The following is a 56,336-nucleotide window of genomic DNA, read 5'->3' on the forward strand; positions in this document are numbered from 1 at the left end:
CTTTATGAGGGTTTTGCGTGCCGCCGTCGCAGCCTTTCGGCTGCTCGACTGGCCCCCGGGTCTTTCACGCCGCCGTCACTCGCTGCGCTCATTACCCCGGCACCCCCGGGTCTTTCGCGCCGCCGTCATTCGCTGCGCTCATTACCCCGGCACCCCCGCCTGGTGGTGCATTACACCCTTGTTGGGATGATGGCAGCTGACCCCGGATTAAGTCCAGGGTGGTGCGGTGGGGTTGGACAAATATGCCTTCCGTCTCGCACCGTCCCGCACTTGATGCGGGACCTCCTCACAATCATCACACCGCCGGCTCATCCACCAACAAACGCCTCACGACCCCTACAACGCGTCCGCTGTCCGCAGGGTCTTCAAGAAAGCTGCGATCATTATAGGGCGTGTGGAAATGGGCGGGGATAAGATTTTTTTGGTGGCTGATGGTTCAAATACCACCCACCTCGTCATACTCGGGCTTGACCCGAGCATTCATATCCCGCGCCTGTTCGGTTCCACCGTTCCAAATTGTTGCGCAACGCTTATCAACAAAGTCATCATGGACCCTCGGGTCGAGCCCGAGGGTGACGAAGGAGGCGATGCATTGTGCCCTTCATCCTGAGCCTGTCGAAGGATGGAGCTGCTGTGCACTTCATTGATGGTTCGCCCCTCGACAAGCTCAGGGTGAGGTTAGTTGAGGGGTGGTTGGGTGTTGCTCGGAGTTTGACGCGTGTTGCCCGCACTGCAAGACCCCGCATCAAGTGGGGGCAGCCAGAGGGTGCGTGTTCCCCACCTCTAGGGCATTCCCGGACAACTGTGCGGCGTTTGCGCAGCGCAGGCTGAGACAGGATCGAGTGGGCTTGCAGGCAGTGGTGAGTTTGATCAAATAGGGCGTTGGTTTGCTTTTCTCGACAGGTCCAAAGCCAGAGAATGAGACCTTGATGACCGTCAAAGATTTTATTCTGACCCACTGGTAAAGTGAACCGAGCGCAACGATATATTGTTTTGCGCTGCAATTGTGCAGCTGCGTTTTTAGAGACGTTCCCTATGAGCAAGGGTTTAGGTGGAGTTATTGCACTCCCCACAATTTCAAAAGCAAATCGACATATCTTGAGTTTTCAAATTATCTTCGGCAGCCTTTGCACCATCTTTTTGATTGTCATGCCGCTGGTTGTTTTGGCAACAGCCGCCGTATGGGCGCTCGCTGGTCTTACGCATTTGCCGAGTTTTTTAACGGTATTAGTGGCCGTTATTGTTGGCGTGCCAGTACTTTGGGCTTCAGTTGCTGCTTCAATAATGGTTTTTGACAGCGAAATTGAAGCAGTGGTGCGTCGGGAAGCGGATTTGGCGAACTCACAACAGATAGAAGGCGCGAGTGATCTGGTTGAATAGCGTTTGAGCGATAGCGCTTTTTTGGTTCTGAGCTTGTCGAAGCTTGATCCTTCGACAGGCTCAGGATGAGTGCAAGTGCAAAAGGGCCGGATTCAGCTAAGCCCCGCGCAGTTTTGTGATCGTTGTCGTTGGTGAGATCGCTTCGGGATCAATTTTGATGTGGATGATGGAGGGCTTGCCCGAAGTTCGGGCGCGCTCGAAGGCATCTGCAAATTGCTCGGTGCGCTCAACCGTTTCGCCGTGTCCGCCGTAGGCGCGGGCGAGGGCGGCAAAGTCTGGGTTGACCAAATTGGTGGCTGAGATACGGGCCGGATAATGCTTTTCTTGGTGCATGCGGATGGTGCCATAAATGCCGTTGTCGATGACCAAAGTGATGACGTTTGCGCCCGATTGCATGGCGGCGCCAAATTCGTTGCCGGTCATTTGGAAACAGCCGTCGCCTGCAAAACAAATCACGTCCTTTGTTGGGTGGCGCAGTTTGCCCGCAATGGCGGCCGGTAGGCCATAGCCCATGGAGCCAGAGGTTGGGGCCAATTGGGTGCCGTATTTTTTAAAACGCCAAAAGCGGTGCAGCCAAATAGCGTAATTGCCCGCACCGTTGGTTAGGATCGCATCGTCTGCAAGGGTGCTGCGCAGGTGAGACATGATCTCGCCCATTTGCACGTCGCCCGGGGTTGTGGGTAGATTGTCCGTCCACGCGTGATAGGCGGCGTTGGCTGCTTTGGCAGCGCCTGTATCTTTGCGGGCTGCAATATCTTCAACAGCATCGAAAAAGGCTTCTGGTGTGGCGTTGATGGCCAATGTTGGGGTGTAAATGCGTCCCAGTTCTTCAGCGCCTGAATGGACGTGAATAAGGGTTTTACCCGGGTTGGGCATGCCCAAAAGGGAGAAGTTTTGGCTTGGATTTTCAGAAAAACGCGCGCCCAGTAATATCACGCAATCGGACTTTGCAATGCGCTCGTTAAGGCTTGGGTTGATGCCCAAGCCAACGTCGCCTGCATAGTTTTGATGGGTGTGATCAAATAGCTGTTGGCGGCGGAACGAGCAGCCAACGGGGAGGTGGTGTTTTTCGCTGAAAGCTTGAAGCTGGGCGACAGATGTTTCGTCCCAACGCGAACCGCCAACGATCACCATTGGGTCTTTAGCATCGGCCAAAAGCTGCGCGAATTTGTCGGCGGCTTTTTTTGTTGGGGCAGGTTCGGCCACTTCGATGAAAGTGCATGGGTCAACGTCCACTGTGTCGCGCAGCATGTCTTCGGGCAGGGCCAAAACCACGGGGCCGGGGCGCCCACTCATGGCGATGTGGTAGGCGTGGGCGATGATTTCAGGGATGCGAGATGCGTCGTCGATCTCTTCGACCCATTTGGCAAGGTCGCCAAAGGTTTGGCGGTAATCAACTTCTTGGAAAGACTCACGGCCTTTCATTTCGCGGCCGATTTGTCCAACAAACAAAATCATGGGTGTTGAATCTTGCTTGGCCACGTGTACGCCTGCGGCGGCGTTGGTGGCGCCGGGGCCGCGGGTAACCATGCAAATGCCGGGGCGGCCTAGCATTTTGCCGTCCGCTTCAGCCATAATGGCCGCGCCACCTTCATGACGAGAGGTGACCACGTCGATATTGCTGTCAACAAGTCCATCCAGAACAGCCAGATAGCTTTCGCCGGGCACACAAAAAACGCGGTCCACGCGTTGGGCCTCAAGGCATTTCACCAGAATTTCGCCACCGGTCATTTTTGCCATTTCAAAATGGTCCTATTGTTTGTTGTTTTTCAGTTCAGCTAATATTTCAGCACGGTGCTGATCGACTTTTGGCGATGCCTCATTAAGGGTGAGTTCAGCATCGGAAAATGTAATGGGGGTGCGCACACCGGGCACACCATCAAGATCAAGCTGCATGCCGCGCGAGATGACTTGGGGGTCTGCAAAGACCTCGTCGATATTGTTGATTGGACCTGCAGGTACGTTGCATTTGTGCAGTGCGTCCAGCAGTTCCAACTTATCCCATTTACCAAACGCTTCTGCCAGAATTTTGGTCAATGCTTCGCGGTGGATTTGGCGGGCTGAATTGGTGGAGTAGGCTTCGTTTGTCGATAGATGATCGAGCTGAAGCACGTGGCATAGGCGTTGGAATTGCCCGTCATTGCCTACGGCCAAAATGATGTGGCCGTTCTTCACTTCGAGCACTTGATAAGGCACGATATTGGGGTGCGCATTGCCCATGCGTTGTGGGGCGACACCGGAAACCAAATAATTCATGGCTTGGTTGGCCAGAACGCCGACCATTGAATCCAAAAGCGCCAGATCAACTTGTTGACCAAGCCCGGTGCGCTCGCGCTGCCACAATGCGGCTTGAATGCCGATCGTGGCGTAAAGCCCGGTCATAATGTCAGCCAAAGCGGTGCCGATTTTTTGCGGTTCGCGGCCCGGTTCTCCGGTGATCGACATCATGCCCGACATGCCTTGCACGATAAAATCGTAGCCCGGTTGGCTGGCATAGGGGCCGGTTTGGCCAAAGCCTGTGATTGAGCAATAAATTAGGCGCGGGTTGATTTGTTTGAGTGTTTCATAATCAAGGCCATATTTTTTTAGGCCATTGAGTTTGAAGTTTTCAACCAAAACGTCCGACTGTTTGACCAATTCGATAACGATCTCACGGTCAGCGGCTTCTTTGAAATTCAAAGCAATGGAGCGTTTGCCCCGGTTGCAGGCGTGAAAATAGGCGGCAGATTTGTCGTCTTTGCGCTCGACAAATGGAGGGCCCCAGGTGCGGGTATCATCACCCTGAGGGCTTTCCACCTTGATCACATCGGCGCCAAGATCAGCGAGCGTTTGGCCGACCCAAGGGCCAGCCAAAACGCGTGCAAGTTCGAGGACTTTGAGCCCTTCAAGTGGTTTATTCATCAAAAGAAGGCCTGCAAACCAGTTTGTGAACGACCAAGAATTAGCGCATGAACGTCGGCGGTGCCTTCATAGGTGTTCACGGTTTCAAGGTTGATCATATGTCGGATTACATCGAATTCGTCCGAAATGCCGTTGCCGCCGTGCATGTCACGTGCCATGCGGGCAATGTCTAAGGCTTTCACGCAGTTGTTGCGCTTCATCAATGAGATCATTTCAGGCGCGGCGTTGGCTTCATTCATCAAACGACCCACGCGCAATGAGCCTTGTAAGCCCAGCGTAATGTCGGTCATCATGTTGGCCAATTTCATTTGGAACAATTGCATTTGCGCCAAAGGTTTGCCGAACTGTTTGCGCTCCATGCCATATTTGTTGGCGGCATGCCAGCAAGCCTCTGCAGCGCCCATGGCGCCCCAAGAAATGCCGTAACGGGCGCGGTTCAAACAACCGAATGGGCCTTTTAGGCCTTCAACATGGGGCAGCAAAGCGTCTTCGCCCACTTCCACATTTTCCATCACGATTTCACCGGTGATTGATGCGCGAAGGGAAAGTTTTCCGCCGATTTTTGGCGCAGAAAGACCTTTCATGCCTTTGTCCAAAACAAAGCCACGGATTTTATTGTCATGGGCATCAGACTTGGCCCAAACCACAAACACGTCAGCGATTGGGCTGTTTGAAATCCACATTTTTGTGCCGTTGAGCACATAGCCATTTTCAGTTTTTGTGGCGCGGGTCAACATGCCGCCAGGGTCTGAACCTGCGTCAGGTTCGGTAAGGCCGAAGCAACCAATTAGGTCACCGGAGATAAGGCCGGGCAAGTATTTTTGGCGCTGTTCTTCTGATCCATATGCGTAAATCGGGTAAATCACCAAAGAGGACTGCACCGACATCATGGAGCGGTAGCCGCTGTCGACACGCTCAACCTCGCGGGCGATCAGACCGTAGGCCACATAGCCCATGTCCACGCCGCCGTATTCTTCGGGAATAGTTGAGCCAAGCAGACCCATATCGCCCATTTCTTTGAATAGGGCAGGGTCGGTTGTTTCATCGTTATAGGCTTCGCGCACACGTGGGCGCAGCTTTTCATCAGCAAAGGCGCGGGCAGTATCTTGCACCATGCGCTCTTCTTCGGTTAGCTGATCATCAAGCCGGAATGGGTCCTGCCAATTGAATGCCCCCAAGTCAGGGCGGTCTTTATCGCGAATGCTAGGGCGCTCAGTTGTCACGGGTCATACCTATAGGTTATTTTAAACTTCAAACATTTTATCAGATCAATTGGGGCTATTCCAACGATAGATGCGCATTTGTTCATGCGCAAAACGCATTTAAGCGAGTTGGCTAAGATAAACTTGTAAGGTAGGGCGAGTGCAACCCGCTTGCAATAGATTGAATTTTCATCACAATGACTACTGAGTTGCTTACCTTCAACTCTTTCGATTCGTCTGGATGTATTTGTGCCTTCGCCTTCTCATCGGTATAATTTTTCTGACCTCGATATCATAGTTGTGGACGACAGTGAGTTCGCGCTTGAAATTATGCGGATCATATTTGCAGCAATGAATATAAAGAAGGTCCGATATTGTAGTTCTTCTGTAGATTGCTTAGCAGCGATCATTAAAAATCTGCCTGATATAGTTGTTGTTGATCTACTCATGAAGCCAAAAAATGGTTATGAATTAATCCGCCGAATTCGGGCACATGCCTCTGAGGATATCCGGCATTTGCCTATTTTGGTTGCAACAGCATATTCATCTGCGCCTGCCATTCGACTGGCAAGAGACGTGGGCGCGAGCGAAATACTGTGCAAACCTTTGTCCGTTGAAGGAGTCTATGACCGTTTCGTGCACATGCGTAATCACCCACGCCAGTTCGTCAAAATAGCAGAATATGTAGGGCCGGACCGGCGCAGGACGTTACGGGGATTTGAAGGGATGGATCGCCGTGCGGGTGACACCGCTGGTGAATTGGATGCCAATAGTGAGCAAAAACATGCCAAAGAAGTACGATAATACCAATGCTCAAGATGTTGAGGTTTACACTCCGCCAAACAAGTTGCGTGAAGCGATTGGCGAGGGTGACGGTCCATCGTTGGGTGAAATGCAGAAAATGGCTGATCAACTTTTTCGCGCATCTCAGTCAGAATATCGCTTAGTGCTCGAGGGTGCGATTGCAAGAATGAAAGACTACTTGGTATCTGGGGACGCGGTGCCTGAGCTTCAAGCGGAATTGTATGCTGAGGCGCACGACATTAAAGGTCAAGCGTCTTCTTTTGGGTTTCCATTGGTCGCGCAAGTGGCCGAGAGAATTTGTTTTTCTATTAGAGAAGTGCCCGAAAAACTTGAGGCCCGTCCGGATTTGCTGGAGTTGCATTTGAGCGCGTTGAGCTGGGCATTTGTCAACCAGCATAATGATGACAAGCTAGCAGAAAAGGACACGCTTGTGCGCTCGCTGCGCGAAGCGATGGCAAGTTGAGAGTTCAATAACTGCAGTATGTCACTTTGGTTTTTTGAGGCCGCAGTTTGTGAGCATATTCAAATTTGTTAGAGCAACTAATTTGGAATGCAAACGAAAAGCAAGAGTGCTTGCGTTTCAAATAACTCGCTGTACGTCCTATGCTGCTTGATGACCACGCAAGGCCCGAGCAAAAGCAGGTGCGATAAGCGGGTGTAGCTCAATGGTAGAGCAGCAGCTTCCCAAGCTGACGACGAGGGTTCGATTCCCTTCACCCGCTCCATCACCCTAGGTGATAAACGTCTGTTGGTAATCCGTTCTCATCAAGTCCACTGGAGATGAGTTGAAATCCCAGAGATCTTAGGATTTTGATGGAGGCGATGTTTTCCGGGTCGACCGTGGCGCGAAGGCGGTTGATTTTTAGGATGCCGAGGCCGTTTTTTACAATAGCTGTTGCGATCTCTTTTGCGTACCCATTGCCCCATGCGGCATATTCTAGACCATAAATGATCTCAGGTGAGGTCCCTTGCGGGTGGACAATGCCGCCCCATCCAATCATTTGACCAGTGTTTTTTTCGATGATGGCACCTGCGCTGGTGCCGTTTTTTTCTACGGAAGCAAAGGAGGCCGCGATCCATCGTTTTGCTTGGTCTTCGCTCAATGGCGTGCCGTCATCAACCCATTTGGATACCCGAGGGTCAGCAAATATTTGGACAATCCGGTGGGTGTCTGCGGTGGAAAAGGGGCGCAACACAAGGCGTTGCGTTTCAAGCGCGTAGGTCTTTATAGGGCTAGACGGTTGTGTGTTTTCCATGCCCAATTCTATGAGCGGGTGAAGCGGCAAGCAACCATAGAATTGGGGTGCAAGATCAGTCTTTGCAGATGGTCTTTACGATTGAGGATAAGGTGGTGGCGATCTCATCGAGTTGCGCGGCGTATCTTGTGTGTTTGCGGTCCATCATGAATGGGTCTTCACTCGAGTGAATGGAGCTATAGAAGAAATCGTTTTGTTCACTGATCTTTGCGCAATGTTCCAAGGCAATTGTACATTTGCGCGCGAGTTGCGCGGCTTCCTCGCTTTGCAGTGAAAGGCTTTTGGCTTCAGTTGCTGCCTTTTCCGCAATTTGCCGCATTTTTGAAATGCTGGTGTTGATCTCAGATAGGCGCGCAAGCGTTTCCTGCCTGGTCAAAGGGATTGGCTTTTTGAGTAATTTGCCATTTTTGTCGCGCGTTGTTAGCGCGAAGCCGGCCGGCGTGCGAAGGCTCTTGGGCAACAAGGTGTCAAGTAAACTGCGTTTTACAGATGCGAACATTGTGACCACCGGAGAAGTTATCAACTTGGAGTTGCAGTGTTGGCGAAAGTACTATGTAAAGATTGAACAAATATTAAACTAAATTTCTCGGTCGCTTATAGGTTGCTTGTAGGTGCTGGTGTGCCTTTGTCTAAATTTGACTAATTGATCAATTGCTTTGGATTTACTTCAGTTGTTACTTAACTGCCTGGTTTTTTGAGCGTGTTTATGCCCACCGCCAAGTCCGTGCGCTGCAACACTTGGGCCTGATCGTCAAATATATGTTTGAATTTGGCGCCATATTTGGTGATGGCGAGCGTCATGTCTGCTTGATTGGCGAAATTTTGGGCCGCTGACATTGGGGCAGGTTGCCGGCGCCTTGGAGCGCCGGACGATTTGTTCAACTGATTTAGTTCAGTCGATTTTATCAATTGCCAAGATTTGCTTTGGCCTAAAACGCCTTGAACGTCAAAGTGGTCAACGATCGTGAGATGCCGGGGATATCAACAATATGGTCGTTGATGAACATGCCCACATCTTCGCCGTCGGGAATGTAGATCTTCATCAGAAGATCAAAATCACCGCTGGTTGAATAAAGCTCTGAGGTGATTTCACGCTCATAAATGGCATCTGCGACTTCATATGTTTTGCCGGGGTGGCAACGCAGTTGCACAAAAACACAAGTGGTCATAGCTGGGTCCTCACATGCCAAAGTTCGGGGAATAGTTCTACTTCGAGCATACGCCGAAGATAAGAAACGCCGCCAGTGCCGCCGGTTCCCCGTTTAAATCCAATAATTCGCTCTACTGTTGTAACGTGATTAAAGCGCCAGCGGCGGAAATAATCTTCGAAATCAACAAGCTTTTCGGCGAGTTCGTAGAGCGTCCAGTTTTTGCCAGTGTTTTGATAAACTTGTTTCCACGCCAATTCGACACCCTCATTTGCTTGGTGCTGTTGGCTGACATCGCGGTCAAGAATTTCTTGGGGGACGGCAATGCCGTGCCGCGCCAGCAGGTGCAAAGCTTCATCGTAAAGGCTGGGCAATAATAGTTCTGCCTTTAGCAATGCGTGGACTTCGGGCTTATGCGCGTGCGGCTTAAGCATGGCTTGGTTGCGGTTGCCCAGTACATATTCCACCAAGCGATATTGATGGGACTGAAAGCCCGAAGATTGCCCAAGTGTGTTGCGAAACTCGGTATACTCGCTTGGGGTCATGGTGCGCAAAACGTCCCATGCGTTGTTGAGTTGTTCGAAAATGCGGGCGACGCGGGACAGCATTTTAAACGCGGGCGCAAGATTATCGGTTTTGATCGCTTCGCGCGCGGCGCTGAGTTCGTGGATGGCTAAGCGCATCCACAGTTCTGAAGTTTGGTGCTGGATGATGAACAGCATTTCGTCGTGCGCGCTGGAGAGCGGGTGCTGGGCATCCAGGATTTTATCGATTTGCAAATAGTCGCCATAGGACATGCGTCCATCAAACGACATTTGCGCGCCTTCTTTGGCGGGATCGTAGGGTTTGTTTTCGTTGGTCATTTTTACCATCCAAATTTGAATTTCAGCATTGCCCGAAATTGGGCGAAGAACAATTGCTAATTCAAATTGGAAGCGGCACCCCTTGGGACGCTAAAACGGCTTTCGTCGGTCACATACCAATCGCACGCAACAAAGTGATGTTGCGCCCAATTGGATTTTATGTGGTGAAGGCCGGTTTGCATGGATCAGGTTACCCGCGAACGTGTTTGATATTTGGGGTTGTCCCACAAATTGTCATTGATGACCCGCTCCAAAATTGCAGCGGCACCGATCACGTCCTCTTCGTCGATGTAAAGCGGGGTGAAACCAAAACGCATGGAGTTCGGAGCGCGGAAATCGCCGACAACGCCATTGTCGATCAAAGCTTGCATACCCGCATAGGCGTGTTCAAATTTGAAGGAGATTTGCGAACCGCGGTTTGCGCCGTCGCGTGGGCTTGAAAGCTCAAGCGATGGGCAGCGTTTTTCAACTTCTGCGATAAAGAGGTCGCATAGTTCAATCGATTTGGCTCGTACATCGGCCGTTGTGACCATGTCCCAAATATCTAGGGAACTCTCAAGCGCGGTAAGGGCGATCACCGGCGGGGTGCCAACGCGCATCCGTTCAATGCCTGTGCCGGGTCGGTAATCGATATCAAAGGCGAAGGGTGCTTCATGGCCCAGCCAGCCTGAAAGGGCAGGGCGGACATTTTCTTGATGTTTTGGCGCAACATAGATGAAGGCAGGTGCGCCAGGGCCACCGTTTAAGTATTTGTATGTGCAACCAATGGCAAAATCTGCGTCGCAGGCGGTAAGGTCCACTTCAACCGCGCCAGCGGAGTGGGCCAAATCCCAAATAACCAGGATGCCAAGGGCATGGGCTTTTTGTGTGAGCGCCTTCATGTCGTGCTTGCGGCCAGTGCGATAATCGACTTCCGTTAGCATCAACACAGCGATTTCTTCGCTTAAGGCGGCTTCAACGTCTTCTGGGTTGGCAAGGCGCAATTCTTGGCCCTTATCGAGCGACTTGAGCAGACCCTCGACCATATAAAGATCAGTGGGGAAATTGCCGTTATCAGAAAGCACCACTTTGCGAGTTGGGTTTAATTCGAGCGCGGATGCAACTGCTTGATAGACTTTGATCGACAAAGTATCGCCCATCACAACTGACCCGGCAGGTGCACCGATTAATTTGCCGATGCGGTCGCCAACTCGAGAAGGTTGGCCCATCCAATCCGCTTTGTTCCAGCCGGTGATCAGCATGTCGCCCCACTCTTGGGTCAACATGCTGCCCACCTTCTCGGGCGTTGCTTTGGGCAAGGGTCCCAAAGAGTTGCCATCGAGATAAATTATGCCTTTTGGCAAATGGAACATTGATTTTGTTTTTTGAAAGTCGCTCATGGTTTTTATGATGCTCGCAATTGAAAACGCTGGATTTTGCCCGTCTGTGTTTTGGGCAGCGTATCAGTAAAGATAATAGAACGCGGGTATTTGTAAGGGGCGATTGTTGCCTTCACATGGTCTTGCAACCGTTTGATGGTGTGCTCATCTTTTGGCACATCATCAACCAAAACCACATGGGCTTGCACGATGAACCCACGGTCTTCATCTGGAATGCCGATCACCGCGCACTCCACTACGTGAGGGTGAGACAGCAGCGCGGCTTCAACTTCAGGACCCGCAATATTGTATCCCGATGAGATGATCATATCATCGTTGCGGGCAGCAAAATGGAAATAGCCATGATCGTCTTGCACGAACGTATCGCCGGTAATGTTCCAGCCGTCGCGCACGTATTTTTGTTGGCGATCATCGGCCAGATATCGACATCCGGTTGGGCCGCGAACGGCCAAGCGACCGGGTTCGCCACGTGGCATTTCGTTCATGTCATCGTCGACCACTTTTGCTTCATAGCCGGTGACGGGGCGACCGGTACAAGCGGCTTTTGCGTCTTCAAAACGGTTGGTGATGAAAATATGCAGCAATTCGGTTGCGCCAATGCCATCCAGCATCGGTTTGCCGGTTTTTTCTCGCCATTCGTCAAATACGGGAGCAGGGAGTGTCTCGCCGGCAGATACCGCACAGCGCAGTGTTGAAAGGTCCGCGCCTTCATCCATTGCGCGCATCATGGCGCGGTAGGCGGTTGGGGCGGTAAAGCAGATGGTGGCTTTGTGGGTTTCGATGATCTCAATCATGTTGGCGGGTGAGGCGGTTTCCAGCAATGTCGCGGTTGCGCCAAAGCGAAGGGGGAAAATTGCCAAGCCGCCAAGGCCAAAGGTGAAGGCCAGCGGCGGTGAGCCAACAAACACATCGCTGGGCTTTACGCCTAAGACTTCTTGCGCGTAGCCATCTGCAATCATCAATAGATCACGATGGAAATGCATGGTGGCTTTTGGGTCACCTGTGGTGCCAGAGGTGAACCCGAGAAGGGCAACGTCATCTCGGCCGGTTTTGACCGCGCTGAACTTCACGGATTTGCCTAGGGCTGTGCGGTCAAGCTCTGCGTCATGGTTTGCCGTGCCGTCAAAACTAACAATGGTTTTTAGAAACGCCGAGCTTTTGCCACAAGAAACGATTTCATCCATCATGCGGCTGTCACAAAGAGCAACGCTGATTTCGGCTTTATCAACGATGGCGGAGAGTTCGCCCGCGCGCAGCATCGGCATGGTATTGACCACCACGGCACCCGCTTTTGTGGCGGCCAGCCAGCAGGCAACCATTGCAGGGTTGTTGGCGGAGCGGATCAACACCCGGTTGCCCGGTTTAACCCCATAGTCTTCAACCAAAGCGTGGGCCAAACGGTTGGTCCAATCGGCAAGTTCTTTGTAGGTGCGTTGTCGACCATTGCCGATCAGCGCAACATTGTCGCCAAAGCCTTTTTCGACCATGCCGTCGGTTAGGATCGAGCCGACATTGATGTATTCAGGGTAGTTGAAATTCTCGGTGAGAAAAGTTGGCCACTGGTCCTCAGGTGGTAAATTGTCTCGTGTGTAGGTATCGGTATGTCCGCTTGGCCCTAGCATTATTTGATCTCTCCCAAACATTGACGCGCAATGACGATTTTTTGGACGTCAGATGCGCCCTCATAAATGCGTAATGCGCGGATTTCGCGATAAAGACTTTCCACAATGCAGCCCTTGCGAACCCCATCCCCTCCGTGGATTTGAACAGCCTTATCGATGACTTCTTGTGCTTTATCTGTGGCGTAAAGCTTTGCCATAGCGGCTTCGCGCGTGACCCGCGCTGCGCCCATATCTTTTGTCCATGCGGCGCGATAAACCAGCAAAGCGGCAGCGTCCACATCAAGCGCCATATCGGCAATATGCCCTTGTACCATCTGCAAATCGAACAGCGGTGCGCCAAACAATTCGCGATTGGTGGCACGGTTAAGCGTTTCGTCCAATGCGCGGCGGGCAAAGCCAAGGGCTGCGGCACCTACGGTTGACCGGAAAACGTCCAATACGGACATGGCGATTTTAAAACCCTGGCCGGGTTCGCCAATCATTGCCGAAGGCGGTATTTGCATATTGGTGAATTTGAGCCGTGCGAGCGGATGTGGGGCAACAACGTCGATGCGTTCAGCAATCTCAAATCCTTGTGTGTCCGCTGGCACCAGAAATGCCGAAAGACCTTTTGCGCCTGGGCCTTCGCCCGTGCGGGCAAACACCACGTAAACGTCGGCGATGCCGCCGTTCGAAATCCAGGTTTTTTCGCCGTTCAGAACGTATTGATTACCGACCAATTCTGCGCTGCATTCTATGTTGGCAACATCTGAGCCAGATTTTGGTTCACTCAGAGCGAAAGCAGAGATGGCAGTGCCGCTGCGGGTTTTTTTAAGCCACTCGCGCTGTTCAGTTGTGCCGAACAGCGAGACAGCGCCCATGCCAAGCCCTTGCATGGCAAATGCGAAGTCGGCCAAACCATCATGACGGGCAAGTGTCTCGCGGATGATGCACAGGCTGCGCACGTCGAGTTTTTCGTCCTCGTTCGCCCCTGAATGGATTAGAAAACCCGCATCGCCGAGAGCAGTTACAAGACTTTTGCAGGCCCCATCAACGTCTGAATGGTCCACAGGCAGGTTTGCGCTGCACCATGCTTCAAGCTGGTCAGATAAAGCGCGGTGTTTATCCTCAAGAAACGGCCAATTGAGAAAGCTTTTGTCTGGCATCAGTCGCCCTCAAATACAGGTTTTTCTTTTTTCACGAAGGCATTGTAAGCGCGTTCAAAATCTTTGGTTTGCATGCAAATGGCTTGGGCTTGAGCCTCAGATTCAATGGCTTGATCTAAGGACATGTTCCATTCTTGGTTCAATTGGGTTTTGGTAATGCCGTGCGCAAATGTTGGACCCGATGCAATGCGGTGCGCCATTTTGATGGCTTCGGCTTCGAGTTCGTCAGCTTCGTGCAGTGCGTTGAAAAAGCCCCAGTTGGAACCTTCTTGTGCGCTCATGGAACGGCCGGTGTACAGCAGTTCAGCGGCACGGCCTTGACCGATGATGCGGGGCAGCATGGCGCATGCGCCCATATCGCAGCCCGCAAGGCCAACACGAGTGAACAGGAAAGCGGTTTTGGCTTCGGGTGTGGCAAGGCGTAAATCTGAGCACATGGCAATGATCGCGCCCGCGCCAACGCATACGCCATCGATTGCTGAGATGATCGGTTTGCCGCAATGGATCATGGCTTTGACCAAATCTCCGGTCATGCGGGTAAAGGCCAACAGCTCTTTCATGTCCATATTGACCAAAGGCCCAATGATGTCGTGCACGTCACCGCCGGAGCAGAAGTTGCCACCATTGGATTTGAACACAACCACATCAATATCGTGTGCATAAACCATGTCGCGGAATGTATCGCGCAGCTCTGCGTAGCTATCAAAGGTTAGGGGGTTTTTGCGGTCGGGGCGCAGCAAGTTGATAACTGCAACCCGTCCATCCATTTCAAAAGCGAAATGCTTGGGTTTTAGGTCTTTCATCGAAACGGGGGTCAATGATCTTCCTCCCGCACTTTTGATAGCACGTCGATGAAATGGCCGATTTCGCCTTCGTCTATTTCTTTTAAGTGCTCATTGATCCAGGCTTCGTGCTCGTTCGCCATTTCGGCAAATTTGTCGATGCCTTTGGGGGTAAGGCGAACCAGCGTTGCGCGCTTGTCGCCTTTAACTTGAACCCGCATCACAAAGCCTTCTTGTACCAAACGGTCAATAATGCCGGTGACATTGCCATTTGAGACCATCAATTGTTTGGACAGTTGGCTCATGCGTAAGCCTTCGCGGGTGCGGTCCAACATGGCCATAACGTCAAAACGCGGCAGGGTGGACTGAAACCCAAGCCGCAATTCTTCGCGCAATTCATTTTCGATGAACCGGGTGGTTTTGAGCATTTGCAGCCAAAGCCGCAAACGTTGTTTGCTTACCGGTTGGTCTTTAAGTTTTTCGCGTGCCACGCTCATATTTCGCCCCCTGAAATTGAAATGGCTTGTCCACTAATCCCGTCTGATCCGTCACCACACAGCCAAAGGGCTGCAGCGGATACTTCTGCTGGTTCGATTAGTCGCCCTTGCGGGTTGTTCTTAGATAGATTTGCCCGCGCTTCGTCTTCGCTCATGCCGGTTTTTTCAATGATGGTGGCGACAGATCGATCTGTCATTTCTGTATTGAGAAACCCCGGGCACAGCGCGTTGACGGTGATGCCTTTTTTGGCCACTTCGAGCGCCATGGATTTGGTCAATCCGATCACACCATGTTTGGCCGCTGAGTAGGGCGCTACATAAGCATAGCCCTTCAGGCCAGCAGTGGATGCAACTGAAATCAAACGGCCCCAGTCTTTGCCCTTCATGCGGATCAAACCCTCTTTTAAGGTGAGAAACACGCCGGTTAGATTGACTGAAATCATGCGGTTCCAGCTGTCCAAATCTGTTTTGACAATTGGAGCGCTTTCAGCCGCGCCTGCATTGGCGATGACAATGTCCATTGGCCCGATTTGGTCGAACATGGCCTGCACCGATTTTTCACTTGTCACGTCAGCTATAACGGTTGAGACGGCGCTGTGTTGAGCGGCTACTTTTTCGAGCGAAGCTTTGGTGCGACCAGAAATGAAAACCGTTGCACCTTGTTCAGCAAATGCCAAAGCCATATCCGCGCCAACCCCGGTGCCACCGCCTGTTATCAGCACTGATTTGGTGTTCAAGCTCATACTTTTATTCCAATTCCTTCGGCCCGTTCCGCCAAGCGCATCATTTGGTCTCGGCCCGGATGGTATGGGTCTGGCCAATTGGTTTGCTTGTCCCCAAGGGCTGCCGCCGCGTGTAGGGTCCAGTATGGATTGGCAAGGTGTGGTCGCGCAAGGCAAACCAGATCGGCGCGCCCAGCCATCAAAATTGAGTTGACGTGATCGGGTTCGTAAACATTGCCCACCGCCATTGTTTTAAGGCCCGTATCGTTGCGAATGCGGTCCGAAAACGGGGTTTGGAACATGCGACCATAGACCGGTTGCGCTTCTTTGGATGTTTGACCTGCAGATACGTCGATAATATCGATGCCTGTTTCGCTAAACATTTTAGCGATCTCAACGGATTCTTCAGGGGTCACGCCGCCATCACCTACCCAATCTGTGGCGGAAATGCGCACAGACATCGGTTTGTTTTCTGGCCAAGCGGCACGCATGGCGCGGGCAACTTCAAGCGGGTAACGCATGCGGTTTTCGAGCGAACCGCCATATTCGTCTGTGCGGTTGTTTGAAGTTGGTGAAATGAACGAGGAGATCAAATAGCCGTGCGCTGCGTGCAATTCGATCATGTCAAATCCGGATCGTTCTGCCATTTCAACTGAGGATACGAATTGTTCGCGCACCATATCCATATCAGCGCGGTCCATTGCCTTTGGTGCGGTATTGTTTTTTGACCATGGAATATCGGATGCTGAAAGGAGTGGCCAATTGCCGTCTTTCAGCGGCGCGTCCATTTCTTCCCACCCCACTTGGGTTGAACCTTTGCGGCCCGAATGACCGATTTGGCAGCAGATCTTGGCTTCAGTTTCCTGATGCACAAAGTGGGTAATACGTGACCATGCGGTTTCATGTTCTGGCGCATAAAGGCCCGGGCAACCCGGGGTGATGCGGCCTTCTGGCGATACGCAAGTCATTTCCACATAGATAAGTCCCGCGCCGCCTTTGGCACGTTCCGCATAATGCGCAAAGTGCCAATCTGTGGGGCAGCCCCCAACAGCTTTATATTGAGCCATCGGGGAAACGACGACGCGGTTTTTCAGTTCCATCTCACGCAGTTTGAACGGGGCAAACATGGGCGCGCGATGGGTGTTTTTTGCGCCAGCTTGGGTTTGGAACCAAGTTTCGGCAGATTTAAGCCATTCTGGGTCGCGTAAGCGCAGATTTTCGTGGCTGATCCGCTGTGAACGGGTCAACAATGAATAGTTGAATTGCACGGGATCAAGATCAAGATAGCGCTCAACTTGCTCAAACCATTCGGTCGAATTGCGGGCCGCTGATTGCAAGCGCAACACGTCCAAACGACGGTCTTCTTGATATTTCAGGAATGCCGCTTCCATGTTTGGTTCTGTATGCAAGAACTCAGCAAGTGCGATTGCGCTTTCGAACGCCAACTTTGTGCCAGAGCCAATGGAAAAGTGAGCTGTGGCTGACGCATCGCCAAGTAGCACCACATTTTCATGGTGCCATTTTTCGCACAATACGCGTGGGAAGTTGATCCATGCGGACCCACGAATGTGGTTGGCGTTGGTCATGAGGCTGTGGCCGCCCAAGTGGTCTTTGAAGATCTTTTCGCACAGGGCGATGCTTTCTTGCTGGTTCAGGTCACCAAAGCCGAATTTGTCAAATGTTTCTTGATTGCATTCCACAATGAAAGTGGCGGTGTCATCGTCAAATTGGTAGGCGTGTGCCCAAACCCAGCCGTGCTCTGTTTCTTCAAAAATGAAGGTAAAAGCGTCGTCAAATTTTTGGTGGGTGCCGAGCCAAACAAATTTGCAGGCGCGCACGTCAATATCGGGTTTGAAGTGGTCGGCAAATTCGGTGCGTGTGGCGGAGTTCAGACCGTCCGCCGCAACCACCAAATCATATTCATCCATATATTCGGACGCGGGCTTCGCCTGTGTTTCGAACTGCATATCCACACCCAGTTCAGCGGCGCGTTGTTGCAAGGACAATAGAAGTTGTTTGCGGCCCACACCACAAAACCCGTGGCCGGTTGAAACTGTTTTGGTGCCGCGATGGTGAACTGCAACATCATCCCAGTAAGCGAAATGTTCGCGGATCATTTGAGCGCTAATCTTGTCGTTGACCGCCATATTGTCGAGCGTTTCATCGCTCAATACAACACCCCAGCCAAATGTATCATCGGCTTTGTTGCGCTCTAGAATGGTGATTTGATTGGCAGGGTTGCGCAGTTTCATGCTGATCGCAAAATATAGTGCCGCCGGACCTCCGCCCAAACATACAACCTTCATCAATTCCTCCTGCTCGATTTGAAGTTATGATGGCACCGTGAAAAATATATTTCAAGCACAAAATTTTAAGCTTGAAGTATTTTTCATTTCGTGTCTGAATATGAAACGAAATTGGTGCAACCATGCTTGCCTTTGGAGTTGGTTTGCGCAACCAATAGGGAATGATCGATAGAATGAAGCAACCGGTGATATCAGATTGGGATGACGCATACTCCAATGGTGCTTACATTGAAGGGGCGGACGAGTTTCCGCCGCGTTGGGCAGCGCTGGCAGCGCAATATCGCGATGAAATGAGCGCTTCGGGTCAAGCGGAAATTGATCTTGCCTATGGCAAGTCCGAGCGTGAGCGTTTGGATTTATTCTTGCCCACATCAGCGCCAAAGGGCCTGGCCGTATTTGTGCATGGTGGCTATTGGATGGCGTTTGACAAGTCCACATGGTCGCATTTGGCAAAAGGGGCAGTGGACAATGGCTGGGCGGTTGCAATGCCCAGTTATACGCTTGCACCAGAAGCGCATTTAACACGGATGTCTGATCAAATTGCCCATGCGATTGAGTTCTGTGCGCAACGAGTTGCTGGACCAATTCGACTGTCTGGGCATTCGGCAGGCGGGCATTTGGTGACGCGCCAGATTTGTGAAAAGTCACCGCTAAAAACAAGCGTGCAGAAGCGAATTGAAAAGGTCGTTTCAATTTCAGGGCTGCATGATTTGCGCCCCTTGATGAAAACAAAAATGAATGAAAAGCTCGTTTTGGATGAAGATGAGGCGCTGGATCAAAGCGCGGCGTTGCAGCGGCCTGTCAAATATGCAGACTTGATGTGTTGGGTTGGGGGGAATGAGCGGCCCGAGTTTTTGCGGCAGAATAAATTGCTGGCGCAGATTTGGTCGGGATTTGGCGTTCTAACCGAATGGCACGAAGAACCGTCAAAGCATCATTTCAACGTTATTGATGATTTGGCGGACAAAAATTCTGAATTGGTTCAACAATTTGCACCGTGATCGCACTTGTGTAGAACGGTGTTTTAAGCTTGATATTTTAATATTGAAATATATTGAAAATCATGCACACTGAAATGGGATGAGAAGAGAGATAAGGGTTAGGGTTGAGCGAGAAACGAAATTGTTTTTCGCCTCAGCGAGTTCAACAAATGCACATAGGTCTGCGGCTACAGGCCAGTTCATTTCGCGTTGAGCTTTACAAAAGATACCACCTCGTTAGCTTTCTTTTTGATCGCGAAAACAGTTGCCAATTTTTGGTAACTTCTAATGGGAGGAATAAATGAGACATCTAAAGAAATTTGCAGTGAGCGCATTAGCGCTGACACTGGCAGCTTCGAGCATGGCTTATGCCGGGGGCGCAAAAATTGGCATGATCACCACTTTGTCTGGTGGTGGATCAGGCTTGGGCATTGATGTGCGCGATGGCTTTATGCTGGCAATCAATCAGTCCGACAATAAAGACGTTGAAGTTGTGATTGAAGATGACGCGCGTAAGCCTGAGTTGGCCGTGCAAATCGCCGATAAAATGATCCAAAGTGAAAAGGTCGATATTCTGACCGGCATTATTTGGTCAAACTTGGCGATGGCGGTTGTTCCGTCTGTTGTTGCACAAGGTAAGTTCTACTTGTCGCCAAACGCGGGTCCTTCTCAATTGGCTGGCAAAGGGTGCAATCCAAACTATTTTAACGTGGCTTGGCAGAATGATAATTTGCACGAAGCCATGGGCGCTTACGCAAATGCGGTTGGCTATAAAAACAGCTATATCCTTGCGCCAAACTATCCAGCGGGTAAAGACGCTTTGACTGGCTATAAACGCTTCTATGAAGGCGATTTGGCAGGTGAAGTTTACACCAAACTTGGCGCCACCGACTATGCGGCCGAAATCGCACAAATTCGTGCGTCTGGTGCGGACAGCGTGTTCTTCTTCTTACCAGGTGGCATGGGCATTGCGTTCATGAAGCAATATGCAGCTTCTGGTGTTGATATTCCGGTGCTTGGCCCTGCGTTCTCGTTTGATCAAGGCATTTTGGGTGCTGTTGGTGATGCGGCACTTGGCGTGAAAAACTCTTCACAATGGTCAAACGACCTCGACAATGATGCCAACAAAGCATTTGTTGCAAGCTTCCAAGAAGCATATGGCCGCTTGCCATCATTGTACGCTAGCCAAGGTTTTGACACGGCGAACTTGATCCTTTCAGCTCTTGATGGTGCTGATGTGAAGGATGCAGACGCCTTCCGAGCTGCGCTGAAAGTCGCTGAGTTTGATTCAGTACGTGGCGATTTCCGCTTCGGCAACAACAACCACCCGATCCAAAACATTTATGTGCGTGAAGTGGTGAAAGACGGTGATGTGTTGACCAACAAGATTGTTGGTTTGGCCCTAGAGCAACACACAGATGCATACGCACAAGAGTGCGGAATGTAACTTTGAACTTGCATGCGGGGCGCAAGGTGTCCCGCGTGTTTACCTTTAGGCTCTAGTCGGACGATTTCTCTATGACAGCTGCCCTTTTCTTCGAGCAATTGCTGAACGGTATGCAATTTGGCGTTACGCTATTTCTGATGGCGGCCGGGTTGACCCTAGTGTTCGGCGTGATGGGGTTGATCAATCTTGCCCATGGCTCGCTCTATATGATTGGCGCTTTTGCGTGCGCGGCGGTGGCCGCTGCAACGGGCTCTTTTTGGCTTGGCCTTGTTGCCTCTATTGTTGCTGCGGCGTTTGCTGGCGCGATTATTGAGGTGAGCGTTATCAGACGCCTTTACGATCGGGATCACTTGGATCAAGTTTTGGCGACTTTTGCGCTTATACTGATCATCTCTGAAGGCTGCCGCTTTGTGTTTGGCTCGTTCCCATTGTTTTTGGACGTGCCTGCTATTTTGGCGGGCCCGGTGATTTTGCCGGGTGGTTTACCCTATCCGATTTATCGTTTGTCGATCATCGTGGTTGGCGGATTGGTGGCGCTAGGGCTTTATTTGCTGATTGCCAAAACCCGACTTGGTATTCGCATTCGCGCAGGTGAAGCGGATCGCGAAATGATTGCGGCGCTCGGGGTTGATATCCGCACGCTCTATACAATCGTTTTTGCACTTGGCGCAGGGTTAGCCGGATTTGCTGGCGCTATGGTTGGTGCTTTGCAATCGGTGCAAGTTGGCATGGGGGAGCCTGTTCTGATCCTTGCCTTTGTGGTGATCGTGATCGGGGGCATTGGCTCCATCAAAGGCGCGTTGATCGCCTCTATCTTGGTGGGCGTCGTTGATACGCTTGGTCGTGTTTCACTGCCTTCAATGTTTGGGCTGTTTATGGACCCAAGCGCTGCTAGTTCAATCGGATCTTCAATCTCATCAATGCTAATTTATGTGTTGATGGCGGTTGTGTTGATTTTCAAACCAGAAGGGTTGGTATCGCAAAATGGCTAGCCTTTCTCGTGAATCCATTCTGAACATTTTCCTGACCCTTGCTATGGTTGCCCTGCCATTTGTCGCAACTGCAATTGACGAGCCGTTTTACATCACCCTTGCAACTCGGGTGGCCATTCTTGGCCTTGCTGGGGTCGGTCTGAACCTTGCCCTAGGCACCGGCGGACTTGTGTCGTTCGGCCATGCTGCCTTTTTTGGCGTTGGCGGATATGCCGCGGGTATTTTAGCCAGTCATGCGCTCAATTACACACCGATCATGGAAAGTCCTTTCTTGATTGAAGGCACCAACCAGATGTTGATCATTTGGCTGGTCGCAATCATAGCGTCAGGCATTGTCGCTTATCTGATTGGTTTGCTGAGCCTTCGTACATCTGGTGTTTATTTTATCATGATCACTTTGGCCTTTGCGCAAATGCTCTATTATTTTGCGATTTCTTGGCCAGCTTATGGGGGCGAAGATGGGCTGTCGATCTATGTGAGGAACGCCTTCCTGGGGGTGAATACGCTTGCGCCGCATGGCTTCTATTTCATCTGCCTTGGACTGTTGTTCGGCGGAATATTCCTGTCGGCTACACTGAAGAATTCGCGTTTTGGTGCGGCGCTTCAGTCTGCGCGGCAAAATGAGGAACGCTTAAGCGCGGTTGGTGTGCGACCGTTCAATATCAAACTTACCGCATTTGTGATTTCGGGGATGATGACAGGTCTTGCTGGGGCATTATTTGCTGATCTTAACCGATTTGTTTCCCCTTCAATGTTGTCTTGGCACATGTCTGGCGAGATTATGATTTTGGTGATTTTGGGCGGTGTTGGTCGGCTTTATGGGCCACTTGCAGGGGCAATCATCTATATCCTATTCGAGTTCATTTTTGGGGGCATGACTGAGCATTGGCAATTCTTCTTAGGCCTTGTGCTGCTGGGTGTGGTGCTGTTCGCACGAGGTGGTGTGATTGGCCTGATCGCTGGGAGGGCTCGCCATGACTAATCCAATTTTGGAGATCAAAAACCTCAAGAAAAGCTTTGGCGCGCTGAAGGCAACTGATGATGTATCGATTACCCTGAATGTGGGGGAAATCCACGCGCTTATCGGCCCCAACGGGGCTGGTAAATCGACACTGATCAAACAAATTTGTGGCGGGCTTTCATCGGACAGCGGTTCGGTGATTTTTAACGGCAAAGATTTGGCCGGACTTGATGTTGCTGAGCGCGCGCAGTTGGGGTTGGGGCGAACGTTCCAAATTTCTTCTGTGATTATGGAGTTTTCTGCGTTGCGCAATGTGATGCTGGCGGTTCAAGCGTTCAACGGGTCAAGCTTCCGGTTTTTCAAGAACGTGCGCAACGACAAAGTGCTTGTTGCGCGTGCAATGGAAATTCTAAGCCGCGTGGACCTTGAGAAGCGTGCTGAGATTAGTGCGGCAGAGCTGTCGCACGGCGAACGGCGGCAGCTTGAGATCGCACTTGCGTTAGCGCTTGAGCCAAAGGCATTTCTGCTTGATGAACCAATGGCGGGCATGGGGCCGGAAGGGTCAAAACGATTGATTTCCTTCCTGGATGAATTGCGCAAGGAAGCGCCAATCTTGCTCATTGAGCATGATATGGATGCGGTATTTTCGCTGGCAGATCGGATTTCCGTTTTGGTTTATGGCCGCGTTGTGGCATCTGGCACAGTGGATGAAATTCGCGCCAACCCGGCAGTGCGTGAAGCTTACTTGGGAGAAACCGCATGAGTGACCTCCTAACCATCGAAAACATTGAAGTGTTCTATGGCCCTTCGCAGGCCCTGTTTGGCGTTGATTTAAAAATGGGTGAGGGCGAAGTGGTGGCGTTGATGGGGCGCAACGGCATGGGCAAAACCACGACCATTCGCACGCTTTGCAGGATGTCCAAACAAAAGGCGGGGCGCATTCAATTCGCGGGCCAAGACATTGGCAATTTGCCCTCGCATAAGGTTGCGCAATTGGGCGTTGGTTTGGTGCCTGAAGGGCGACGCTGTTTTGCCAATTTAACGGTTGAAGAGAACTTGCTGGCCGCCGCGCGTGGAACTGAGTGGACCCTTGCGCGGGTCTATGAATTGTTTCCTCGATTGGAAGAACGCCAAACCCAGTTGGCCAACACACTTTCGGGTGGGGAGCAGCAAATGCTGGCCATTGGCCGAGCATTAATGACTAATCCAAAACTATTGGTGTTGGACGAAGCCACCGAAGGGCTGGCACCGGTGATCCGCGAAGAGATTTGGCAGGCGGTGCGCGAGCTTAAGGCAACGGGCCAGTCGATATTGATCGTTGATAAAACATTGGCGGAACTGCTGCCCATTGCTGATCATTGTGTGATTTTGGAGCGCGGACGTACTGCTTGGGCAGGCACGCCTGATGCACTGACGCCTGAGCTTGCTGATCGGTATTTGGGGGTTTGATGGTGGCAACTTATTCGCTAGAGCAACCAGTGATGTTTCAGCATTGTGATCCGGCGCAGATCGTTTTTTATCCGCGCTATTTTGAAATGGTCAATGCAACGATTGAGACATGGTTTGACCGTGTTGCAGACTATTCCTATTTGACCATGTTCAACCAAGCCCACAGCGGCGTGCCTACAGCGGCTATTGAAGCGCGGTTTCATAACCCGAGCCGTTTGGGCGATATTTTGCTTTGGACGCTGCAGGTGACAAAGCTTGGTAAGTCGAGCATCAGTTTTGCAATTGAAGCCCATTGCGGGGCAGAAAAACGAATGAGTGCATCAACAACCCTTGTGCATATTGATGGTGCAAAGGGCAAATCCGCGCCGTGGCCAGATCTGGCGCGGGTAAACATTTCAAACTTTATGGAAAAAGAATAATGGCGAATATCAGTTTACACCCAGAAGGATGGAAACCAGCAAAAGGCTATGCCAATGGCGTGGTGGCTGAAGGACGTACAATTTATGTGGGCGGACAAATTGGCTGGACCGCCAACCAAGTGTTTGAAACCGACGATTTTATCGAACAGATGCAACAAGCACTTCGCAACATTGTGGATGTTGTGCAAGAGGCAGGTGGCGAGCCAAAAGATATTGTGCGCTTGACTTGGTTTGTGACGGACAAGAAAGAATATCTCGCCAAGCAAAGCCAAGTGGGCAAGGCCTATCGTGACGTGATGGGGTACAACTTCCCAGCAATGACGATGGTCGTGGTGGCGGACTTGATTGAAGATCAAGCTAAAATTGAGATTGAAGCAACGGCTGTTTTGCCTGCTTAATCTAGTTGCGCTTTGCTTTTAGACAAGGTTTGGTTTGGCGTTTCGCCAAATGCCTCACGGTATTCCTGCGCGAAGCGTCCTAGGTGTTGAAATCCCAAATCGAGCGCGATTTGCGTGACAGTTTGATGAGCGGTGGCAGCTAGCAATAAGTGCCGGGCCCATCGCAATCTTTCTAGCCGCAGCATTTGCATGGGCGTGAGATTGTAGGCTGCTTTAAAACTATATTGCAGCGCCCGAGGCGACGCGCCAGCGGCGCGGGCGATATCGTCCAAGGTGAGTTCCAACTCAAAATTGGCTTTTATTATATCCATTGCTTTGCGTATTTGTCCGCTCGCCAGTTCTGGCGGGCGCGCATCAAAAAAGCACTGAACATTGCTTGGTGCGGCTTCAAGCAATTCAATAATCATTTCAGAGCTGGTGGTGGGAGTTATGCCCCTGTCTGCATCGCGGAACATGTTGCGCAACCGCTGCCGCCACAAGCTGAGCTGTTGAGCTTTCATGCGAATGGTGGGTTCGAAACGAATTGGTGCGCTGAGTTGGCGTCCCAAAAACTGCTCGGCCTCTTTTTTCACCCGGCGCGCATCAACCTGCACCAGCAGCATTTCGCAGTCCGCATGCCACACCATTTGTGTTTTCAGGTCTGGGTTTAGGATGGTGGCAAAATCTGGCGAGCTGTCTACGGTTTGGTTGCCATTGCGCACGGTTGCCCCGCCCCGCAAAGGGATTTGAATGAGGTAGAATTGATCGAGTTCGCCGGGTTTGATCTCCACCTTGCCGCCATAGCGCATATAGTTGAAAGAGAGGTCGCCCGCGGCCACATGATTGTGCACAGCGTCGAGTTTTTCGTCACCCGACATCATGTCCAATTTGTGGGCGCAATATTTGCGCGCAACCATTTCGCGCGCACAATCAAGGTCGCTCGAACGAAACAGCCGATATTTTGCCAGTGGCTCGTGGACAACAGGCTTGCTTAACCAAGCGCTGTCTTCGCACTTTTGCGTTTTCTGGATAGACTCCTCCCCGTATATGTCTTTTAGTTTAGGCATAAAATAAAAATGATGCAATCGGCGAGGAGGAGGGGACGATGGCACTCAAGAAAAAGGTCGCGGTAATTGGCGCGGGCGTGAGTGGTTTGGCGACAGCCAAAACGTTCAAAGAGAAGGGTCATGATGTAACAGTGATCGAACGCAGCCACGATTTGGGCGGTGTTTGGGAATTGTCACGCTCTTACCCTGACGTGCAAACACAAAGCCCGAAAGATCTTTATCGATATACCGATAAAGCGATGCCGGACGATTATCCTGAATGGCCCAAGGGTCCGCAGGTGCATGCCTATTTGGATAGTTATGCAAAAGATTATAATTTGCGGGATCTTATTCGTTTTAACACCAGTGTTTCAGGCATGGCACGACGTGCAGATGGAGCGCCAGGTTGGACCCTTTCTGTTGTTGATGAAAGTGGGAAGGAAACGGAAGAAGATTTTGATTTTCTTGCGGTTTGCACCGGGCAATTCAGCGAAAAGAACATCCTAACACACCCGGGCCAAGAAGCGTTTGAGGCCCAGGGTGGGCAGGTGATGCATTCGTCTGAATATACGGACCCTTCGATTGTTGAAGGCAAGGACGTTACCGTGCTTGGCTTTTCCAAGTCTGCCACGGACATTGCGGTTAATGCGGTGAAGCAAGGCGCGAAGTCGGTAAATATTATTTATCTGCAAAGCGTTTGGCGGGTGCCCTATTTCATTGGTGGGCTGATCAACTTTAAGCGCATCCTTTATATCCGTAAGCAGGAAGACATGTTCCCAAAATGGGGCATGAACCCGATGCAAAAACTGGCGCATGCCATAGGAAAGCCGTTCGTTTGGGCAAATTGGCGTGGGTTGGAGGCTTTGCTGACCATTCAGTTGAAGCTGAACAAAACTGGCTTGAAGCCGGACATTAAGATCGAAGACGAGATCAATTGTTCGGTGCCAATTGTAACGCCCGGACTGTTCGACATGATAGCGGACGGGCGCATTAAAGCGACCAAAGGCACCTTCAAAGAATATGATGGGGACAGTGTTGTTCTAACCGGTGGCGAGCGGGTGAAAACAGACTTGGCCATTCAAGCGGTCGGGTGGAAATTGGGCGTGCCATTTTTGCCGGATGAATATCAGCAAAAACTGATTGAGGAAGATGGCCAGTATCGGCTTTATCGCATCATCGCAAATCCTGATTTGCCGGATATGGGCTTTGTTGGGTTCAACTCCTCATTTTGTACGGTGCTATGTGCCGATTTGGCCGCAAACTGGTTGGTGCGCTATGCGGACGGCAAGTTGGCAAAGCAACCAACGCCAGGCGAAATGCACAATAACATCGACATGATGCTCAATTGGAAGCGCAACGAAAAACCTTCCGCCAAAGTCTATGGTGGGCTGTGTGTCGCGCCGTACCATTTCGCGCATTTTGACGAGTTGCTCGACGATATGGGCGCGAAGAAGCGTCACCGCAACCCGATTGCGGAAAACCTCGCGCCGCCAAATGCGGATGCCTATCGCGAGTTTTTGAATTCGACCCCGGACTACAGAGTTAGCTAGCGGGCCGAACTTTCGCCGCCGCGTGACGACAAAATGCGGCGGCACTTAAAAACCTAAATGGAGAGAGAAGATGGATATGACACCCGGCATTACGCCGAGCGGTGAGGGCATTTCTGCGCTCAAATGGAACATATTGGGACAAACCTATATTCCAAAACTGCTTTCAGAAAATACGTTCATTTGGCATGCATTGTTGCCAGCAGATAGCTTCGTGCCGCCGCACATTCACCCCACCCAAGATGAGTGGATCACCCTGTTAGACGGTGAATTAGAGTTGGCATTTGGCGACGAAATTTTGACAGCACGTGCTGGTGATACGGTGCGCATGCCAATGGGGATTGCCCACGGAATCACCAATAAATCAGGCAAGGATGCCAACTGCTTCTTTGGCGTTGCGCCAAGCCGCAAGCTGTTTGATTTGTTTAACGCGTTGCACGATTTGGGGGATCCTGAAGAAGTTGTGCGTCTATCTGCATTACACGAGGTGAATTTCCTTCCCCCGCCAGCAGAGTAGATACTTTCATTCCTAACCCCATTAGATGGGCGGGGGCATAGCCGGTCTCCGCCCTTTTGTAGGACAAAAGGAATTCTGTTGTAAAAGAGAGTATCACCATATAGTGCTGCCTCGAACTGAATACTGATAATACGGCCCAAGTAAGGCGTTGGTTTCTAATGGAGCAGCTTGAAAAGCTATACGATTGTGCTGAGCGACATTTGGTGGATAGCTTTGATTGGCCGGCGTTTTCCCATGCGTTTTCAGAAGCATTCGCGGCCGAATTTTCTCTTTATTGTACATTTGGCGACGGCCTGAATTCGGGTGCAGACGAATATAAAATTTACGCCACGTCTGACACCGCGTGTGTAACTGATTTTTTTGAAAACGGTTTTTATCAAATCAGGCCAATGCATGAGGAAGACTTGGCGCCGCTAGAGCCACATCGGCGAACAGACTATGTATCCGATGAGCAAGTAAAGGAACTTGGACCCTTTTATTCATTTATGCAAAAGCACGACGTTTTCTATTTGATGATTTCGCCTGCGATCATGCCAGATGGTTCGTTGTTATCGCTTGTTGTCTGGCGCGGCGAAAAAATGCGTGACTTTGACGATCTTGAGAAACAAAGGCTTGCCCTTTTCTTGAGATATATCGTCGCATTGATACGTAAACAGGAACTTGTGGCGCCAAATATTGAAGCTCGGTTGGTCAGCTTTGGAAAGAAACACGGGCTAACCGCGACAGAGACCGAGATTTTGGGCGGGTTATTGGCTGGCCAGTCACTTCGTGAATTTGCCGCTTCGAGTAATCGTACTTATGCAACGGTACGCTCACACGTGAAGACGATATTGAGCAAATGTCACGTCAATAGTCAGGTGGGTTTGCTCAGAGAATTCTATTCATTGATTGAAAGATGATAGCTGAAGAACGGGTGAAAATGGACTGCCGCGACTTTTCAGGCCGCGACAGCCTTGTGTAACTAACCTAGCAGCAAACTCGGTAACCACAGGACGATGCCTGGGAAGGCAATCAGCACGGCGATTGTGATCGCGTCGGCCACAAAGAATGGTGATGCGCCGCGGAACACGTCTTGTACTGAAATGTCCGAACGAACGCCCGCGACCACAAAACAATTGAGACCAATGGGTGGGGTGATCAGACAAAGCTCTGCCATTTTTACTACAATAATCCCAAACCAGATCGCACAGCCCCAACCGCTCATGCCAAAGGCACTGTCGGCTGCGGTGACGTCCATGCCGCCATTCAGAGCCATTACGGCAGGGAACACAACGGGTAGGGTTAAGAGCAGCATGCCAATGGCATCCATGAACATGCCGAGTATGGCGTAAGCGCACAGGATTAGGATCAAGGTGACCATTGGATTTTGTTCAAGGGTTACAATCCAATCCGAGAACGCGCCGGGTAGGTCGGCAAAACCCAAGAAGCGTACAAAGATCAATACGCCCCAAATGATGGTGAAAATCATCACGGCCAATTTGCCCGTTTCCATCAAAGCATCTTTGAACTGTGGCCATCGCATACCGTGGATCAGTGCCATGACAAAGATCACGAACGCGCCGATTGCTCCGCCTTCGGTTGGTGTGCCCCAAGCATCACCACCAAATGGATTGTAGATGAAGCAAATGATGATGATGACCACAAAGAAGATGGGAAATGCTGGCGGCAATGACTTGAACCGTTCACTCCAAGAGAAACCCCGAACCGGTGGCCCGAGATTTTTGTTGAAGGTTGCCATCAAAACAACCAGCCCGCCGTAAATGAGTGCGGAAACAGCGCCCGGTAAGAAGCCGGCCAGAAGCAATGCGCCCACATCTTGCTCGACGATAATTGCGTAAATGACCAAAATCGCTGATGGAGGAATGAGCGAGGCCAATGTGCCGCCAGCCGCCACAACACCTGCGGCAAAACGCTTGTCGTAGCCGATTTTAAGCATTTCAGGGATTGCGATACGGGCAAACACAGCGGATGTGGCAACCGAAGCACCAGAAACGGCCGCAAAGCCAGCGGTAGCAAATACGGTTGCAACCCCCATGCCGCCCGGTAGCCAGCCAACCCAACGTTTTGCCGCTTCAAACAATGCCTTGGTGAGGCCTGCGTAGTAGGCGAGATATCCAATGAGGATAAATGTCGGGATAAGCGATAGGGCTTGTGACGACACTTTTGAGTGTGGCACTTGCCCAGCGGTTTTGGTGGCAACTTCAAGGGCCCAGAAAAACTGGTTGGGGTCATAGCCCTTCTTGGACCAGAAAATCCAAATCAGACCTGTAAGGCCGGCGAGGGCCGCCGCGAATGCTACACGAACGCCGATCAAAACCATGATAAGCAGCAGCCCAGTGACCACGAGACCAATATCAATTGAACTCATTTTGCTGTCTCCTCATCATCAAAGCCTGAAACGTGCTCAGCTTCACGTGCGGCTTGGGTTGCTGCATCTTCGATTAGGGGAACCGCAACGGGTTCTAATGTGCCGGTACGCAATGCCCTTCCATAGCCCCAAAGTTGTATGAGTAGGCGGAGTGAAAGGATGAAGAAGGCAAATGGGGCGAGCAGTTTTGCGGGCCAAAGCGGAATGCCAATGTCCATTGATGAATCGCGGCTCCACATGGGGGCAGCAAAATCGAAAGAACGAGCAAAGTGAGCCCAAGACCCCCACATTAACAAAAGCATCAGAAGTAGCATTACTAGTGTTGAAATGAACTCGGCGGTCCAAAGCGCTCGGCCTGTTAGCCGACCAACCAAAATGTCCATGCGAATGTGCCCACCAACGCGTTGGGTATAGGCCACACCGACAAAAGCTATAAGCGGCATTGCCTGTTCAATCCAGTCCACATATCCAGGCAATGGTCGATTGAAGAAATTGCGACCACCAACCGATGCAACTGCCATGAGCATGAGTGAAAAGACGGCAAGGCCGCCAATAAAGGCGAGAACGCCTTCGAGTTTGAACAGCTCGCGATCAAATCTTGATAGCCAACTATCGTCGGTTAGAACAGATGAAGCACCTGCCATTTTAGTCTCCCCCAGTTTGAAGTATTCGCTTCAAATCCAGTTTAGATAAAATTCACCCGGCGTCACGCTTTGATATGGCGCGGCCGGGCGAACTTAAATCAGGTTGCTTAGTTTGCTAGTGTTGAAAGCACGAGGTCGAGCAGCTCTTGTGCTGGCAGACCTTTTGCGTTGTTGTCGTCAACCCAAGCTTGAGCAATGCCACCAGCTGCAGAACGGAAAGCTGCGAGCTCTTCGTCTGAGTAGGTAATCTGCTCGATGCCACGTTCTTCAAGCGCTGGGCCCCAAGCTGCCATTGTTGCATTGTTGTAGTTGTCGACGTAGTGGCCAAGTGCTTCTGGAATTGAGCTTAGAAGTGCTTCACGGTGTGCATCAGACAAGCCGTTCAATGCATCTGTGTTGGCAACAACTGGGCAGTTGACGGTGCCCGGGTTCAAGTTGGTGGTCCACCACTTGCCGCTTTCGATGGTGCCATAAGACATGTGAGCGTGTGGTGCGAATGAAACAGCTTTCACAACGCCTGAATCAAGTGCTTGGCGTACTTCGGTTGCTGACATTGAGTTTGGAACTGCCATTACAGATTCCATCGCACGGCCAATACCGCCAGTTGCGCGAACTGTCATGCCTTCAAAATCGGCAACGGTGCGTGGCGCATCGCCGACACCAACAAAGTTATATTGTGGCAAAGGAGATGGCATCAAAAGCGTTGCATTCCAACGGCCCAAGTCTTTTTGTGTTGCTGGGTGGTTGTAAACGGCCATCGATGCTGCAATTTCAGCTTCCAACGAGCTTACGCCAAGGAAAGGCAGTTCAAGAACGGTGATTGAGGGGTTTTTGTCTGCGTGGTAGCCCGCGCAGAATTGTGCCATTTCAAACGCGCCAATGGAAATGCCGTCAAGGTTTTCCCGGTTTTTGGATAGGCCGCCATATGATAGGTTTAGCGTGAAATCACCGCCGGTTTTTTGAGAAACCAACTCAGCTAATTTTTCAACGTGCTCAGTGAAAGCGCGACGTTTGCCCCAAAGCGAAACATTCCATTCGACAGCCATTGCTTCTGCAGCAAAGCCAAATGTTAGCGTGGTTGCGACAGCAACCTTAAAGATCGTTTTCATAATTTCCTCCCAAAAGAATCCCAAACCCGAACCAAATGGATCGTGTTGAAAGCTATCCTACCGATTGGGCGAGTTTTGCCTATGAAGAAAACTGCGTAGGCGCGCGCAAGACCCCTTGCGGAAATCCGCAGGGTGGTTTTTTAGTCTAGAGCAATTCGTCTTTGTTCAAATTTAGTTTTACAATTTTCTCGTTGAGCGTGCGCCTGCCAATCCCCAAGGCTTCAGCGACCGCGTCCATTTTTCCCTTATGCGTGCGGATCGCTTTGGCGATGAGCGAACGTTCGAAAGCGGCAACAGCTTCGCGCAAAGTTTCGGGCACGTCGCCCATATCGTTTTGCACGCGCAAGGCCTCAGTTACGGTGCCACCGCCTCGGCGAGATGCAAGGACCAATCGTTCAGCCACATTGCGTAGTTCGCGCACGTTGCCCGGCCAATCATGGGCGATCAGTACGGCCATGTCCTCTGCGGTGACCTCAGGGATTTCGGTTTCGTAAAGCTCTGCGTAATTTTGCAAGAAATGTTCGAACAACAAAGGAATATCATCACGCCGAGACCGCAGGGTTGGCAGGTCGATCACCACGTTGTTCAACCGAAAATAAAGGTCAGAACGAAACCGTCCTTCTTCGATCGCTTGGTCTAGAGGTTCATTTGATGCGGACACGATGCGCACATCCACTGTAATGGGTTTGTACGCGCCTATGGGCAGGACTTCGCGCAATTCGATTGCACGCAACAACTTGGCTTGAACATCAAGAGTGCACGTACCTATTTCATCCAGAAATAAAGTGCCCCCTTCGGCTTGGCGAAAAAGGCCCTGTGTTTTGTCTTTTTCTCCAAAAACACGTTGCTCAAATCCGTCCGCTGCGATGTTGGCGCAATTGATGGCAAGGAATGGGCCATTGGCCCGTTCAGACAGATTGTGTAACGCGCGCGCAACAAGCTCCTTACCCGTGCCCGTTTCACCCAATATAAGCGCTGCGGCGTGGGCGGAGGAAAAGTCCAACACACTTTCGCGCACCGATTGCAGAAGTTCAGATTTTCCCAGTAAGACCCGGTCCAGGCCAGACAAGGTGGCCAATTGGTTGCGCAAACGTTCTGCATCCTTGGACAGGCGATGCTTTTCAGCGGCATTGCGCAAAATGGTTAGAAGCCTTTGTGGATCGAATGGTTTTTCCAAGAAGCTATAGGCGCCATCGCGCATGGCTTGCACAGCGGTTGGGATATCGCCATGGGCGGAAATTAAAACGATCGGCAATTGCGCAACGCCTGATTTCTCGTTCAATAGGTCGAGCCCAGATGTTTTGGGCATGCGCACATCTGACAGAATTACGTCTGGCACGAAAGCGGCGACCTTGTCGGCAACAGATGTTGCGTCAGCAAGCGCCTGTGTTTCCCAACCAGCGGCCCCCATCAAGTGCGTCAACGACTGACGCATTTCCTTATCGTCATCGATAATGATGGCACGAAAATTGGCGCTTTTGGCTGTTGGTGACAATGATTGTTCCTTAAGTCAGGGGCAATTGAACGGTGAATTTTGCACCTATTTCACAATCGATGGCGCTGAGCAATCCTTTGTGTTCACGAACAATGGCAGCAGAAATGGCCAAACCAAGTCCCATGCCTTCACCTGAAGGTTTGTTGGTGTGAAAGGGTTCTTGCAGTTGTTCGATGCTTTGTCCCCGCAGCCCATGGCCCCAGTCGCGTACGGAAATTTTTATCGCCCCATCGTGTAAAACGGCGCGAATTTCGATGCGTTTACTTTGCAGGTCTTGCAGAGCAGCGATTGCATTGCGGATCAAGTTGACCAGCACCTGTTCCAATCGTTGGCGCATGCCGCTGATTGCTGGCAAATCCTTTGGTACAATGACGTGCAAGTCGATATGTTTGTTCGAAAGGTCGTGTTTTGTGAGGCCGACCGCACCGTCGATCAGGTCGGCAATATCGATCGTCTCGGTGTTATTATCACCGGGCATTGAAAAGAACTTTAGTTCCTTTGTTATGTTCTCCATGCGCCGCACAAGTCCGTTGAGGTGGTCAATGACACCGCCGGGCTTATGGCCGCTGGAAATTTCCTCTGCTGCAAGGTAGTTGCGCATAGCGGAAATGGGCTGCCCTAACTCGTGGGTGATAGAGGCGGCCAATTGGCCAAGTGCGGCCAATTTGCTTGTGCGTGCCAATTCGGATCTTGTTTGTTCGAGACGAATTTCTGTTGCCTTGCGTTCTTCTATTTCAACGATCAGTTTTTGCCGGTCATCGTGTGAGGCTTTTAGCGCGCGCTGGAGTTGATTTGACCTAAAGGTGATAAAACCAATGCCCATGGCGGCCATAACAATTGTGGCCAGAATGATCACAAACCAGGTGCGCTCAAAAAGGGTAGATGTTGGCTTGATGTACCAAAGGGTCCAGCCTTGTTGTTCGACATCTTTATTGGCGTAGAGATATGTTGTTCCATCGAGCAGGACTTCGCTATCGGGGCGCAGTTCCCAATTTAACGGTAGCAATTCTTGTTTGCCGAATTGTTGCTTGTTTTGAATGGCGATGCGTTGGTTTTCGCTTAGGTCCGTTGTGGCGTGATAGCGCCATTGATCTGAAGTGGCGAAGACGACGATACCCTCTTTGTTGGTGACCAAAATATCGTCACCAGAAGCGGCCCAAGCGCCTGTGAGTTCACTCAGCGCGATCTTTAGAGCCACCACTCCAATTGCATTTCCACTTTCATCACTGACCGCGTTGCCGATGAAGTATCCAGGTGTGAAAGTGGTCGCGCCAATGGCGAAAAACTCGCCGCGCTTGCCAGCCATTGCGTCCTTAAAGTACGGACGAAAACCGTAGTTTTTGCCCAAGAAATTGATCTCTTGGGCATAGTTGGAGGCAGCGATTGTCCACCCGTTTTCATCCATGACGTAGATGGCTTCGGCTTTAGAGCGGTGGGCAAAATCTTCAAGTCGTTGGTTAAGCCCGTCAACCTCGCCCCGGGACAAAGCGCGCACAACCGCTGGGTCCTGCGCGACAATAAAGGGCAGATGCTCTAGGCGCTCAAGCGCACTCAACAAAGTGGAGTGATAAAGTTGCGCGCGGCCTTCTGCCCGCTCTAATTCAACCGCTTTGAAAACAGAAAACGAAGCGAAAAACAGCGTAAGAAGTCCACCAAGTAGCAACGCCGCAAAGAGCGCAGTGTAAAGGATTGTCTTGGCTGGTGTGCGTCTATTGTGTTCGCCGTTGCTCATTTTTGGAGCTTGAAGCCCATATTTGCCATTTGTCAAATCAATCAAGACTTAAACGATCAAACTGGAGAGCAGATCGTTTTCTGTTATGTCCTGAAAACCAAAATCACCTTCAATCAATTTGGCCTTCAGAGCCTCAAAGTTAGCTGGATCATTGGTTTCAATGCCCATCAGAACTGTACCAAAGTTGCGCGCAGATTTCTTGAGATATTCAAAACGCGCAATATCATCGTGTGGCCCGAGCATATTGAGGAAGTCTTTCAGTGCACCGGGGCGCTGGGGCATGCGCAAAATGAAGTATTTCTTGAGGCCAGAATATTTGAGCGCCTTTTCTTTGACTTCGGGCAGTCGCTCAAAATCAAAGTTACCTCCCGACGTGACGCAAACGATGTTTTTGCCGTTTAGTTTTTCGGGGGGAAGCGCGGACAGCACGTCAATGGAAAGAGCGCCAGCGGGTTCTAACACCATGCCTTCTATGTTGAGCATTTCAACAATGGTGGCGCATAGGCGATTTTCAGGCACCAAAGTCACGATGTCGGCTGGCAAATGCTCGAGCATTTCAAAATTAAGGGCACCAACTTGGGCGACTGCAGCACCGTCGACAAAATTGTCGATTGCCTGAAGCTTCACGCGCTTGCCTTGCTGCAAGCTGGTTTTTAAACTGGGCGCGCCCTGCGGTTCAACCAAAAGGATTTCGGTTTTTGGCGACGTATGGGTCAGGTAGGCGGTTACCCCTGCAGCGAGGCCACCCCCGCCCACGGGCATGATGATCAGATCAAGCGGTTCGCCATCCAACTGCTCGAGAATCTCATGCGCTATAGTGGCCTGACCTTCGATAATATCGGCATGATCAAACGGCGGCACCATGAGGGCGCGTTGCTCATCAGCGAACGAAAGAGCCGCGCTATAACATTGATCAAAAATATCACCGATCAATTTGATTTCAATGTTGGCGCCGCCAAACGCACGGGTTTTGTCGATTTTTTGTTGCGGTGTGGTGACGGGCATGAAGATGGTGCCCTTGACGCCAAAGTGCGCACAACAAAAGGCAAATCCTTGCGCGTGATTGCCCGCAGAAGCGCACACAAACGCGCCCTTGTGTTCAGGATTTTCGTCCAGGGCCTTTGAGATGAAATTGTACGCGCCGCGCAGCTTATAGGAGCGCACCGGGGTTAAGTCTTCTCGCTTGAGATAGATGTTGGCGTCAAATTTTTGGCTGAGATAGACATTTTTTTGGCAGGGCGTTGCATCAAGGATCGAGGACATGCGTTCTTTTGCTGTGGCAACATTGTCGATGAAATTGGTCAATTTGTCTTCTCTTGGTGCAAGCGGTTTCGTTTGAATTTCTAGCACTACACCTGATCCTTGCTGGTGACAAACCGCAAAGGTGACGAATTGGTTCTACGACCAATTATGCATTTGGGTGAGGTCTGGTATGACAATATGTGTACTTGTTGAAGAGAGAGCTTGTCTTCATGCTGCAATATATCGGGGCAGGGGAAATCGGATATGGGCAACAAAGACGAGAGCATTGATGCGTTTGACGGCGAGTTGAGCGAAGACAGTTTTTTTGATCACACCTTGCGTGTGCCTATTCAGGAAGAAATTCACGCGCGGCTTATTCCCCCGCTTCAGGCGCCACTGCGAGCGCGGCGTATTGTTTTCTTGGTCGGTCGACAGGCAGATCAAATGGCCTATGTTAGCGCGCAATTGCACGGCTGGTGTGGTGAAGTGGGCATTGAGCCGCCCGATAAGAACTGGCGGCAGTTTTCTTTTTCGAATGAGCGCTATGATGTGACGTGGGAAGCGCACACCGAGTTTGTTACTTTGACCTGGTATGCACCGATAAATGACAAAAGCGCTAGACCTAAGGGAATTGGTCTTGAAGTCCTCAAGCAGTTTCCCATCATAACCGCCGCACGGATAGATGTTGTCGAGCGCAAAGAGATCTCACCGTCTGCCCTATTGGGATTTGAACCCAAAAGCTTGTGCTTGTCGCGCGTTGGCGTGGGCAATGCGCAAATTGGGACGGACTTTCAAACCGACGAAAATGGGTTCACGCGTTTTGAAATTGCAATCCATCAGCTTAGTTCTATCAAGACGGGCATTTTGGTGCGCCGGTTACTCGAAATTGATACCTATCGCACCATGGCGTTGGTTGGGTTGGCGGATGCACGAATTCAATCGCGCATAGTTGGGGGGCTAGAAACTGAGCTGAGTGCCTTGAATGAAGAAATTGGTTGTGTGTCGAGCATTGAAGACAGTAAGCGCATTATGGGGATGTTGCATTCTCTTTCGGTTCGCGCTGGGCAAAGCCTTGATGCGACGGCCTATCGATTTGCTGCCAGTCAAGCTTATGGTGACGTATTGCAAATCCGTTTGGACCGGATTGAAGAAGAGCAAAGTGAAAAACACACAACGATCACGCGTTATCTTTCGAACCGGGTGGACCCCGCGTTGGCAACCTGTCGCGCGACTGAAAAGCGGCAACGCTCGCTGAACAACAAGATAGCGCGGTCCATTCAATTGCTTGATGCGCGGATTAATGTGGATATGCAATCCCAAAGTCGAGAGGTTTTAAGTTCAATCTCGGAAACGGCAAAGAGCCAATATAAATTACAGTCAACTGTTGAAGGGCTCTCAACGATTGCTATTTCATATTATTCGCTTGGAATATTGGGGTATGTTTTGGCCGGGTTTGCTGACTATTTGCCCGTTTCAAAAACCATGATGCTTGGATTGCTCGCGCCGTTTGTTTTGTTGGCCAGCTGGTTTGGGATTCAAGCAATAAAGAATAGGCATAGGGCCGACTAATTAGTCTGCATTGGCGGCGGCCAAAATTGCATCCCATGCCAATTCCGATGCAATGGCACCAAGTGCGAAGGGTGCAAGGTTTGGGTCGCTGACTTGTTCTGTGCTTACAGCGTAAAAGACATCGCCATCAAACTCGGTATGGAAAGGTTGAATGCCCCTTGCCATTGAACTGTGGACTTGCTTTGCAACTTGGCTGAGCGCTTGGCGGGGCATACGTTGGTTGGTGACCATTAGTGTTAGCGTTGTATTGCCCTTGCCTGCCGGACCAGTGCCATTTGCATGTTCGTGCAGGTGAACGCGCTCGCCAGTTGTTGGGGCCAAATTGCCGCGCACCACTTTGCCTTGTTTGTTCACTATCGCACCCAATGGATTGAGGACAGTGGCAATGAAGATCTTGGTTTGACCAACTTGGCGAAAGGCTGCGCCTTGGCCCGTTCGCTCGCCTTCATATCCGGCTTCTGTAAGGCATTTTCCGGCGCTCGCACTAAAGCCTGCGCCGACATTTCCCTGTGCAATCAGGTTTGGTTTCGCCGCATTTAGAGCCGCGCGGCCCAGGGCCTTGTCGGGATAGACGGCATTTTCGCGAAAACGATAATCGTAGATAATGGCACCGGCCGCCAAAGCAATGTCTTGCCAATCGGTCGAATAGTTCGCTCGCTTGTGGATCTCAGCCCCAACGCCCAAAATCGCTTCTTGGCCATAAGCAGAGCCACCTGCAAAGCAGATGGCGTCCACTTCGGGATAATGGGTGCCTATAGCGCCAATTGCTCCGCCTCGACAGTCGGAGACCATCATTGCACGTTGTTCGAAACTGAACACGGTGCAACCTGTTTGGGCAGATGTGTAATCCGCCGTACCGATTTTAAGTTCTGGGAAATCAAACTTGAGGTGGCCACGATCATTTCGATTGGCTTCAATAGAAAGTTCAACAAGATCGTTGGTGATGGTCACGCGATTGCCTTTAGCCAGTTTTGGAGATCGATGATCATTTTGTGGTGACCAAGGATAGATTTTGGCACATCATTGTCACATTCCAGCACATGTGCCAAATCCGGCAACAAACAGATGGTCGCGCCGGCTTGAGAGAATTTTGCAAATCTGTCTTCCTCGAACCCTTTGTCCGCGGTTCCAATGCAAATGAATGATCTTTGCGCATTTGCCAATATCTCGTTTGATACCGCGTCGACCTTTGATGAGGGTGTCAACCACGCAAGGTTTGCCGTTGGCAAGAAACCCTGCTTAATCATATTGCCCATCAGGACTGTACCCAGCGATTTGCCGACAATGAGCAATTCGTCATGCTTGGGCAAATCTGCAATGGCATTGCCGATGGTGGTGGCATCGTCAGCCAATATGCTCATGATTTCGTCAAACCCGAAATCGCGAAACCCTTCAACCTTGTCATAAGCATAGTTGGCCCCCGCAATCGTATAGCCGTGGTCAATCAAGAGCTGGCGCGCGAAGAAAAACATGGGGTTTTTCAAGCGATAACCAACGCCTGGCAGCAATAAAGCCAAGCGCGATGCGCCTGCATTTTCCTCGCTGATATCGATTGTGAAGCTATGGTTTTTTCGTCCTGTGAGCGAGATAGACATGATCTAATTTCCGCTTAAAGGCTTGAGCTTACACGGGTTCTTGAAAGATGCAATGGGTGATCAAGCTGAAGGGGCGTGCGATCTTGCAACTTCCATCGGGTCAATGCCATCCCAGCTTCCGCGGCTTTCGAGTAGGCGAAACCGGGTAAAGGAACTGCGGTCGAACATGGGCTGGGCCTTATGTTGATCGATCATTGATCGATGTGTACCGTCCTTATAGGCTGCCGCTAACATGTCTGGATCGTTGCGCCAGAGGGTGAAGGATGCGCCATCTGGTGTGCCTATTGGGTTGAATATCTGCCGCAACACATTTGAACCCAACGATTTGTAGAAGGTTCGAACATCTTCTATTCTTTTTACGAAGTCTCGTGCACGGCCAAAGTCAGCTTCGCCAAACCCCTGATATCCTGCACTGGTCATGACTGCCATTACACCTTGTGGGTCTGTTTTAAGCGCCACGAGGTGAGGGTGAGGTTCGTGTTTTGTGGAGAAATCAACGTCGCCGCGGTGGGCCACAACAGCTAACAATCCGTGCCAGCTTTGTGTTGCTAAATTGGTAAAGTCCAAACTGTTCGCGGCTTCGTTTAATCCGTGCAATGCGGCTTCTTGATCATTGTAGAACCCAAGGGCGCACCAAATATCGCTGACCTCCGTGCGAAAGCCGTCATCGCCAATCGGCGAATCTGGTCCGCAACGCCAGACTTGTGCTGTTGTTGGACCGTCAAAACTGGTGTCCGTGATGGAATGGGCAATTGGAAACTTTGCCAAATGGATGGTCATCCAGCTGTAGCTTGGTTCAGTCATGCAGCCTCCTTTGTCCATTGAAACCTCGTCGGACGCATGTTGCGCAACTTGGACAATGTGACAGCACCAGCTTATGGTGCACGTATTATCACAGCAAGGCGGATGTATATTTCGGGGTGGTACAGTTTTGGTAGCGCATTTGAAAAAATCTACAAAAACGAGCTGAGTTTGCGCCCTGTTAGTTTGACGTGGCGTTCGAGCACTTTGGCCGCATTTTCTATATCGCCATTTTTAAGTGCTTTAATGATCGTGCGGTGATCGTGCTCGATCCGCGTCTCCCATTTCGATTTCCACGTGGCGAACAAAAAGCGGGCGCTGGCCACATGTAAGTCGTCAAGCGTTGCGAGTAGTTTTGGCATTTTACAATCTGCCACAATCGTGCGGTGAAAACGCTGGTTCGCGTCTTCCCATGTATAAATGTCTTGGGCCTTTTCGCCTTCGCCAATTGCTTGTTGCGCCAGCATAAATGTGTGCGCTGTGAGGTGCGGGAAGGCATGGCGCAGGGCCAACACCTCGAGCACGGAGCGCATTTCCGCAACCTCTTTGGCCTCTGTGACGTCAAAGGTGGACACCCGCACACCCCGGCGTGGAATGCTAACTGCAAGGCCGCGCGCTTCGAGTTGGCGAAATGCTTCGCGCACGGGCACATGGCTTGCACCAAATTCTTCGGCAATATGGTCTTGGCGCAATTTTTCGTCGGGGGCCAATTCACCGCGCACAATGCGATCAGCCAAAGCCGTTGTAATGTCTTCAACGATGGTACGTTTGTGGTGATCCATAAATTATAGATAAATTGATTTTGCCGCTTCTGTCGAGGTCTGATCTTCGTTTGCGTCTTGTTTGCTGTCATATCTTGGCAATTGGGTGCGGGCGTGTGTGGTTTTTTCCCAAGAGAAGGGGGCCACAGCCAGCTGAAAGGCAGCGCGCAAGGTCGCAAAACTGGTGAGTAACCAATAGAAGGGCAAAAAGACTTGCCATCCGAACAGGTGCAATTGTCGCGTGTGCCAAAGCCCCAAAAAAGCGGTGCTGATTGCGCTTAAATAGCCCGTGATCAATATGAGCATATAGATGTTTAGATGAGCGTAATGTGAGAGAATGATGGCCTTTTGCGTACTCAGGTTCAATAGAAATTGGGCGACAAATAAGCCATGCAAGGGCGCTGAAAATACCAAGCCACCGACATATATGTAGAAAATCAAAGCGTTTAGAAGGCCAAGTTGTTTGATCAATGATTTTGGATTTCGACTGTGCACCAATAGGGTCTGCATCCACCCCTTCATCCATCGGGTGCGCTGCTTGATCCACGGCCAAGTGCTAATCGGGGCCTCCTCGCGCGTATAGCTTGGTAGTACCGCGGATTTTAGCTTTTTGCGTGCCAGTCTTATGCCTAGATCGGCATCTTCTGTGACGTTAAAACTGTCCCACGCACCCAGGTTGATCAGGGTTTTGGTGCGGAAATGATTGGAAGTGCCGCCCAAGGGCATGGGCATGTCAAATTGTGCAAGCGTTGGCATGATCAAGCCGAATTGGGCCGCATATTCTGTGGCAAACAAAGCCGTGAGTGGATTTTCGTTCGCGTTATCAATGACAAGCTCTGCTTGCAAACACTCAAGATTTGCATGGCGCGCGAACATGGTTGCTGCGATGCGTAATTGGTTTGGTTCAGGTATATCTTCCGCGTCAAAAATCACCAAATGTTCACCTCGTGCAAATGGCAGGGCAAAGTTGACGGCTTTGGGTTTGGTGCGCGGTTCGCTGTCGGGCACGGGGATCAACTCAAATCGAATATCGTGCAAAAAGGGTTCGATGGCTTTGATGGTCTTTTTTGACGTTGCCTCAACGACAAATTTCACATCGAGTTTTTCGGCCGGGTAATTTAGCGCGCGCATGGCACGAACCAGTTGCTCCACAAGAACCGCCTCGTCTCGCAAGGGGATGATGATGGTGTAAACTGGCAATTGGTTGTCGCCCAAAAGGTGTTTTTCGGCCATGCGCTTTACAATTCGACCGTTAATAGCGGAGCTGAGGCGAAATGCTGCTGGCAATAGAAACAATATGCCCATCAAAATCGTGGCAATAGGCTGAAACCATCCCAAGGGAAAGAACACACTGAGCGCGATGGCCAAAACCACTGCGAGGAAACTATAGCGCGTGAGTTTTGAAAGGCCCAGGTGTGCGCTTGCAAAGGGCCATTTTTTTGCCAATCGAGTGATGGCACTTTCATAAAGCGCTGTGCTTTGCTGAAAAACAAACGCACGGCGCAGTGCTTTGGGCGGGACAACACACAATTGGCTGCGCAATTGGGGTTTTTCGCTAATGCGCTTGGCCAACTCAACACACCGCCAAAAATCGGGTGCGATGAACAACACATCCCGGTCGAGCATGCGGCCACGCAAACTGGCAACAGATTTCAATTGATCGATATTGTCCGCATGAAGCGCGTTCACCGCGAGAGGAGGGATTTGATCACTAAAGGCCAACTCCAATGCCTTGGCGGCACGGCGATAGATGTCTTGTTCGGGTAGGTTAAACTGGCCAGCACAAAATCTAAGGGGATCAACATTCGCAGCCGTTGCTTTGCGCAACGCAAATAGCGCTGTCCAATCGCTTTGAAAATATTCTTTAAATATGCGACGCAAAAGGGCAGCGCCCAAAGGTTCGTTCAAACCATCCACAAACTAAATCACTTAAAAAATTGCATTACAAAAAATATAAAACATAATGTGACCAAGTTTTCGCCACGAGTCAAAGTCCGAATTGAGCATATGTTTCAGCACCTTTTTCATTTTGCCCGTGCCTCCCTTTTTGGGGGCGCAATTTTTGTGCAATTGGTTTCGCTAGGGTTGGCACAGACGCTGCCAAATCACTTTGACCCATCTGCCTATGACGATACGCTCGACATGTCGCTTGTGCCGTCCATTCGGTTTTTGACTTCGCCTGACTTTCCTCCTTTCAACTTCAAAGAGGCCAGTGGCGACGTTGTGGGGTACAATGTTGAACTTGCGCAGGCGCTGTGTGCTGAACTTGAGGTTGATTGCACGTTGCAAAGTTGGCCGTGGGCGCAATTGCCCAAAGCTTTAGAAGAGGGACAAGGCGATGCAATTATCGCCGGTCTGAGCATAGATGCCGAAAATGGGCGCTTGTTTGGTTTTTCACAAAGCTATTTGCAACTGCCAGCCCGTTTTGTTGGACGAAAAGAAAGGGGTGCGTTGGCGGAGTTTAACCCGCACAAGTTATCGGGCGTCGTGGGTGTTCGGCGCAATTCTTCTCACCACGAGTATTTAAAACGAAATTTTTCTAACTTGGTTGCTTTGCCATTTGATAGCGAATTGGACGTGCTCAAAGGGGTAGACGCAGGCACCATAGATTTGGGTTTTGTGGACGGTATGCGCGCCTCATTTTGGCTCAATCAAAATGAATGTTGCGATTTCGCGGGGGCTGCCTATTTCAGCGTTGAGCATTTTGGCGCGGGGCTTGGGATTGCCGTTTCAAAGGACAAGAACGACACATTGCGCGCCATCAACATAGGGTTGCGTCGATTGGCTGTTTCGGGAAAACTTGATGAGCTTTACCTCAAATGGTTCCCCATTGGGTTTTATTGATTTTCAGTCTCTTGGGTTTCAATTTTTTTTGGTTTCTTGTTCACGAAAGGAAACCAGATAGACCAGACAAAGTTCTGCGGTCCGTCACCTTGATACTCCTTAAGGCCGACAATCATTTTGTCATGCCCTGCTGCGGGTTGATCGATGTAAGTGTTGAAAAGACGATCCCAAATGCTCAATGCAAAACCATAGTTTGAATTTGTTTCACCAACTTCAATCGAGTGGTGGACCCGGTGCATATCCGGTGTGACCAAAACTGGGCGAATGATGCGATCTAGCCAAATGGGTAGTTTGTAATTCGCATGGTTGAACAAGGCGGTACCATTGACCACGCCTTCAAATATTACCACCAAAACAGCGGGCGCGCCCAATATCACCACCGCTGCGGCTTTGACGAAAATTGAAAAGACAATTTCGAGTGGGTGAAATCGAATAGCGCTGGATGCATCAAGGTCGTGATCGGAATGGTGTACGCGATGCAATCGCCATAAAATTGGGATTTTGTGGGTGGCCCAATGTTGGCCCCAGATAACAAAGTCTAGAATTAGAAATGCCATCATCCACTCAAGCCATATGGGCAAATCTAGCCAATTAAACAGGCCAAAGCCCCATTGCTTGGCATAAATTGCGGCCAAGAGGGCGGAAATGGGAACCAACAAATTCGCCAGCACCAGTGTGAGCAGAGAGACCGTTAGATAGCTTGATGCCATGATGCCGATATTTGTGGCCCAGCGGCGCACACGGGAATGGCGCCTTTTGCGCCTTGGCCAAAAGGCTTCCAGAATGACCATCAGTGCGAAGATGGCGACAAAACTGCCAAAGCGCCAAATGCCTTCACTAAAACCCAACTCTTCCACAACAAACTCCTATATATGGATTTTCTTATATATGTGAGGGTTGGGAGAAGCTAGTCACACCGCACGCAAAAGTTTGTGATGCGCAAAAAAAGACCGCCACATGGGCGGTCTAAACAGGTGCCGATGTTGCCTTTTTTAGACAATGCGGTGACGGGCTTGGGCCGCAAGTTCAATTGCCGCTGATGTTAGCTTGTTGATTTTTAAGTGGCCGCGCAATAATTCCAAAATGCGCACTTCTTCGGGGCGGATGTCTAAATCAGCAGCTGCAATCTCTACCGCTACCGCATAGGCGGTGTCGCGCAATTTGGCTGGAATGGTATCTGCAATTAGGTGCAGCACATTGTTCATGCCGTTGTCGTCGTCCAATGCATCGGCGCATTGGCCACAGACAAAGGTGAGGGCTTCTTGGGAGAAATCGCGGAACACGGGAAGGTTGCGCACGACGGAGCCGATCCGGCCCAGCTCTTCATCGGACATGCGGCGATCTGATGCTGAAACCATCACCATGATGTAGACCAGTGCTTCTTGCGGCGAAAGTGACATTTGAGCCCTCACTTATTGTATTGATGTTGGCCCAAAAACTAGGGGCGATTTAGCCCAAATACAAGCCGCAATGCGAACTATTTGGATAGCCAGTGGAATGAGCGCCATTGACGATGTTGCAAAGGTGTGCGAAATCGCGTGAAATGCTGGTTTTTCAAGAAGCTTTAAACAAGCATGATGAACACATCATACAATTGATTTTTCCAACCAAAGGGCAGCCAAATGGCAAATACCCCCACAATTTTTGACGAACAGTTTTTCGCAGCCGCCAACAATGCACGCGCATGGCCTTTTGAGGAAGCGAAGAAGATTGTCAAACGGTTGGAAAAATCGCCCAAGGACGTGGTATTGTTTCAGACCGGTTATGGCCCGTCTGGCTTGCCACACATTGGCACATTTGGTGAAGTGGCGCGCACGTCTATGGTGCGCAATGCCTTCCGTTTGCTGACTGGCGATAAAATCCCATCCAAAATAATCTGTTATTCTGACGATATGGATGGGTTCCGCAAGGTGCCAACCAATGTGCCAAACCAAGAGCGCATGGCCGAATATATTGGCATGCCGTTGACGAAAGTGCCTGATCCATTTTCAGACGAATATCCAAGTTTTGCGCATCATAATAATGCGCGATTGCAGAATTTCTTGGATGACTTTGGATTTGAATATGAGTTTGTCAGCTCCACAGATTATTACACATCTGGTGTGCTGGATAAGGCATTGTTGCGCATGCTCGAAGTCTACGACGATGTGATGAAGGTGATTTTGCCAACACTTGGCGAAGAGCGACAAAAAACCTATTCGCCCTTCCTGCCTCTGTGCCCGCGCACGGGCAAAGTGTTGCAGGTGCCTATGATCGCGCGCGATGTGGCGGCAGGCACTGTGACTTATGTTGACCCTGAAACCAGTGAAGAGGTTACCGTGCCAGTGACTGGTGGTGCGGTGAAGTGCCAATGGAAAGCAGATTGGGCTTTGCGTTGGTATGCGCTTGGGATCGACTATGAAATGTCGGGCAAAGACTTGATTGATAGCGTTCGTCTATCTTCTCGCATTGTGCGGGCTTTGGGTGGCACGCCGCCGGAAAGCTTGAGCTATGAATTGTTCTTGGATGAGAACGGTCAAAAAATCTCCAAGTCAAAAGGCAATGGCCTTTCGATGGAAGATTGGCTGACTTACGCCTCGCCTGAAAGCTTGGCGCTGTTTATGTATCAAAAACCAAAAACTGCGAAAAAGCTCTATTTTGATGTGATCCCGAAAGCTGTTGATGAGTTTTATGCTTTTTCAACGGCGGCGGAAAAACAAACGCCAGCTGAGCTGTTGGAAAACCCTGCAACCCATATTCATGGCGAGTTTCCACCAGCGTTTGATTTGCCAATCAGTTTTGCTTTGTTGTTGAATTTGGTGTCTGCGGCCAATGCTGAAGACAGCGCCGTGCTTTGGGGCTTTATTTCGCGTTATGCGCCAGATGCAACACCCCAAAATCAACCCGAACTTGATCGGTTGGTTGGCTATGCCATTCGCTACTTCACTGATTTTGTGAAACCAACGAAGAAATTCCGCGCGCCAAGCGAACAGGAAGCCGCTGCGATGGCAGAATTGGCAACGCGGTTGGATGATGTGGAAGATGCGACGGATGCAGACGCCATTCAAAGCTTGGTGTTTGAAATTGGCAAGAAATATGAATTTGAACCGTTGCGCAATTGGTTCAAAGCTTTGTACCAAGTGTTGTTGGGGCAAGATCAGGGCCCGCGTTTTGGCTCATTCATCGCCCTTTATGGCGTTACCGAAACCAAAGCTTTGATTGAAAAAGCTTTGGCGGGCGAATTGGTTTAGGCCCTTTAAAATTTCACAATGATTAGCCCTGCCAATTGGCGGGGCTTTTTATTGGCTGGCCCAAAGGATGCGCGCAATCCAATCCACATCTGTGGAGGGTAATTCGCGGGGCGGGTGTTCTGGGTTGAGCGAGTGCAATTCCACTAGATTTGCGGTTTGCCGATGCAAAATTTTGGCCATCACTTCGCCCTCATTCGTGCGCACCACCACGCGGTCGCCACGCCTGATTTGTTCGGCGGGCGAGACAATGATCACATCGCCATCGCGATAAAGGGGCAGCATGCTATCACCGCTCACCTCAAGTGCGTACGTGTTGGAGTTTGGCCCAACAGGGATGTTCACTTCGTCCCAGCCTTGCCCCGCAGGGAAGCCACCGCTGTCGAAAAATCCGCCAGCTCCGGCTTGGGCAAAACCCAGCAATGGCACCGCGGCTTTGTGAGGGTCAGCTTGTTCGTAAATACCGCCGCCCGATAGGAATTGATCCATACTCTCATCAGCTGATCCCAGCATTTTGGCAATGCTTTCGGTTGATGGCCAGCGCTCTCGACCGTCTTTTGATATCCGTTTTGAGGGATTAAAGGCTGTAGGGTCTAGCCCGGCCATGCGCGCCAGTCCGGACACAGATAGGCCGCGACGCTGAGCCAGCGAGTCAATGGCAGACCATATAGCGCGGTGGGTGATCATTGCTTTTCCATTTGTCGAGCAGGAATAGTTTCAGTATCAAGGATAAAAATCCTATAGATGTGTTAACTTTCATTAATCGAAATGTAAAGTGCGAATGTGAAATTTGGCACATTACCTTGCTTATTTGCTTGATTTTCCATAAATCCGATGAACAGAGTTCAGCGCACAATGAGTCAAAATGAGAATTTTCAAAGTATGTACGGTTGCACATTGGTCAAACGCTAAGGCCAATGGTGTTTTTTCGGGGGTAGCAGTGGATTTGGTTGATGGGTTTATTCACTTTTCAACTGCAGAACAGCTGGCCGAGACCCTGCAAAAGCACTTCACCGGCCAAAGCGATTTGGTGCTTTTAAGTGTTGATCCGGAAAAAATTGGTACGGAATTAAAGTGGGAACCTTCACGCGGCGGTGCTCTTTTCCCCCATCTATATGCGGACCTGCCACTGGCAGCGATTGTGGCTGAACATATGTTGGAAACTGATGCGCAAGGCGTCTTTATTCTTCCCGAAGGGCTATTTCAATGATTTCTCAAATTGCTAAGTTTTTAAGCCAGCCGGCGGTGCAAAACCTAAGCCGTGATGGGTTGCTAAAACTTGACCCTGAAATTGCGCATCAGCTAACGATCAAAGCGATCAAACTTGGGGCCGTTGCGCCACAAGAAAATAAAGACCCTGATTTCTTTAAAACAGAAATTGCAGGACTGTCTTTGAAAAACCCAATTGGCATGGCCGCTGGTTTTGATAAAAACGCCGAAGTGTCAAACCAGTTATCTGACATCGGCTTTGGGTTCGCAGAAGTTGGAACCATCACGCCACGACCTCAGGATGGAAACCCCAAGCCACGTTTGTTTCGTGTGCCGCAAGCCCAGGGGATCATCAACCGCATGGGGTTCAATAATGAGGGGCATCTGGTAGCTTATGAGCGTTTAACAAACAATAAGCAAGCCGGGGTGACGATTGGTGTAAATGTTGGCGCGAACAAAGACAGCGATGACTTTGTGGCCGACTATGTTGAGGGCGTTACTCGTTTTGCGCCGATTGCTGATTATCTTACGGTGAATATTTCTTCCCCCAATACACCGGGGTTGCGTGATTTGCAGTCTGGCGAAGCGCTAAAGCGGTTGTTGGGCGAAGCGTTGAATGCGCGCGCAAAGGCTTGTGTGCGGGTGCCGGTTTTCTTAAAGCTCGCACCAGACCTCAATGAGGCGGAGATGGATGAAGTGGTTGGCGTGATCAAGCAAGTGGATTTAGATGGTTTGATTATTTCCAATACCACTTTGTCCCGTGATCAAGTTGCGGGCTTACCCAACGCGGATGAGGCTGGTGGCCTGAGCGGCAAGCCACTCTTTAATTTTTCTACCATGCGCTTGGCGCAAATGCGCATGCGCGTGGGGAGTGATATGCCCATTATTGGGGTAGGGGGAATCCACTCTGCCCAATCTGCAATAGCGAAACTTGCTGCGGGCGCGAACGCCATTCAGCTATATAGCGCGCTGGTTTTTGGCGGCATGGAGCTGCTGCGCGACATTAAAGATGGCATGGCCGTCAAAGTGCGCAAAGATAAGTTGCAAAGTGTTGGGCAATTAACTTCCACGGATGTGGAGAGCTGGGCCAGCGGCAAGGCTCAATTGTAAGAACATACGCTTTATGTCAAATAAAAGCCGCCGCAACATTAAGTCGCGGCGGCATTTGAATTTATTGCGCCTAGGTTAGTGGCGAAATCTGAATTTCAACGCGCCGGTTTGCCGCTTTGCCCGCTTCGGTTGAATTTGTGGCGATAGGCTGTGTTTCGCCATAACCGGTCACATAGACACGTCGTGGATCCACACCAACGCCAGATACATAATTGGCAACTGACATGGCTCTTCGGTTCGACAGATCCATATTATATTGGTCCGAGCCTGTAGAATCGGTGTGGCCATAGATATCCACTAGCGTTTTTGGATAGCGCTGTAGGATCGTTGCAACCGCTGTCAAAACTTTGTGGAATTGAGGTTGAACTTGGTCTTGGTTGACCCCAAAGGTGATGTTGGAGGGCATGTTGAGGATGATGTTGTCGCCGTTGCGTTTCACTGTCACGCCAGAATCAGCCAGACCCGCGCGAAGCTCTTCTTCCTGCTTGTCCATGTAAATACCAACACCGGTACCTGTGAGTGCACCAAGCCCTGCGCCAATCAGCGCTGCACTACGCACGTCTTTGTTGGCCACTGATGCATAAACAAGTCCGGCAAATGCGCCCGCCGCAGCGCCCGCAGCACCACCTTTCACAGAATTACGTAAGTCGCCCGCATCATTGTTGAGCCATGTTGGGCTGCACCCACCAAGAGCCAATGCGAAAGCCGATACAATAAGAATGGATTTTTTCATATTCGAGTTCCAATGCCGCCAAAAAATTTGAAGCCATAATACATGACTTTGCGGCCTAAAAAAGATCAACATGACACTCAGATTTCGATAAATTTGCAAAGGATGGGCAAAAGGCGAAAACTCTTTGGCGGTTTTGCTTGACAAGATTTGCCTGCCCGCATTATATCGCGCTCGAGCAAAGTGATTGGTTCGCCAAACACTTGTCTATTTGTTTTGGTTTTCACCAAATCAAATTGTGGCGGGGTAGCTCAGCTGGTTAGAGCAGCGGAATCATAATCCGCGTGTCGGGGGTTCAAGTCCCTCTCCCGCTACCAAAATTTCTTATACATTGCAGGTTGTTAGATGCGAGAGTGGCTTTGCGTTCTAGCGCGTGGATTGCCTTGGGTTGTGTTTGGGTGTCTTTGTGGGTGCTGCGATTATTCAGGCGCTTTGTGTGGCGGCGCGCGATCTTTGGGAAACTTTTGAGCTGCCTTTGGGAAACCAAAACAAGTTTTCTAACGCCTTACAGGGGACGTTGGAAACTATTCTAGTCTCTTGCTAGTGCAATTTCTGTGTCTTTTTGTGGAACACGCTTGGGATATGGAAGATCAAAAGCGATTTTGTTTTTGCTTCGAAGATCACAGAGTATTGCATTTACATGCGGCTTTCGAACCGACACCCGTTCCATTATCAAGTGGATCATTTGGTCCGCCTTTGCAGATGAGTACATCGACAGATACTCAAGAATTAAATCCGCTGCTTTTTCACGGTTAGCTTTGCAACCTACACCCTTTCGCTGTTGTTCCATCGCGGCATAGTCAGCGGTTGAAAAGAGATTTGGACCACTTGTGTCCCTAAGTTCGTGTCTGACGGCCATCTCTTGAAGCTCAACCTTCTGTTGGACGTTCCGAAAAACTTCAAGTCCCTTGGCACTGTGAGTGCCGAAGAGTAGTCGCATCTTAATGCGCTCTTTGGTTGGCACCATTATCGAGAAGTCAGGCAAAAACTTTGCAATTTTTGCTTGCTTCATGGCCCTCTTCATCTGAGACAATATCTTTCGTTCGTTGCTCCAACTAATAGGTAGAGACGCAAATTCGGCGGCCCAATCAGGGTTCACTAGATAACGCCCGAAGGATGCCGCGACGCCGTCAAATCCAGCGTGTCTGTTTATATGGTCTGACATGAAATTCAACATGAACTCACTACGGTGCTTCTTTAGAAAAGCGAATACCCCGTCATTTTGGATATTCCAGCCAGTTGGATCAATGAATGTAAACGTAAATCCATTTGTGAGTTTTGAACTAATGGCGTCCAAATTATCTTCAAACTTGCCTTCAAATATGTGGATTTCTGGCCCCTCGACGGTCGTGGCATATGCCTTGAGCTTTTCCACAGAACTTGGATTTGCCTCGCAAAAACAAAACCGAGTTTTTAGGCCAGAGATGCCTTGTTTTTGCAGAGTATCCCGTACTGCTTCCAGTGTGTTTATCGCTTGATCAAATGAGGCATCCGAGTATTTCGCTTCATCACTCACTTTCCAAGGCCCAGCAAACGCGTCCACAAAATTGAACACGTTGGAATATCCTTGAAGTGTTTTGAACGCGGCGGCTTTTAGGTATTGGGTTAGAAATGCGTGTTTTATGTATGACTGTTCACGGTCTTTATATAGTCCCAAATCGGGCAGCATGGCACACTCTGTAAATATATTTCGAATCTATACTTTGAGTATAGCCGAATTGTTTTACATAGCTACACTTGGCATTTCGTCCCAAACGCGGCCTTTATAACTTCGGCCATTCGCCTTTTTGGATCGGCGCTTGTTGTCCTTGCCCCATGTTCCCCACTGTTTGAAGAAGAACGCGGTATTGAAATCCAAGCACTGATTGTGGATTTCATCAATCCACTCTTCTTTAATTGGCCTTGCTGCATGGCCGCTTTCGCCACCAACGATGGCCCAATGGATGCCGGATAGATCAACGTCGCCAACAGCACCAATTAGCGGTTCGAATGATATGAACCTGATCGCTGCCGGAATGTCTCGAAGTTCGTCAATGCGGTGCGTAACCTCTGAGTTCTCGACGCTCGTACCAAGCCAAACGTTCGGTAGCGGTTTTGGGAAATGCTTGCCGATAATCTGCGCCATGCGGTCTGGCCGCTTCGTCAAAATTTGATAGTGATGATGCGGCGTTTGGCGCATGACCTCCCATACCTCAAGAATGAACTCATCGCTCACTTCAGGGTGGAATAGATCACTCATTGAATTGACAAAAATCTTACGCGGCTTACGCCATTTCAGAGGTATTTGAAGGGCGTTGCGGTCCTCGCGTACCACACCGTTCCAGATGGTGCGCTTACCCGATTTGCGCGTTAGACCCACATATTTCGGCGTACCCATGGCTTCAAGGCGTTTGGCCATCTGCATGGCATAGCAGTTCGTGCAACCAGCAGATTGAATGCTACACCCAGCGACTGGGTTCCAAGTTGCATCTGTCCATTCGATCTGAGTTTCAGCCATTATATGTCCCCTGATTGCTGCGCATTATGAACCGTATCTGAAATCTGTAAAGTTAGCGTTGACGCGTCAGATTTGATCTCAAATCTTCACCTCAAAATTTGAGATCAAAAGTTCACCCACTTCTTTGCCTGATTGTGGGTTGACTGTGTAGCGGGTTTTGACGGGTTGCATGCTGAAACGCTCAAAGATGAAACGCACTTCGGGCGTGTCATTTATCGACATCAAGAATTTGCCTTTGATCGAACCTAGCTGTTGTGCAAGATACTCAAAGTCCGATTTGGAAAACAGGTTTTTGCCATAGTCGTTTTCACAATTCCAGTAGGGCGGGTCGAGATAGAAAAGCGTTTGGTCGCGATCATAACGGGTGATGCATTGCGCATAGGGCAAGCACTCGATTGTAACGTATGCAAGGCGGTCGTGAACGTCTTCAAGCTGGCTGGCCAGTGTGTTCAAATTGAAGCGGCTGCTTCGCTCAGTCGCGATGCCAAATGTCTGGCTTGTTGCCTTGCCGCCAAACGCCGTTTTTTGAAGATAGATGAAGCGCGCTGCGCGTTCTAAATCTGTTAACGTTGTTGGGTCTGTTGCCTTCAATCTTTCGAACTCAGAACGGCTCGAAAGTTGGTATTTTAACGTGTCCAAGAATTGCGGATAGTGGCGCTGAAGGATGCGAAACAGGTTGGCAATATCTTTGGAGATGTCGTTGATCACCTCGCATTTGGTGCGCTTTGTGCGGCGGAAAAATACGCCGCCCATGCCAACAAATGGCTCAACATAATTCTTGTGTGGTACCGCTTCGATAATTGGCACGATTGTTTTTGCGAGTAGGCGTTTGCCGCCAAGATATGGGGCAACTGGATTGATGGCGATTGTTGAATTGATCTCGTTCATTATTTGTTGGTTTCTCTCAGCCATATTCGCCCAGCTTGTACAAGCAGGCGGATGAGGCGTTAAGTCAAATTGCGTCTTTTGGGGGACTATTTTCCGATTGAACCCCGAAGCTGATCAATCAATTGTTAGCGCAATTGTTGGATCGGCCATCCGTCATCTTGTTGATCTGATTGTTGTCATCGGCACACCCTGATCCAACCAATATTGAACAAGATCAGTGGGTGTTGGTGACTTTATTTTTAGGCCATGCAAACGGTCAGCGCGCCGGAACAGTTCCGCCGCATATTCTGAGCAAATGAACTCGTCATTGTGCACGGGAAAGCCAAGGCCAGCGCCAACAGCTTCAAGATATGAATAGCGCTTGCCAAGGTGAGAAAATGCGAACCCTTCTAGATCAATTGTCCAGTCAATATTAGTAGGCAACCAGTCAAACGATCCGGTGTTTGAAAGGGCGCCCATTTGCACACCAACGCGCTCTCTTGCTTCTAGAACAAACAGCCGATCCCGAAACCACCAAGCGACACCAACGTGGGTATGTGCACCGCCTGTTGCGTGCTTGATCAACCAAGACCAAAACCTATTGCCAGACCCTAGGGTCCGCCATGCGAGAAGGTCGCCGGTTTTGATTTTTGAGCGGGCTTCGGCATAGTTCATTATTCCGCGATCCCAGCCAAGATTTGGTCTTTCCGATCTGCTGCCAAAAGACCAGCTGCTGCCAACAAATCAAGTCCGCCAATAACCTGTGCTGACGCAAGATCAATGGTATCGTCAGGACCAAGCGCGTCTGTACGACGAAGCATAACGGCTAAAGAAGCAACACCCATAAGGCGGGCTTTTTCCGCCTCATCAGCTGCGCCAATCAAAGCAGGGGTAACTTCTTCAGATGCGGCCAACCGGATCATGGCTTCTTCTGTTGGGGTGAACAGGCCATAATACTCAGTGCGACTGACTTTTTTGCGAAGGACGGGTTCGGGTGTTGGTGCCAAATCTACCCACTCGCTGATCGACTTCCATTCTTCACCATCCAGCTCAATGCGCGTTTGAATGGTTTTGTTTTGGCCCTCGGTGCCTATGGTTTCTTGCTCTTCCAATGGCGCAACACCAGCGAAATAGGACACAGTTGGCTTTGTAACTTCGGCTTCCAAAGCGGTTGCGGTAGCTGGAACGGTAAGATTGGCACCAAGTGCGCTTAAGCGAGCGGCAATTTTCTCCTGATCCCAAGCGTCAATGACTTCAAGGCAAAGGAAGCCTTTACCCCAAGTGGAACCGTCAGAATTTTTGATGTTTGATTGGTAGATGACATGTTTCATCAGATCAGCTCCTAATTGTCGTATTCATAGCCAGATACGATGCACGTACCGCTATTGCTACCGCCACGAACGATGGTCCCGCCAGAAGTTAGCACCAGATAACCGTTCCCAGCTCCAATGCCGTGACGCTGTGTGGTGGTTGTGCCATTCGAGCCAAAAACAAGGTAAACTGCGGTTTCGCCAACGGGTGTGATGGTTATTGATCCATTGTTCGGAATTGCGTCGGCGGCGAACGCCTGCCCCACAAAATGCTTGCCAGCTGGGACAGTGTAAGTTGCACCAGTCGTGGTAAGTGTTTTGCAGATTGGATTTTTGGCCATAATTTATGCGCCCCCTAAAAAGAATAGATCGCCCGAAACGTTGGAAATGGCTTCGTCGATAGCCGCCTTTACGCCTGCTGCATGGGTGGCTTTGGTTGTGTTGGTACCGGTGATCGTTTCGGCTTCAGTGGAAAGTCCGAGCACTTGGTCTTCTGGCAAGCCACCGATCGCCTCACTGACAGACGCATCAATTTTGTCTTGAACGCCAAGCGCGATGACCAGCTCATCGGTCGTGATTTTCTTGTTGAGATCAGCCGATTTATCGTACAGGCCAAATGTGTCATCTGCGCCCACAACGTTAGCACCGGCAATAACGGGCAAACCATCAATATCAAGCTCAATTGTGCGGTCTGTTGATAAATCTCCACCGCCCTTTGTGCCGTTTTGGGTGTTGATCACTCGGGCGGAGGTAACCGCTACTGGGCTAGAAAGTTGAATAACGGCGTCAACTGCATTGGTGACTTCAACAACAAATGTGTAAGACATGGAGTTTTCGGCGACAGCCTTTTCGACGGTTGGCGTGGAGCCAATTGCAAGAAGGTCGCCGGTTGCACTTTCAAGGCCGACTTCGCGAAGCGTAAAAGGACCAGCGGCTGCCGGAATAAAGGCCGTACAAATCAATCTATCGCTGTTGTTGGGGTCAACTACAACGGCCTGCAACCCCGCTTCATACACCTCATTTGTTAGCGAGGTTGCATCAGGATCAAGTGTGATTGGGTTGCCGTTTCCATCACCAAAAACCATTTTTGAAAACGGCACGGGACTGCCGTCTGGTGCGGCGGCGGCCGCAAATGCCGCAATGCCGATATTTGTCAAAATTGAGGGCACTAAACAGCCTCCGGCAAAATCAAAAATTCATGGTGTACTTGGGCGGCAACGGCCACAAAAGTGGGACCAGTGATTTCAACACCGAGCCGAAATTCGCTGGTTTGGCTTTTGCGCTTCATCGTTTCAATGACCGCTTTTGACTGGCGAACAGCGCGGATTGACCAAAGCTCGCCTTCGCCAAATATGTCTTGATCTGTGTTGATCAAAATGTTGTGGGTGTGCGGTGAGCCAACGGGTGTCTGGTCATACCACTGCTCGATTTCAGCTTTGAGGCCAAACGCATCGAGCGCGCTTAGAACACCCGGATCAGTGCCT

58 protein-coding genes and 2 tRNA genes (1 of these 60 running past the window's edge) are annotated in these 56,336 nt (G+C 50.5%); 21 read left to right on the forward strand and 39 right to left on the reverse strand.

Annotated features, from left to right (window positions below; genetic code table 11):
* Positions 1–1,035: 1,035 nt before the first annotated feature.
* Positions 1,036–1,380 (forward strand): hypothetical protein, encoded by a 345-nt coding sequence (locus tag O4H47_RS12830; protein ID WP_269394397.1) that lies wholly within the window; start codon positions 1,036–1,038, stop codon positions 1,378–1,380.
* A 96-nt stretch (positions 1,381–1,476) separates the two neighbouring features.
* Here O4H47_RS12830 and O4H47_RS12835 read toward each other — a convergent pair whose 3' ends face one another.
* The 3 genes from O4H47_RS12835 to O4H47_RS12845 are packed head-to-tail and all read right to left on the reverse strand — an operon-like array spanning position 1,477 to position 5,504.
* Positions 1,477–3,120 (reverse strand): thiamine pyrophosphate-binding protein, encoded by a 1,644-nt coding sequence (locus O4H47_RS12835; RefSeq protein ID WP_269394398.1) that lies wholly within the window; start codon positions 3,118–3,120, stop codon positions 1,477–1,479.
* Positions 3,121–3,132: 12 nt separating this feature from the next.
* On the reverse strand, positions 3,133–4,284 hold the full coding sequence (locus tag O4H47_RS12840; protein WP_269394399.1) for a CaiB/BaiF CoA transferase family protein: 1,152 nt from the start codon (positions 4,282–4,284) through the stop codon (positions 3,133–3,135).
* A complete protein-coding gene (locus tag O4H47_RS12845) occupies positions 4,281–5,504 on the reverse strand; it encodes an acyl-CoA dehydrogenase (protein WP_419719632.1) in 1,224 nt (407 codons plus the stop codon). The genes O4H47_RS12840 and O4H47_RS12845 overlap by 4 nt, the downstream gene beginning before the upstream one ends.
* A gap of 228 nt (positions 5,505–5,732) precedes the next feature.
* On the opposite strand from O4H47_RS12845, the gene O4H47_RS12850 reads away from it, so the two are divergent.
* The 3 genes from O4H47_RS12850 (at position 5,733) to O4H47_RS12860 (ending at position 7,012) form a co-directional block, all read left to right on the forward strand.
* Positions 5,733–6,287 (forward strand): response regulator, encoded by a 555-nt coding sequence (locus O4H47_RS12850; protein WP_269394400.1) that lies wholly within the window; start codon positions 5,733–5,735, stop codon positions 6,285–6,287.
* Complete coding sequence (locus O4H47_RS12855) at positions 6,268–6,750, forward strand: Hpt domain-containing protein (RefSeq protein WP_269394401.1); 483 nt, start codon at positions 6,268–6,270, stop codon at positions 6,748–6,750. The genes O4H47_RS12850 and O4H47_RS12855 overlap by 20 nt, the downstream gene beginning before the upstream one ends.
* A 188-nt stretch (positions 6,751–6,938) precedes the next feature.
* Positions 6,939–7,012 (forward strand) — tRNA-Gly (locus O4H47_RS12860).
* Here the strand turns inward: O4H47_RS12860 and O4H47_RS12865 are convergent.
* From O4H47_RS12865 to O4H47_RS12920, 12 genes are all read right to left on the reverse strand, one after another.
* Positions 7,013–7,543, reverse strand: a complete 531-nt coding sequence (locus tag O4H47_RS12865; protein WP_269394402.1) for a GNAT family N-acetyltransferase — start codon at positions 7,541–7,543, stop codon at positions 7,013–7,015.
* A gap of 55 nt (positions 7,544–7,598) precedes the next feature.
* Complete coding sequence (locus tag O4H47_RS12870) at positions 7,599–8,042, reverse strand: hypothetical protein (RefSeq protein ID WP_269394403.1); 444 nt, start codon at positions 8,040–8,042, stop codon at positions 7,599–7,601.
* 179 nt (positions 8,043–8,221) lie between these two features.
* Positions 8,222–8,380, reverse strand: coding sequence for a hypothetical protein (locus tag O4H47_RS12875; RefSeq protein WP_269394404.1), 159 nt, complete (start codon positions 8,378–8,380; stop codon positions 8,222–8,224).
* Positions 8,381–8,472: 92 nt separating this feature from the next.
* On the reverse strand, positions 8,473–8,712 hold the full coding sequence (locus O4H47_RS12880; protein ID WP_269394405.1) for an Lrp/AsnC family transcriptional regulator: 240 nt from the start codon (positions 8,710–8,712) through the stop codon (positions 8,473–8,475).
* Positions 8,709–9,554 (reverse strand): tryptophan 2,3-dioxygenase, encoded by an 846-nt coding sequence (kynA, locus tag O4H47_RS12885; protein WP_269394406.1) that lies wholly within the window; start codon positions 9,552–9,554, stop codon positions 8,709–8,711. Before kynA ends, O4H47_RS12880 begins: the two co-directional genes overlap by 4 nt.
* Positions 9,555–9,739: 185 nt before the next feature.
* Positions 9,740–10,933 (reverse strand): kynureninase, encoded by a 1,194-nt coding sequence (gene kynU, locus O4H47_RS12890; RefSeq protein ID WP_269394407.1) that lies wholly within the window; start codon positions 10,931–10,933, stop codon positions 9,740–9,742.
* Between the two features lie 5 nt (positions 10,934–10,938).
* Entirely contained in the window at positions 10,939–12,555 is a 1,617-nt protein-coding gene (locus tag O4H47_RS12895) for an AMP-binding protein (protein ID WP_269394408.1), read from the reverse strand.
* Positions 12,555–13,700, reverse strand: coding sequence for an acyl-CoA dehydrogenase family protein (locus tag O4H47_RS12900; RefSeq protein ID WP_269394409.1), 1,146 nt, complete (start codon positions 13,698–13,700; stop codon positions 12,555–12,557). Before O4H47_RS12900 ends, O4H47_RS12895 begins: the two co-directional genes overlap by 1 nt.
* Positions 13,700–14,503 carry an enoyl-CoA hydratase family protein gene (locus O4H47_RS12905; RefSeq protein WP_269394763.1) on the reverse strand — a complete coding sequence of 268 codons (804 nt, stop codon included), beginning with the start codon at positions 14,501–14,503 and terminating at the stop codon, positions 13,700–13,702. The genes O4H47_RS12900 and O4H47_RS12905 overlap by 1 nt, the downstream gene beginning before the upstream one ends.
* Positions 14,504–14,514: 11 nt before the next feature.
* Positions 14,515–14,979, reverse strand: coding sequence for a MarR family winged helix-turn-helix transcriptional regulator (locus O4H47_RS12910; RefSeq protein ID WP_269394410.1), 465 nt, complete (start codon positions 14,977–14,979; stop codon positions 14,515–14,517).
* The gene (locus O4H47_RS12915) at positions 14,976–15,722 is read right to left on the reverse strand and encodes an SDR family NAD(P)-dependent oxidoreductase (RefSeq protein ID WP_269394411.1); all 747 of its coding nucleotides are present in this window, start codon (positions 15,720–15,722) and stop codon (positions 14,976–14,978) included. The genes O4H47_RS12910 and O4H47_RS12915 overlap by 4 nt, the downstream gene beginning before the upstream one ends.
* Positions 15,719–18,007 (reverse strand): bifunctional salicylyl-CoA 5-hydroxylase/oxidoreductase, encoded by a 2,289-nt coding sequence (locus tag O4H47_RS12920; protein WP_269394412.1) that lies wholly within the window; start codon positions 18,005–18,007, stop codon positions 15,719–15,721. Before O4H47_RS12920 ends, O4H47_RS12915 begins: the two co-directional genes overlap by 4 nt.
* Before the next feature lie 173 nt (positions 18,008–18,180).
* Between O4H47_RS12920 and O4H47_RS12925 the strand changes: the two genes are divergently transcribed.
* The 8 genes from O4H47_RS12925 (at position 18,181) to O4H47_RS12960 (ending at position 24,653) form a co-directional block, all read left to right on the forward strand.
* Positions 18,181–19,008, forward strand: coding sequence for an alpha/beta hydrolase (locus O4H47_RS12925; protein ID WP_269394413.1), 828 nt, complete (start codon positions 18,181–18,183; stop codon positions 19,006–19,008).
* Positions 19,009–19,288: 280 nt separating this feature from the next.
* A complete protein-coding gene (locus O4H47_RS12930) occupies positions 19,289–20,434 on the forward strand; it encodes an ABC transporter substrate-binding protein (protein ID WP_269394414.1) in 1,146 nt (381 codons plus the stop codon).
* A gap of 71 nt (positions 20,435–20,505) precedes the next feature.
* Positions 20,506–21,426: a branched-chain amino acid ABC transporter permease gene (locus O4H47_RS12935; protein ID WP_269394415.1), complete on the forward strand. Its 921-nt coding sequence runs from the start codon at positions 20,506–20,508 to the stop codon at positions 21,424–21,426.
* On the forward strand, positions 21,419–22,408 hold the full coding sequence (locus O4H47_RS12940; protein ID WP_269394416.1) for a branched-chain amino acid ABC transporter permease: 990 nt from the start codon (positions 21,419–21,421) through the stop codon (positions 22,406–22,408). Before O4H47_RS12935 ends, O4H47_RS12940 begins: the two co-directional genes overlap by 8 nt.
* Positions 22,401–23,150 carry an ABC transporter ATP-binding protein gene (locus O4H47_RS12945; protein ID WP_269394417.1) on the forward strand — a complete coding sequence of 250 codons (750 nt, stop codon included), beginning with the start codon at positions 22,401–22,403 and terminating at the stop codon, positions 23,148–23,150. Before O4H47_RS12940 ends, O4H47_RS12945 begins: the two co-directional genes overlap by 8 nt.
* Entirely contained in the window at positions 23,147–23,836 is a 690-nt protein-coding gene (locus O4H47_RS12950) for an ABC transporter ATP-binding protein (protein ID WP_269394418.1), read from the forward strand. Before O4H47_RS12945 ends, O4H47_RS12950 begins: the two co-directional genes overlap by 4 nt.
* Positions 23,836–24,255, forward strand: coding sequence for an acyl-CoA thioesterase (locus tag O4H47_RS12955; RefSeq protein ID WP_269394419.1), 420 nt, complete (start codon positions 23,836–23,838; stop codon positions 24,253–24,255). The genes O4H47_RS12950 and O4H47_RS12955 overlap by 1 nt, the downstream gene beginning before the upstream one ends.
* Positions 24,255–24,653 carry a RidA family protein gene (locus O4H47_RS12960; protein ID WP_269394420.1) on the forward strand — a complete coding sequence of 133 codons (399 nt, stop codon included), beginning with the start codon at positions 24,255–24,257 and terminating at the stop codon, positions 24,651–24,653. Before O4H47_RS12955 ends, O4H47_RS12960 begins: the two co-directional genes overlap by 1 nt.
* On the opposite strand, the gene O4H47_RS12965 is transcribed toward O4H47_RS12960, so the two are convergent.
* The gene (locus O4H47_RS12965; protein ID WP_269394421.1) at positions 24,650–25,549 is read right to left on the reverse strand and encodes an AraC family transcriptional regulator; all 900 of its coding nucleotides are present in this window, start codon (positions 25,547–25,549) and stop codon (positions 24,650–24,652) included. The genes O4H47_RS12960 and O4H47_RS12965 overlap by 4 nt on opposite strands.
* Positions 25,550–25,737: 188 nt before the next feature.
* On the opposite strand from O4H47_RS12965, the gene O4H47_RS12970 reads away from it, so the two are divergent.
* The 3 genes from O4H47_RS12970 (at position 25,738) to O4H47_RS12980 (ending at position 28,641) form a co-directional block, all read left to right on the forward strand.
* On the forward strand, positions 25,738–27,228 hold the full coding sequence (locus tag O4H47_RS12970) for a flavin-containing monooxygenase (RefSeq protein ID WP_269394422.1): 1,491 nt from the start codon (positions 25,738–25,740) through the stop codon (positions 27,226–27,228).
* 70 nt (positions 27,229–27,298) lie between these two features.
* Positions 27,299–27,742, forward strand: a complete 444-nt coding sequence (locus tag O4H47_RS12975) for a cupin domain-containing protein (protein ID WP_269394423.1) — start codon at positions 27,299–27,301, stop codon at positions 27,740–27,742.
* Positions 27,743–27,900: 158 nt separating this feature from the next.
* A complete protein-coding gene (locus O4H47_RS12980) occupies positions 27,901–28,641 on the forward strand; it encodes a helix-turn-helix transcriptional regulator (RefSeq protein WP_269394424.1) in 741 nt (246 codons plus the stop codon).
* Between the two features lie 62 nt (positions 28,642–28,703).
* Here O4H47_RS12980 and O4H47_RS12985 read toward each other — a convergent pair whose 3' ends face one another.
* The 6 genes from O4H47_RS12985 to ilvA form a co-directional block, all read right to left on the reverse strand.
* Positions 28,704–30,110 (reverse strand): TRAP transporter large permease, encoded by a 1,407-nt coding sequence (locus O4H47_RS12985; RefSeq protein ID WP_269394425.1) that lies wholly within the window; start codon positions 30,108–30,110, stop codon positions 28,704–28,706.
* Positions 30,107–30,754: a TRAP transporter small permease subunit gene (locus tag O4H47_RS12990; protein ID WP_269394426.1), complete on the reverse strand. Its 648-nt coding sequence runs from the start codon at positions 30,752–30,754 to the stop codon at positions 30,107–30,109. Before O4H47_RS12990 ends, O4H47_RS12985 begins: the two co-directional genes overlap by 4 nt.
* Before the next feature lie 107 nt (positions 30,755–30,861).
* Positions 30,862–31,863, reverse strand: coding sequence for a C4-dicarboxylate TRAP transporter substrate-binding protein (locus tag O4H47_RS12995; RefSeq protein ID WP_269394427.1), 1,002 nt, complete (start codon positions 31,861–31,863; stop codon positions 30,862–30,864).
* Positions 31,864–32,008: 145 nt separating this feature from the next.
* The gene (locus O4H47_RS13000; protein ID WP_269394428.1) at positions 32,009–33,358 is read right to left on the reverse strand and encodes a sigma-54-dependent transcriptional regulator; all 1,350 of its coding nucleotides are present in this window, start codon (positions 33,356–33,358) and stop codon (positions 32,009–32,011) included.
* Between the two features lie 10 nt (positions 33,359–33,368).
* Positions 33,369–35,090 (reverse strand): sensor histidine kinase, encoded by a 1,722-nt coding sequence (locus O4H47_RS13005; RefSeq protein ID WP_269394429.1) that lies wholly within the window; start codon positions 35,088–35,090, stop codon positions 33,369–33,371.
* 48 nt (positions 35,091–35,138) lie between these two features.
* A complete protein-coding gene (gene ilvA, locus O4H47_RS13010; protein WP_269394764.1) occupies positions 35,139–36,395 on the reverse strand; it encodes a threonine ammonia-lyase IlvA in 1,257 nt (418 codons plus the stop codon).
* A 201-nt stretch (positions 36,396–36,596) separates the two neighbouring features.
* Here ilvA and O4H47_RS13015 point away from each other — a divergent pair, with 201 nt between their 5' ends.
* A complete protein-coding gene (locus O4H47_RS13015) occupies positions 36,597–37,901 on the forward strand; it encodes a DUF3422 domain-containing protein (protein WP_269394430.1) in 1,305 nt (434 codons plus the stop codon).
* Here O4H47_RS13015 and O4H47_RS13020 read toward each other — a convergent pair whose 3' ends face one another.
* From O4H47_RS13020 to O4H47_RS13040, 5 genes are all read right to left on the reverse strand, one after another.
* A complete protein-coding gene (locus O4H47_RS13020) occupies positions 37,902–38,852 on the reverse strand; it encodes a P1 family peptidase (protein WP_269394431.1) in 951 nt (316 codons plus the stop codon).
* Positions 38,849–39,496: a hypothetical protein gene (locus tag O4H47_RS13025; protein WP_269394432.1), complete on the reverse strand. Its 648-nt coding sequence runs from the start codon at positions 39,494–39,496 to the stop codon at positions 38,849–38,851. The genes O4H47_RS13020 and O4H47_RS13025 overlap by 4 nt, the downstream gene beginning before the upstream one ends.
* 60 nt (positions 39,497–39,556) lie before the next feature.
* On the reverse strand, positions 39,557–40,300 hold the full coding sequence (locus O4H47_RS13030; protein WP_269394433.1) for a hypothetical protein: 744 nt from the start codon (positions 40,298–40,300) through the stop codon (positions 39,557–39,559).
* A 149-nt stretch (positions 40,301–40,449) separates the two neighbouring features.
* Positions 40,450–41,079, reverse strand: coding sequence for a GntR family transcriptional regulator (locus O4H47_RS13035; protein WP_269394434.1), 630 nt, complete (start codon positions 41,077–41,079; stop codon positions 40,450–40,452).
* A 3-nt stretch (positions 41,080–41,082) separates the two neighbouring features.
* Positions 41,083–42,975 (reverse strand): glycosyltransferase, encoded by a 1,893-nt coding sequence (locus O4H47_RS13040; protein ID WP_269394435.1) that lies wholly within the window; start codon positions 42,973–42,975, stop codon positions 41,083–41,085.
* Between the two features lie 147 nt (positions 42,976–43,122).
* Here O4H47_RS13040 and O4H47_RS13045 point away from each other — a divergent pair, with 147 nt between their 5' ends.
* Positions 43,123–43,902 (forward strand): transporter substrate-binding domain-containing protein, encoded by a 780-nt coding sequence (locus O4H47_RS13045; RefSeq protein ID WP_269394436.1) that lies wholly within the window; start codon positions 43,123–43,125, stop codon positions 43,900–43,902.
* Here O4H47_RS13045 and O4H47_RS13050 read toward each other — a convergent pair.
* Positions 43,896–44,759: a sterol desaturase family protein gene (locus O4H47_RS13050; RefSeq protein WP_269394437.1), complete on the reverse strand. Its 864-nt coding sequence runs from the start codon at positions 44,757–44,759 to the stop codon at positions 43,896–43,898. The two genes, O4H47_RS13045 and O4H47_RS13050, sit on opposite strands and share 7 nt — an antisense overlap.
* Positions 44,760–44,894: 135 nt before the next feature.
* Entirely contained in the window at positions 44,895–45,302 is a 408-nt protein-coding gene (locus O4H47_RS13055) for a tellurite resistance TerB family protein (RefSeq protein ID WP_269394438.1), read from the reverse strand.
* A gap of 222 nt (positions 45,303–45,524) precedes the next feature.
* On the opposite strand from O4H47_RS13055, the gene O4H47_RS13060 reads away from it, so the two are divergent.
* Positions 45,525–47,132, forward strand: a complete 1,608-nt coding sequence (locus O4H47_RS13060; RefSeq protein ID WP_269394439.1) for a lysine--tRNA ligase — start codon at positions 45,525–45,527, stop codon at positions 47,130–47,132.
* A 48-nt stretch (positions 47,133–47,180) separates the two neighbouring features.
* Here the strand turns inward: O4H47_RS13060 and O4H47_RS13065 are convergent, their stop codons facing one another.
* Positions 47,181–47,816 carry a S24 family peptidase gene (locus O4H47_RS13065; RefSeq protein ID WP_269394440.1) on the reverse strand — a complete coding sequence of 212 codons (636 nt, stop codon included), beginning with the start codon at positions 47,814–47,816 and terminating at the stop codon, positions 47,181–47,183.
* Between the two features lie 178 nt (positions 47,817–47,994).
* Here O4H47_RS13065 and O4H47_RS13070 point away from each other — a divergent pair, with 178 nt between their 5' ends.
* Positions 47,995–48,339 carry a DUF952 domain-containing protein gene (locus O4H47_RS13070; protein WP_269394441.1) on the forward strand — a complete coding sequence of 115 codons (345 nt, stop codon included), beginning with the start codon at positions 47,995–47,997 and terminating at the stop codon, positions 48,337–48,339.
* The gene (locus O4H47_RS13075; protein ID WP_269394442.1) at positions 48,336–49,448 is read left to right on the forward strand and encodes a quinone-dependent dihydroorotate dehydrogenase; all 1,113 of its coding nucleotides are present in this window, start codon (positions 48,336–48,338) and stop codon (positions 49,446–49,448) included. The genes O4H47_RS13070 and O4H47_RS13075 overlap by 4 nt, the downstream gene beginning before the upstream one ends.
* Before the next feature lie 70 nt (positions 49,449–49,518).
* Here O4H47_RS13075 and O4H47_RS13080 read toward each other — a convergent pair whose 3' ends face one another.
* Positions 49,519–50,181, reverse strand: coding sequence for an OmpA family protein (locus O4H47_RS13080; RefSeq protein ID WP_269394443.1), 663 nt, complete (start codon positions 50,179–50,181; stop codon positions 49,519–49,521).
* 237 nt (positions 50,182–50,418) lie between these two features.
* Between O4H47_RS13080 and O4H47_RS13085 the strand changes: the two genes are divergently transcribed.
* Positions 50,419–50,495: transfer RNA gene (locus O4H47_RS13085), tRNA-Met, on the forward strand.
* A gap of 212 nt (positions 50,496–50,707) precedes the next feature.
* Here the strand turns inward: O4H47_RS13085 and tcmP are convergent.
* The 8 genes from tcmP to O4H47_RS13125 form a co-directional block, all read right to left on the reverse strand.
* Positions 50,708–51,847, reverse strand: coding sequence for a three-Cys-motif partner protein TcmP (gene tcmP, locus O4H47_RS13090; RefSeq protein ID WP_269394444.1), 1,140 nt, complete (start codon positions 51,845–51,847; stop codon positions 50,708–50,710).
* A 54-nt stretch (positions 51,848–51,901) separates the two neighbouring features.
* Positions 51,902–52,675 carry a DUF5131 family protein gene (locus O4H47_RS13095; RefSeq protein WP_269394445.1) on the reverse strand — a complete coding sequence of 258 codons (774 nt, stop codon included), beginning with the start codon at positions 52,673–52,675 and terminating at the stop codon, positions 51,902–51,904.
* A gap of 78 nt (positions 52,676–52,753) precedes the next feature.
* Positions 52,754–53,563, reverse strand: a complete 810-nt coding sequence (locus O4H47_RS13100; protein WP_269394446.1) for a DNA adenine methylase — start codon at positions 53,561–53,563, stop codon at positions 52,754–52,756.
* 153 nt (positions 53,564–53,716) lie between these two features.
* Entirely contained in the window at positions 53,717–54,217 is a 501-nt protein-coding gene (locus O4H47_RS13105) for a hypothetical protein (RefSeq protein ID WP_269394447.1), read from the reverse strand.
* The gene (locus O4H47_RS13110; RefSeq protein ID WP_269394448.1) at positions 54,217–54,873 is read right to left on the reverse strand and encodes a hypothetical protein; all 657 of its coding nucleotides are present in this window, start codon (positions 54,871–54,873) and stop codon (positions 54,217–54,219) included. The genes O4H47_RS13105 and O4H47_RS13110 overlap by 1 nt, the downstream gene beginning before the upstream one ends.
* Before the next feature lie 11 nt (positions 54,874–54,884).
* Positions 54,885–55,193 (reverse strand): hypothetical protein, encoded by a 309-nt coding sequence (locus tag O4H47_RS13115; RefSeq protein ID WP_269394449.1) that lies wholly within the window; start codon positions 55,191–55,193, stop codon positions 54,885–54,887.
* A gap of 3 nt (positions 55,194–55,196) precedes the next feature.
* The gene (locus O4H47_RS13120; protein WP_269394450.1) at positions 55,197–56,021 is read right to left on the reverse strand and encodes a phage tail protein; all 825 of its coding nucleotides are present in this window, start codon (positions 56,019–56,021) and stop codon (positions 55,197–55,199) included.
* A protein-coding gene (locus O4H47_RS13125; protein WP_269394451.1) for a phage tail protein I crosses the window boundary here: on the reverse strand, positions 56,021–56,336 show its 3' portion. Its footprint extends 266 nt past the window's final position; 316 of the gene's 582 nt are visible here — the last part of the coding sequence; its start codon lies beyond the right edge, outside the window; it ends in the stop codon at positions 56,021–56,023. Before O4H47_RS13125 ends, O4H47_RS13120 begins: the two co-directional genes overlap by 1 nt.

The sequence above is a fragment of the Maritalea porphyrae genome (assembly GCF_027213965.1).
GTDB classification, from domain to species: domain Bacteria; phylum Pseudomonadota; class Alphaproteobacteria; order Rhizobiales; family Devosiaceae; genus Maritalea; species Maritalea porphyrae_A.

What these genes read in the sequence shown, in the direction of transcription:
- O4H47_RS12870 (WP_269394403.1), bottom strand. Translation starts at nt 8,042, where the DNA reads ATGTTCGCATCTGTAAAACGCAGTTTACTTGACACCTTGTTGCCCAAG.
- O4H47_RS13030 (WP_269394433.1), bottom strand. Translation starts at nt 40,300, where the DNA reads ATGACTGAACCAAGCTACAGCTGGATGACCATCCATTTGGCAAAGTTT.
- O4H47_RS12895 (WP_269394408.1), bottom strand. Translation starts at nt 12,555, where the DNA reads ATGCTAGGGCCAAGCGGACATACCGATACCTACACACGAGACAATTTA.
- kynU (WP_269394407.1), bottom strand. Translation starts at nt 10,933, where the DNA reads ATGAGCGACTTTCAAAAAACAAAATCAATGTTCCATTTGCCAAAAGGC.
- O4H47_RS12930 (WP_269394414.1), top strand. Translation starts at nt 19,289, where the DNA reads ATGAGACATCTAAAGAAATTTGCAGTGAGCGCATTAGCGCTGACACTG.
- O4H47_RS12940 (WP_269394416.1), top strand. Translation starts at nt 21,419, where the DNA reads ATGGCTAGCCTTTCTCGTGAATCCATTCTGAACATTTTCCTGACCCTT.
- O4H47_RS13110 (WP_269394448.1), bottom strand. Translation starts at nt 54,873, where the DNA reads ATGAAACATGTCATCTACCAATCAAACATCAAAAATTCTGACGGTTCC.
- O4H47_RS12855 (WP_269394401.1), top strand. Translation starts at nt 6,268, where the DNA reads ATGCCAAAGAAGTACGATAATACCAATGCTCAAGATGTTGAGGTTTAC.
- O4H47_RS13095 (WP_269394445.1), bottom strand. Translation starts at nt 52,675, where the DNA reads ATGGCTGAAACTCAGATCGAATGGACAGATGCAACTTGGAACCCAGTC.
- O4H47_RS13015 (WP_269394430.1), top strand. Translation starts at nt 36,597, where the DNA reads ATGGGCAACAAAGACGAGAGCATTGATGCGTTTGACGGCGAGTTGAGC.
- O4H47_RS12935 (WP_269394415.1), top strand. Translation starts at nt 20,506, where the DNA reads ATGACAGCTGCCCTTTTCTTCGAGCAATTGCTGAACGGTATGCAATTT.
- O4H47_RS12975 (WP_269394423.1), top strand. Translation starts at nt 27,299, where the DNA reads ATGGATATGACACCCGGCATTACGCCGAGCGGTGAGGGCATTTCTGCG.
- tcmP (WP_269394444.1), bottom strand. Translation starts at nt 51,847, where the DNA reads ATGCTGCCCGATTTGGGACTATATAAAGACCGTGAACAGTCATACATA.
- O4H47_RS13115 (WP_269394449.1), bottom strand. Translation starts at nt 55,193, where the DNA reads ATGGCCAAAAATCCAATCTGCAAAACACTTACCACGACTGGTGCAACT.
- O4H47_RS13025 (WP_269394432.1), bottom strand. Translation starts at nt 39,496, where the DNA reads ATGTCTATCTCGCTCACAGGACGAAAAAACCATAGCTTCACAATCGAT.
- O4H47_RS12955 (WP_269394419.1), top strand. Translation starts at nt 23,836, where the DNA reads ATGGTGGCAACTTATTCGCTAGAGCAACCAGTGATGTTTCAGCATTGT.
- O4H47_RS12880 (WP_269394405.1), bottom strand. Translation starts at nt 8,712, where the DNA reads ATGACCACTTGTGTTTTTGTGCAACTGCGTTGCCACCCCGGCAAAACA.
- O4H47_RS13060 (WP_269394439.1), top strand. Translation starts at nt 45,525, where the DNA reads ATGGCAAATACCCCCACAATTTTTGACGAACAGTTTTTCGCAGCCGCC.
- O4H47_RS13055 (WP_269394438.1), bottom strand. Translation starts at nt 45,302, where the DNA reads ATGTCACTTTCGCCGCAAGAAGCACTGGTCTACATCATGGTGATGGTT.
- O4H47_RS12995 (WP_269394427.1), bottom strand. Translation starts at nt 31,863, where the DNA reads ATGAAAACGATCTTTAAGGTTGCTGTCGCAACCACGCTAACATTTGGC.
- O4H47_RS12865 (WP_269394402.1), bottom strand. Translation starts at nt 7,543, where the DNA reads ATGGAAAACACACAACCGTCTAGCCCTATAAAGACCTACGCGCTTGAA.
- O4H47_RS12990 (WP_269394426.1), bottom strand. Translation starts at nt 30,754, where the DNA reads ATGGCAGGTGCTTCATCTGTTCTAACCGACGATAGTTGGCTATCAAGA.
- O4H47_RS12900 (WP_269394409.1), bottom strand. Translation starts at nt 13,700, where the DNA reads ATGCCAGACAAAAGCTTTCTCAATTGGCCGTTTCTTGAGGATAAACAC.
- O4H47_RS12980 (WP_269394424.1), top strand. Translation starts at nt 27,901, where the DNA reads ATGGAGCAGCTTGAAAAGCTATACGATTGTGCTGAGCGACATTTGGTG.
- kynA (WP_269394406.1), bottom strand. Translation starts at nt 9,554, where the DNA reads ATGACCAACGAAAACAAACCCTACGATCCCGCCAAAGAAGGCGCGCAA.
- O4H47_RS13005 (WP_269394429.1), bottom strand. Translation starts at nt 35,090, where the DNA reads ATGAGCAACGGCGAACACAATAGACGCACACCAGCCAAGACAATCCTT.
- O4H47_RS12985 (WP_269394425.1), bottom strand. Translation starts at nt 30,110, where the DNA reads ATGAGTTCAATTGATATTGGTCTCGTGGTCACTGGGCTGCTGCTTATC.
- O4H47_RS12945 (WP_269394417.1), top strand. Translation starts at nt 22,401, where the DNA reads ATGACTAATCCAATTTTGGAGATCAAAAACCTCAAGAAAAGCTTTGGC.
- O4H47_RS12960 (WP_269394420.1), top strand. Translation starts at nt 24,255, where the DNA reads ATGGCGAATATCAGTTTACACCCAGAAGGATGGAAACCAGCAAAAGGC.
- O4H47_RS12925 (WP_269394413.1), top strand. Translation starts at nt 18,181, where the DNA reads ATGAAGCAACCGGTGATATCAGATTGGGATGACGCATACTCCAATGGT.
- O4H47_RS13105 (WP_269394447.1), bottom strand. Translation starts at nt 54,217, where the DNA reads ATGAACTATGCCGAAGCCCGCTCAAAAATCAAAACCGGCGACCTTCTC.
- O4H47_RS12830 (WP_269394397.1), top strand. Translation starts at nt 1,036, where the DNA reads ATGAGCAAGGGTTTAGGTGGAGTTATTGCACTCCCCACAATTTCAAAA.
- O4H47_RS12915 (WP_269394411.1), bottom strand. Translation starts at nt 15,722, where the DNA reads ATGAGCTTGAACACCAAATCAGTGCTGATAACAGGCGGTGGCACCGGG.
- O4H47_RS12875 (WP_269394404.1), bottom strand. Translation starts at nt 8,380, where the DNA reads ATGTCAGCGGCCCAAAATTTCGCCAATCAAGCAGACATGACGCTCGCC.
- O4H47_RS13065 (WP_269394440.1), bottom strand. Translation starts at nt 47,816, where the DNA reads ATGATCACCCACCGCGCTATATGGTCTGCCATTGACTCGCTGGCTCAG.
- O4H47_RS12965 (WP_269394421.1), bottom strand. Translation starts at nt 25,549, where the DNA reads ATGGTTGCGCGCAAATATTGCGCCCACAAATTGGACATGATGTCGGGT.
- O4H47_RS13080 (WP_269394443.1), bottom strand. Translation starts at nt 50,181, where the DNA reads ATGAAAAAATCCATTCTTATTGTATCGGCTTTCGCATTGGCTCTTGGT.
- O4H47_RS12905 (WP_269394763.1), bottom strand. Translation starts at nt 14,503, where the DNA reads ATGAAAGACCTAAAACCCAAGCATTTCGCTTTTGAAATGGATGGACGG.
- O4H47_RS12920 (WP_269394412.1), bottom strand. Translation starts at nt 18,007, where the DNA reads ATGAAGGTTGTATGTTTGGGCGGAGGTCCGGCGGCACTATATTTTGCG.
- O4H47_RS12970 (WP_269394422.1), top strand. Translation starts at nt 25,738, where the DNA reads ATGGCACTCAAGAAAAAGGTCGCGGTAATTGGCGCGGGCGTGAGTGGT.
- O4H47_RS13100 (WP_269394446.1), bottom strand. Translation starts at nt 53,563, where the DNA reads ATGAACGAGATCAATTCAACAATCGCCATCAATCCAGTTGCCCCATAT.
- O4H47_RS13075 (WP_269394442.1), top strand. Translation starts at nt 48,336, where the DNA reads ATGATTTCTCAAATTGCTAAGTTTTTAAGCCAGCCGGCGGTGCAAAAC.
- O4H47_RS12910 (WP_269394410.1), bottom strand. Translation starts at nt 14,979, where the DNA reads ATGAGCGTGGCACGCGAAAAACTTAAAGACCAACCGGTAAGCAAACAA.
- O4H47_RS12950 (WP_269394418.1), top strand. Translation starts at nt 23,147, where the DNA reads ATGAGTGACCTCCTAACCATCGAAAACATTGAAGTGTTCTATGGCCCT.
- O4H47_RS13070 (WP_269394441.1), top strand. Translation starts at nt 47,995, where the DNA reads ATGAGAATTTTCAAAGTATGTACGGTTGCACATTGGTCAAACGCTAAG.
- O4H47_RS12835 (WP_269394398.1), bottom strand. Translation starts at nt 3,120, where the DNA reads ATGGCAAAAATGACCGGTGGCGAAATTCTGGTGAAATGCCTTGAGGCC.
- O4H47_RS13035 (WP_269394434.1), bottom strand. Translation starts at nt 41,079, where the DNA reads ATGGATCACCACAAACGTACCATCGTTGAAGACATTACAACGGCTTTG.